Here is a 54442-nt window from a genome sequence, read left to right as displayed (position 1 = left end):
AAGGACTACGACCTCGCCGGCTTTGCGGTGGGCGCGGCCGAACGCGGGCAACTGCTGCCCACCGACGACATCGTCGAAGGCGATGTACTGCTGGGCCTCGCCTCCTCCGGCCTGCATTCGAACGGATTTTCGCTGGTGCGCCGCATCGTCGCCACCAGCGGGCTGGCATGGAGCGATCCGGCGCCGTTCAACGACGAGGCCACTCTGGCCGAGGCGCTGCTCGAGCCGACCCGCATCTACGTCAAGTCGATCCTCAAGGCCATACGCGGCACGCACGGCATCAAGGCGCTCGCCCACATCACCGGCGGCGGCTTCCCGGAAAACATTCCGCGCGTGCTGCCCAAGGACTTTTCGGCCGAACTCGATCTCGAGGCGATCGACGTCCCGGCGGTGTTCTCGTGGCTGGCCAAGACCGGCGGCGTTGCGCCGGAGGAGATGATGCGCACCTTCAATTGCGGCATCGGCATGATCTTGGCGGTCGCTTCAGGCCAGGCGGCGCAGGTTGCCGCCGTGCTGCAGGAAGCCGGCGAGACGGTGACGCCGATCGGCCGCATCGTGCCGCGCCGCGATGCCGGCGTCATCTATCGGGGCTCGATCGGCCTATGAGCGCGCAGAGGAAACGCACCGTTGTCCTGATTTCTGGGCGCGGCTCCAACATGACAGCGCTGATCGCGGCGGCCAGCGACCCCGCCTTCCCGGCCGAAATCGTCGGCGTCATTTCCGACAAGGCTGACGCCGCCGGCCTCGGCATCGCCAAGGCGCGCGGCATCGCCACACAGGTCATCTCCCGCGCCGACCATGGCAGCAAGCAGGCGCATGACGCGGCGATCGACGCCGCGCTTGCGGTACTCAATGCCGAGATCGTGGCGCTGGCCGGCTATATGCGCATCCTCACCCCAGGCTTCGTCCAGAAATGGCAAGGCCGCATGATCAACATCCACCCTGCCCTGCTACCGGCGTTCAAGGGGCTCGACACGCATGCGCGCGCGCTGGCGGCTGGCATGCGCATACATGGCTGCACGGTGCATTTCGTCACCTCCGAGATGGATGATGGCCCGATCATCGCGCAGGCGGCCGTGCCGGTGATGGTGGGCGACAATGCAGATGCACTGGCTGCCCGTGTGCTGAAGGCCGAGCACCGGCTCTATCCGCTGGCGCTGGGACTGGTCGCCGAAGGCAAGGCGCGCATGGAGGCCGGACGCACCGTGCTTGCCCACTTCGCCGACGATGCAGACAACGGAACCTCGGTGGTGATGGCGCCCGACCCGCTGCGCGAGGAAGCCGATCTCGAGCAGTTGGCGCGCATAACCCCCTGAGCCAAGACATATGGCGATGAAACAGCTTCTCCTGCTTCGCCACGCAAAATCGAGCTGGGACGACCCTGACCTCGGTGATTTCGACCGGCCGCTCGCCCAGCGCGGATTGAAGGCGGCACGATTGATGGCGCGCGAGCTTGTGGCACGCGACTGGCTGCCGGACCTGGCGCTGGTATCGGCGGCGCTGCGAACCCGCGATACGTGGCGGCTGGTGGCGGCGGACTTGCCCGCTCACCCCCGGGTCGCGTTCGCCGATGCGCTCTATGATGCTTCAGCGGCCGATATTCTGAGCCAGATACGTCAGGCCGACGCTTCGAGCGGCAGCTTGCTTGTGGTCGGCCACAATCCGGGCCTGGAGGATTTGGCCAAGCAGCTTGCCGGGCCGGGATCGGAGGCCAAGGCGCGCAAGCGGCTCGAGGAAAAATTCCCGACTGCAGCCCTTGCGCGCTTCATCTTCGAAGGAGATTGGTCTGGCCTGTCCTCCGCCCGCCTGACACATTGTCTGCGGCCGAAAGATCTGGGCTAGGGTGCGAAGACAGATGTGACGGCGGCCTGCCGCGTACCTGCTCGAGACATCAATTGCCCCAGATACCCTGACCCGGTTCGGGCCAACTGGTTGTGGTCTTCTTCTTGGCGTCCGCAGCCTTGAGCTCAGCCATATGCATGGTCTTGACTGAGCCGGTGACGGCACGATCGACGCTGGCAACCGGTGCAACCGGCTGATTGGCCTTGTCTGAGCCATAGTGATCGCTGCCGGCAAAAGCGCTGCCCGTGGCAACGAGGATGATGGTGGCGGCAAGAGCAATCCTGTTCATTTTCAAGTCTCCTTGTTCTTTCCGTTAGGCGGTGTCTTGGGAGGACGGTTCCGCTAAGGACAAGACTTCAGGCAGTCCGGTTTTATTCCTGGACGCTGAACTTTTTTGCCGACTGCGAAGATGGCAGGCCCGGCCCACGCCGCAGTTGGCGTCGATCCTGTTGCGCAAAAACAAGAGCGGCGGGCCAAGCCCACCGCTCTTTGTTGTCGTCCAGGATTGAACGAATTAGCGGCCCCAGATGCCACGGCCAGACGGAGCCGGCACGTTGGCATTGGCGTCAGCCTGCGCCTTTTCGGACTTCAGGATTGAGCCGGTGTGCGTGGTGTCGATGTTGGAAACCGACTGGCTGGCAACCGGCTGGTTGACATCGTTGGAGCCATAGTGGTCGCTGCCGGCAAAAGCGGTGCCCGTGGCGACGAGAATGGCGGCGGCGGTAAGAGCGATCTTGGTCATTTCAAATACTCCTGACTGACGATTGATGGTTCTGGTTTGGGACGGTCGGACAGACGCCGGCTTACCGACCCCAGATGCCCTGGCCGGATTCCGGCTGGTCCGAATTGGGCGTCAGCTTGAAGCCGTGGTACTCGACCGGCTTGCGGATCGAAGCCGTGAAGCTGTGGTCGATTTTACCAGCGGGCACGGCTACGGCCGGCTGGTTGACATTGTCGGAACCATAGTGGTCGCTGCCGGCAAAAGCGGTGCCCGTGGCAACGAGGATGGCGGCGGCGGTAAGAGCGATCTTGGTCATTATCTTAACTTCCAGTAGTTTCTCAGTTCAGTCCGTCTAGTGGCGTGCCCTTGGGAGGAATTTCGCGTCGCTCGGACCACACCGAAATGGGTTTCCTTTGGCCGACTTCCAATCACGAAGATGTTCCTCTGCGCTCCGAATCCAGACCTTCAAACGGGGCCGGGAGTTGAAGTGGTCAAAATTTTCTTTATAAATATCAGATAGTTATAAGATGCGCTCGGCAAGCTGTACGGCCGTTCGCTGAGCCGGCGTTCACCATCTCATCACGGTGCGTCAACATAAATTGAACCGACTGGTTCGATTGTCTGTATCTGCAGGGTCCGGAGTTTCGGTGTGCCAGTTCGAATTGGTGTGAGCCTACGTCCGCCGGAATGACAGCCCGGCACTGCTTTCGGGATTCCAAGCTGTCGCAGGTGGAGGCGGCGGTTGACGGTGTCCGTCAGTCCGCGCATTTGCCTTGCCGATCGATCGATATTATCGCTTGTGCACGATCATCAAACGGACGCGACCTCGCCGTGCTGGTCGAAGGACAGACGGAATTCGGGTGACCTGCTTCCCAGGACAGCGATAGAAATGCGGCTGCTGCTCGTCGAAGACAATCGCGAACTTGCCGACTGGCTGGGCAAGACCTTGCGGCAGGCGAACTATGTCGTCGATATCGTCCATGACGGCGAGGATGTCGAGCACGCGCTGGCCGCCGGCGGCCACGCGCTTGTCATCCTTGACCTGGCATTGCCGCGCATGGGCGGCCTGGAAGTGCTGCGCATGCTGAGGGCGCGCGGCAACTCGGTGCCGGTGATCGTGCTGACCGCCAATGCCAGCCTCGACGGCCGGGTCAAAGGCCTGAACGAAGGCGCCGACGACTATCTGGCGAAACCGTTCCAGATCGAGGAACTGGAGGCGCGCATCCGCGTGCAGCTGCGCCGCGCCAACGACCGCACCGCGCCAGTCGTTGCTTGCGGCGATCTCGTCTTCGACACCAACACAAGGCTGTTTTCACTTGCCGGCGAAACGCTGGCGCTGACCCCGCGCGAGCATGCGGTGCTTGAACAATTGATGGTCAAGGCCGGGCGCACGGTGAGCAAGGCGGCTCTGTCGGCGGCGATATATGATTTCGAGACCGATGCCGACCCCAGCGCCATCGAGATCTATGTGCACCGTGTGCGCAAGAAGCTCGAAGGGTCGCGCGTCCAGATCGCCACCTTGCGTGGCCTCGGCTATCTCTTGCGCCATGAGGAGTAGCAGCCTCCGTTTGCAGCTGTTGGCCTGGGTGGTGTTGCCGCTCGCCGGGCTCGCCACGATCAACCTGTGGACCAGCCACCGCAGCGCGCTGGCGACCGCCGATCTGGTCACCGACCGGATGCTGTTGGGTTCGGCACGCGCGATTGCCGAACAAGTCGCCATAGTGGACGGCGTGCTCGATGCCACGGTGCCGCCGGCGGCGATCGAGATGTTCGATACCGGCGACCGCGACAGCGTCTACTATCGTGTCGAGACGGCCGGCGGGCGGCTGCTGACCGGCTATCCCGACCTGCCCGAGGATCCGAAGCACCCCAGCATGGAAGCGACCTATCGCGACCACGTGCTGCGGCTGCTGACATTCAGTCATGCGGTGGTCGGCGCAGGAGCTGACTCGCCAATATCCGTCACCGTGGGCGTTACGCTGGCCGGACACGATGCGATGGTCAAACAGCTGTGGTTCAGCGCCTTTGCCCAGCAACTGGCGCTGGTGGCGATCGCCGGCATCTTCGTGCTGCTCGGCCTGCGTCGCGGCCTGGCACCGCTGATCCGGCTGCGCGACGCGGTGCAGTCGCCAAGCCGCAGCGACCTCGACCCCGTCGAAGTGCCAGGTGCGCAAACCGAAATCCGGCCGCTGATCGATGCGCTGAACGTCTATATGGAGCGGGTGCGGGCGCAGATGGCGGCGCAGCGCCGCTTCATCGCCAATGCGGCGCACCAGTTGCGCACGCCATTGGCATTGCTGTCGACACAGGCGAGCTATGCACTGCGCGAAAGTGCCGCCGAGGCGCGCCAGGAAGCCCTGGTGGCGCTGCAGGCAAGCTCCGGCAAGCTGGCGCGGCTGGCCGAACAGCTCCTGACCCTGTCGCGCGCCGAGCCGGGCAGCCGGCGGCCGCGCGCCGACCGCGTCGACCTGACCGAAGCCGCTCGGCACGTGTTGGAAACGCATGCGCCGACAGCAATCGATCGCAACATCGATCTCGGCCTCGAGGAGGCCGGACCTGTGCCGGTCATCGGCGACGGCACCATGCTACGCGAGATGATCGTCAACCTTGTCGACAACGCGCTGCGCTACTCCCAGGCCGGCGGCAGCGTCACGCTGAAGCTGGCGGCCGTCGACGGCCAGGCCGTGTTGACGGTCACCGATGACGGGCCCGGCATCCCAGTGGACGAGCGAGACCACGTGTTCGAGCGCTTCTACCGCATTGCCGGCTCCACCGAGGAAGGCAGCGGGCTTGGCCTCGCCATCGTGCGCGAGGTCGTCGAAAATGCCGGCGGCCGCGTCACCCTCGGGGATGGCGCGGCCGGCGGTCTGGTGGTTGAGGTAAGGCTGCCTTTGGCCTGATCGCAGCGGGTCAGACGCGGATCATGTCCCCTGCTCGCTGAACGGCGCCGGCCGCCATTTGACGACGTAGTTCTCGAAGCGAGTGATGATGAACTCCACCACCAGCGCCATCACCGCCAGGATGATCATGGCGGCAAAGACGCCATTGGCGTTGAAAGCACCCTGCGCGGTCGAGATCAGCAGGCCCATGCCTTGCTTGGCGCCGAGGAATTCGCCAACCACCGCGCCGACCAGGGCAAAGCCGAAACTGACATGCAGGCTGGCCAGGATCCAGCTCATCGCCGAGGGAATGATGACGGTGCGGGTGATCTGGAACGGCGAGGCACCAAGGATCTGGGCGTTGGCGATCATTGCCCTGTCGGCCTCGCGAACGCCTTGGAAGGCGTTGGCGAAGACGACGAAGAACACCATCACCACGGCCAGCGCCACCTTGGAGGCCATGCCGAGGCCGAGCGCGATGATGAACACCGAGCCGAGCACGACACGCGGCACCGAATTGGCGATCTTGATGTAGATCGAAAAGACATCGGCGAGCAGCCGGTTGCGGCCAAGGATGATGCCGGCGGCGATACCGCCAACGGCGCCGATGACGAAGCCGAGAAAGGTTTCCTCCAGCGTGACGTAGATCTGTACCCAGAGCGGGCCTTGCGACGTGCCTTCGGTGATCCACACCCAGATCTGCTGCCAGATGCCGGACGGGCTGGCGAAGAAGAACGGGTCGATGATGTTGTAGTCGGCGCCGAGTTCCCACAGGCCGAGGAAGGCGACCAGGATAGCCAAGCGCAACCCGATGACCAACGCATGGCGGCGGTGCAGCCGTGCCCTGGCCCGGCCTTCGGCAACGGCGATGGAGGCATCGCGCACGGCGGCCTGAGAGGTGGTGGCAGAGATGGCGGTCATGGCGGCGTCTCCTCTCAATGGCCGGTCTGCAAGGTGCGGCTCTGGCCGAGCTGCACTTCCTCGCGCAGATCGTTCCAGATCACCTTGGCGATCTCGACGAATTTGGGGTCGTAGCGGATGTCGGCCATGACGCGCGGGCGCGGCAGGTCGATGCGATAGACGCTCTTGACCGTTCCTGGTCCCGCCGTCAGCACATAGACCTTGTCGGCCAGCGCCACCGCCTCCTCGAGGTCATGGGTGACGAAGACGACGGAGGATTTCTGCTCCGACCACAGACCCAGCAGTTCGTCCTGCATGGCGGTGCGCGTCTGCATATCGAGCGCGCTGAACGGCTCGTCCATCAGCAGGATCTTGGGCTGGTTGATGAAGGTCTGGGCGAGCGCGACGCGCTTGCGCATGCCGCCCGAAAGCTGGTGCGGATAGTGCTTTTCGAAGCGGCCGAGGCCGACACGGGCGATCCAGTCGCGCGCCCGCTCATAGGCCTGCGCCTTGGGCGTACCGCGATAGAGCGGGCCGGCAGCGACATTGTCGATGACGCTGCGCCACGGAAACAGCGCGTCAGCCTGGAAGACAAAACCGATGTCGCGGCTGATGTCGATGACCGGGTTGCCCATGACACGGACATTGCCGGTCGTCGGCCGCAGCAGGCCGGTGACGAGATTGAGCGTCGTCGACTTGCCGCAGCCGGTCGGCCCGACCACGCAGGCGAATTCGCCGCGCGCCACCGTCATGGTGAAGTCGCGGATCGCCGTCATCATGTGGCCGTCCGGCGTGACGAAGCGCAGCGTCACGTCGTCGATGGCGATTGCCGCATCGGCTGGCAGCGCGGCCTGAGACAGCTTCTCGGCCGCCATGGGTTGCAGTTGCATGGCATACTCCTGTCGCTATGGGGCAAGGGGCCCGCGACACTGCCGCGGGTCTCTCAAGTGTTTTGGGAACGGCCGCGCTGCTGCCGATGTGAATCAAGCGAACAGCGCAAGCCCTTGTTCTCTGGCGGGCGGCCTGTGGCCCTTCAGCGTGCTGCTATTTGGCGGCGTCGACGAATTCCGTCGTGTAGGTCTTCGACAGGTCGATCTGCTTGCCCTGCAGGCTCTTCGAAAATGTCGAGAGAACCTTGAGCACGGTCGGCGGGCCATCGGCCGGCATGCGGCCGTCGGGCGTGAACATCGCCTTGCCACCGGCCAGGCCCTGCACATAGAGATCCCTGTTGCCGGCATAGTAGTCCTTCGGCATCTTGTCGGCGATCTCCTCGGCCGAATGGCTGGCGATGAACTTCATCGTCATGACGAAGGCATTGGCAAGTTTCTGCGCCTCGTCCTTGTGGCTTTCGAGCCATGCGGACTGGACATAGAAGGAGGCCGCCGGATAGGGCCCGCCCAGCGCTTCCTTGGTCTTTTCAGGGGTACGCATGTCGACCAGGACGCTGGCCTCGCCGGTCTTCAGCAACTGCGCAATGGTCGGCTCGGTGGTCATGCCGGCCTGGATCTGGTCCTGCTTGATGGCGGCGATGAAGGTGTTGCCGGCGCCGACCGGCAGCAGTGTGTAGTCGCCGGGTTTCAAGCCGTTGCGCACGGCAAGGTACTGGGTCAGGAAATCGGTCGAGGAGCCGAGTCCGGTGACGCCTAGCGTGGCGCCCTTGAAGTCGGCTGGCGACTTGATCTCGGGGTGCTTGGCGGAGACAAGCTCGACCTCGCCCGGTGCCTGGCTGAACTGGACGATCGACTGGATGTACTTGCCCTTCGATTGCAGGTCGACGGTATGGTCGTAGAAGCCGACGACGCCCTGCACGGCGCCGGCCAGCAGTTCATTTTCGGCCTCGACGCCGGCGCGCGAATTGACCAGTTCGACATCGAGCCCCTGGTCCTTGAAGTAGCCGAGCTGCTGGGTGAGCATGGCCGGCAGGTAGATCTGCTTTTCCATGCCGCCGACGATGATGGTGATCTTGTCGGCCGCCGATGCCGCCGTGGCGCCCGTGGCGACGATGGCCAGGGTTAGCGCGCGCAAGGCGCACTTCGAGATGAAACCGGTCACGAAACTTCCTCCACTTGGGCGACGCGCCGTGAAGCTGCGCCGCATTCTCCTCCTCGCCGGCCGCTCAAGAACCGGTCATGCGGTGACACCGCGACCCTGTCATGGCACGCCCAAGCTTTCAGCTGGCTTTCAGCCGGCTGACGAAAAGGATCAGCCGGAATGCCGTACCGGGGCGCTCAGTCCCAGCACGTCGCGCATGTCATATTCACCGGGCGGCCGCGCCACCACCCAGAGGGCGGCGGCGATGGCGCCACGGGCGAACATGATGCGGTCGCCGGCCGAATGCGACAGGGTCACGGTCTCGCCCTCGGCGCAAAAGCTGACGCTGTGCTCGCCAACGATGCTGCCAGCACGCATCACCGCAAAGCCGATCTCGCCTATCGGCCGTGCGCCGGTGACGCCATCGCGGACGCGCCTTGCGACCGTCTCCAGTTCGATGCCGCGTCCGCCGGCTGCGGCCTGTCCCAGCATCAGTGCCGTCCCGGACGGCGCATCGATCTTGTGGCGATGGTGCGCCTCGACGATCTCGATATCCCAGTCGTCGGAATCGAGCGCTCGCGCCGCCTGCTCGACCAATCCGATGAGCATGTTGAGCCCGAGTGAAAAGCTGCCGGAGCGGACGATGGCAATGCTTTTCGCGGCATTGGCGATGGTCGCCAACTCAGCGGCATCGAAGCCTGTCGATCCGATGACCAGGGCTGGGCCGCCACGGTCAGCGCAAGATCTTGCCAGATCGGCCGAGGCAACCGGCGTGGTGAAATCGATGACCACGTCGGCCATGGCAAGTGCCTCGTCACGGCTCACCAGCCCGTCGCCGACGATGCCCGGCCGGTGGAAACGGGCGGCGAGCGCCAGCCGGGCATCGGACTGCACGGCGGCCGCCATCTGGCGGCCCATGCGGCCCTGTGCACCCGCGATGGCAATCCTGATCGGCGGTTGGGACATGCGCTATCCCCGCGGCTATTTCCACATGCCGCGCATGTGCGCGCCGATGTCGACGCGCACCTCCGGCCGGGGTGCCCTGCCCTGTGCCGCCTGCGCGGTCGGCCACGAAACCTGCTGGAAGGCAGCGAGGATCGAGGCCGGAATGAAGCGGGTGCGAGAGGCATAGAGGTGGCGGTCGCCGCGCGCCGCCTGGCCATGCGGAAAGAACCGCTGCGGCATGATCACATTGAGATTGTCCTTGGCCCGTGTCATCGCCACGTAGAGCAGCCGGCGCTCTTCCTCGATGTCCTCCTTGGTGCCGACGCCGAGATCGGCCGGGATGCAGCCGTCGACAGTGTTGAGCACGAACACATTCTTCCACTCCTGGCCCTTGGCCGAGTGGATGGTCGACAGGATCAGATAGTCCTCGTCGCGATGCGGCGGTCCGGCCTGGTCGCTGGTGGCGTCCGGCGGATCGAGCGTCAACTCGGTGAGGAAGCGTTCGCGCGAGGCATAGCCCGAGCCGATCTGTTCAAGCTGCAACAGGTCGGCCCGGCGCGTGAGCGCATCCTCGTGGATGCGCTCCAGATGCGGCTCGTACCAGAGCCTGACCTGTTCGAGGTCGGCAGGCCATTTGGCACCGGCCCGCAGGCCGGAATAGAGCGCGACGAAGCCCGGCCAGTCATCCGCCGCGCGTTGCGGCGGGCGCCAGCCGGCCAAGCCCATCGCCTCATCCAGCGCCGTCGACATCGTCTCGACGATCTGAGCGGCGGCCGAAGGCCCGATGCCGGGCATCAGCTGCAGTACGCGGAAGCCGGCGACACGGTCGCGCGGGTTCTCGGCAAAGCGCAGCACCGCCAGCACATCCTTGACGTGGGCGGCATCGAGGAATTTAAGCCCGCCGAACTTGACGAAGGGAATGTTGCGCCGCGTCAGCTCGATCTCCAGCGGACCGCTGTGGTGCGAGGCGCGAAACAGCACCGCCTGCGATTTCAGCGCCGTGCCAGCTTCTCGTTCGGCCAAAATGGTGTCGCAGACGAAATTGGCCTGCTCGACCTCGTCGCGCACGCTCACCAGCCTTGGCTTGTCGGTTGATTTGCGCTCTGACCACAGGTTTTTGGTGAAGCGCTCCGAGGCCTCGCCGATCACCGCATTGGCTGCCGCCAGAATGGTCTCCGTCGAACGATAGTTGCGCTCCAGCATCACCACATCGGCGGCCTGCGCGAACTGCCGGGGAAAATCGAGGATGTTGCGAACTTCGGCGGCGCGAAACGAATAGATCGACTGCGCATCGTCACCGACCACCGTCAGCCCGGCACCGTCGGGTTTGAGCGCCATCAGGATCGAGGCCTGCAGGCGATTGGTGTCCTGGTATTCATCGACCAGCACATGGTCGAAACGTCCACCCAGATGCGCCGCTATTTCAGGTTCGGCCGCCATCTGCGCCCAGTACAGCAACAGGTCGTCGTAATCGAGCACGTTCTGCGCCTGCTTGGCCTCGACATAACCAGCGAACAACTGCTTCAGCTGCTCGGCCCAGCCGGCGCACCAGGGGAAGGCGGACCCCAGCACTTCGCCCAGCGGCGCCTGCGCGTTGACGGCACGCGAGTAAATGGCAAGGCAGGTGCCTTTGGTCGGAAAACGCGCTTCCGTTTTCGAGAAGCCGAGCTCATGCCGGACCAGATTCATCAGGTCGGCGGAATCCTCGCGGTCGTGGATGGTGAAGGCCGGGTCGAGGCCGATCTCCAGCGCATAGTCGCGCAGCAGCCGGGCACCGATGCCGTGAAAGGTGCCGGCCCAGGTCAGCGCATCGGTGATCACCGCCGCGTCGCGGCCCAGCACCTCGCCGGCGATGCGTTCGACGCGCCTGGCCATTTCTGACGCGGCGCGGCGCGAAAAGGTCATCAGCAGGATGCGGCGCGGGTCGGCCCCCTTGACGATCAGATGGGCGACGCGGTGCGCCAGCGTGTTGGTCTTGCCGGAGCCGGCGCCAGCGATGACCAGCAGTGGCCCGGCGACCTGTCCGTCGCCATGCTCGACGGCCTGACGCTGGGCGTCGTTCAGCCGGGCGAGATAGGCAGGCTGGAGGGTCGGTTCCCGGAAGGTCGAATCAGGGGTGGCGAGGTTCATCGCCCATCAAGCATCGTTTCTGCTTTGTTCGCAATGTCGATGCGACGATGTATTGACGCATGTGGAGGATCACCTAACGCTGCGGATCGATCCCCATCGCCACTGACTGCCGGCGCAAGGTCTCACGATCATATTGCGACGGCGGCACCAGCAGCGGGTCGATTGTATCGGGCACGTCCTCGACCATCTTCCTGGTGATGCGATAAGTGACATAGGCCAAAGCGCCGGCCAAAAGCAGACGGATCATAGTTGCAATCCTCCATTGGAACAGGACCAACCGAGGAGACGGCATTTGGTTCCTCCCGCCGACCGTCTTGACTGGGCGTCAAAAGATCGAGGGCGGCGATAGATCCGCTAACGCACACATTTCTCCGGTATTTCGGTGATGCATTCCTCGAGACGCTGGAGGCGGAACTTCGCATTGCGAAGTTCGTGCCCTGCCTCGTGCCGCTTGTGGCGCCCCTGGGCTGACGTCGCCATCAGATCGCGCTCCAGTTCGGCGATGCGCGCACGCAGCTGCCGAGCCTCGTCCTGACGCAACGCCTTGATCCATCCACGCCCGCGCATCGATCTTCCTGCCAGCCACCCCAAAGGCATGCCAAATTTATGACCGAAAGACGCTAATTTCCGGCAAGCCCAAAGGCTCCAAATTTAACTTTCGCTAATTTAGCATCAGCAAAGAGAGGGCTAGGGAAGAAGGCCGGCGCCGCTTGGGAGGAGGATGAAGCGCCGGCCAAGCGGATAATAGGTCCGCCGCAGAGCAGAGGCTAGCTGAGTCTTTCCCTGGCGTCATCGGGTGATTGTCTTCGTTAAAAGCGTACCGATTGACGCCAGTTGCGGGTCGCGGGCCCGTTACACGCGCGTCTTGACCATCATTCCGGCAATTTCCTTGAGGAGTTTTGCCGCCACGATGGCGGTCAGGTTGGCGATGTCGCGAGGCGGGTTTAATTCAACGATATCAGCCGCCACAATCGGCTGGTTGACCGATTGAATCAGGTTGATGACCTGACGCGAGGTCAAACCTCCGGGTTCGCGGTGCGAGACACCTGGCGCAAAAGCCGGGTCGAGCCCATCGAGGTCCATCGAGATATAGACCGGCGTCTTGAGATCGAGTTGCAGATTGTCGCTGAACCGCGCCGCCTCGATCACCTCGACACCGAACCGCTTGAACTGGTCGCGATGATGGTCGTTGACGGTCCGCAACCCGACCTGGATGAGGCGGTCGGCAAGCCGCTCTTCCATGATGCGGGCGAAGGGCGAGGTGTGGGAGCGCGGATTGCCTTGATAGGCATCATACATGTCGGGGTGCGCGTCGATGTGCAGAATGGTCAGGCTGGGATGTCGCCGGCGCACCGCGCGCAGTATCGGCCAGGAGATGGCGTGGTCGCCGCCGAGGCAGATCAACGGATCGCCCGGCTCCAAGGCTCGTCCAACCTCGCTTTCGATCAGGTCCCATGGATCGGTGGCGGCGTCGAAGCGGACGTCGCCATGATCGACAAGCCTGTCGGTCAGATCGAAACCAGTTTCGCTCCACATGCTGTAGGCATCGGAGAACAATTCAGGACGGACATGGGCGGGCGCTTGCGCCGGGCTTTTAAGGAAGGACGAGTTGTCGTCGTGGGGAATTCCCAGAAGTGAAACCCTGGTCATCAGCGTCCGATCTCCGGCAGTGAGTCCAACAAGAATTGGGGGAGTTCAACAAAGGACTGGGAGAGATCAATAATCTCGGGAGTTGGCTGTCGATAGCGATGGTGTTTGGGCCAGCGGCGAGCGCAGCCTGGCAATCAAGCCGCGATCATCTTTCCGCGTCGCCGCTCAGTCGTTGCCTGACCAGGGCGACTTGAAAATTCGTGCCGAACAGCAGCCCGTCATCGTTGAAGTCGTAGCTGGAATTGTGCAGCGGCGCCGACGTCTCGCCATTGCCGAGGAAGACGAAACAGCCCGGCACATGATCGAGGAAGCGGGCGAAATCCTCCGAGGCGGTCATCGGCTCGCGGGCGACGGCGATGTTGGCGGGCTCGAAAACGCTTCCGGCGGCGGCAAACGCCGCATCGACCAGTTCGGCATCATTGCGCAGCGGCACGAACTCGCGGCTGTAATTGACCTCGGCGCTGACATTGTAGGCAGCTGCGGTGCCTTCGGCGATGATGCGCATCTGCCGCTCGATCTCGGCGCTGACCTCGGGGCGGAAGCTGCGCGCATCGCCGAGGATGCGGGCAAGACCGGGCAGTGCGTTGCGAGTGCCGTCAGTGATCAGCTCGGTCACCGAAACCACCGAGATGTCGGCCGGGCTCAACCGGCGCGAGACGATGGTTTGCAGATTGGTGACCAGCGCGCAGGCGGCGACCAGCGTTTCATTACCTGAATGCGGGCGCGCGGCATGGCCGCCGAGCCCTTTCAGCACGATCTCGAAATTGTCCTCGGCCGACATGATCGGACCAGCGCGTGTCTCGAAATGCCCGATGGGCAGGCCGGGCATGTTGTGCAGGCCAAAGATCTCGTCAAAGGGGAAGCGCTGCATCAAACCATCGTCGAGCATGGAGAGTGCGCCCTTGCCCCATTCCTCGGCTGGCTGGAAGATGAAGCGCACGATGCCGTCGAAACCGCCCTCACCGGCCAGCAGTTTTGCCGCGCCGAGCAGCATCGTGGTGTGGCCGTCATGGCCGCAGGCATGCATGATGCCGGGATTGCCGGAACGGTAGGGCGCGGCTGACTGCTCGGTGATGCGCAGCGCATCCATGTCGGCCCTCAGCGCAATCGCCCGGTTGCCGCTGCCGCGCTTCAGCGTGCCGACGACGCCGGTGCCGCCGACGCCTTCGGCGACATCGTCCAACCCGAATTCGCGCAGCTTGGCGGCGACAAAGGCCGCGGTGCGCTTTTCCTCGAAGCCGAACTCCGGATGCGCGTGTAAATCGCGCCGCCAGAAAATCATCTCCTGCTTCAGCGCGTCACGATCGAGTTCGGACATTTCTTCTGCCCCTCCTCACCTACTTTGCAAGCTCTATGACCACATCAAGCAGGATGTTGGCGCCGGCAACAAGCTCGGCATCTTCGGTGTGCTCGCGCGGATTGTGGCTGATGCCGCCGGCACTCGGCACGAAGATCATCGCTGCCGGCGCAATGCGCGCGATCATCTGTGCATCGTGGCCGGCGCCGGACGTCATGCGTCTAACGCCAAGGCCGCGGTTTTTCGCGGCGGCCTCGATCAGTTCGACGATGTGGATGTCGAACATCACCGGCTCGAAGCGGGCCAGCCGCTCGACCGAGATCGTCACGCCTTCGGCGGCCGCAAGCTGCTCGAGATAGGCAGCAAGTGCGGCTTCCTCCGCCCGCAGGCGCTGCTCGTCGGGATCGCGCAGATCGACGGTGAAGATGGCTCGGGAGGGAATGACGTTGATGGCATTCGGCTCGAAGCGCATCGTACCGACGGTGGCGACCGTCGGCATGTTCGAGCCCTTGGCCCTATCGTGCAGGAAGGTGATGACCCTGGCGGCAGCGTGGCCGGCATCGCTGCGCATCGACATCGGCGTGGTGCCGGCATGGTTGGCGACACCGTCGATGGTGATGCGTTGCCAGGAGATGCCTAGCAGATTTTCGACCGCGCCGATCGGCACGTCTTCACGCTCCAGCACCGGCCCTTGCTCGATATGCAGTTCCAGATAGGCGTGCGGCTTAAGGAAGCCGGGCTCCTGGTCGCCGGCATAGCCGATGCGGGCAAGCTCCTGTCCAAGCACACTGCCATCGGTGCCGACCGCGGCCAGCACCGTATCAGCATCGATGCCGCCGGCATGGACCAGTGACCCCATCATGTCGGGGGTATAGCGCACGCCTTCCTCGTTGGTGAAGGCGGCGACCGCGACCGGGCGCGATGGCGAAAAGCCTGATGCCTTGAGCGTCTCGATCACCTCCAGCCCGGCAAGCACGCCGTAGCAGCCATCATAGATGCCGGCATCGATGACGGTGTCGATGTGCGAACCGATGAGTAGCGGCGCCTGCCCTGCATTGTCCGCGCTTTGCCAGATGCCGAAAATATTGCCGACCCGGTCGACGGCGATATCGAGCCCAGCCTGCCTGAGCCAGCCGACCAACAGGTCGCGGCCGAGCCGGTCGGCATCGGAGGCGGCAAGGCGCACCAGCTTGCCCTCGCCGTCGCGACCAACGGCGCCCAGTTCGCGGATGCGGCCAAGCAGGCGCAGCGCGTCGACCCCGATCACAACGCTGCTCCTGCAAGCATCTTGCCGGCCAGCACATCGGCCGCGCTCATACCAACCAGTTCGGCGTAACGATGCGGGTCGGTGGCGCCTTCGGTGTTGATCACCAGCACTCGCGATTGGCGGTCGAGTCCGAGACTGGCCTGGTTGTCGGCCACTGCCCGGATCAGCCCGGCCAGGCCGACGCCGCCGCTTTCGCCGGCGACGATCACCGGATCGCCTGCGCTTGGCCGCGCCAGCCGGCGCATCACCGCGATGGCCTCGTCCTCATCCAGCGTCATGAAGGCATCGGCGGCGCGCGCCAGCACGCGCCAGGCGATCGGAGAGGCTTCGTAGCATTCGAGCATGGCCATCAAGGTCGGCTGGTCATGCGCGACCTTGACCGGGCGCCCGGCCTGGGCGGCTGCAAAAACACAAGCGGCACGCGCCGGCTCGACCACGATAAACGCCGGTCTGGCGTCACCGAGCACGATGGCCAGATGGCCTGCCACCGCGGCGGCAATGCCGCCGACACCGGCCTGCACGAAGACATGGGTCGGTGGCTCGCGGAGCTGGCGCAGCGCTTCGCGCACGATCGCCGTATAGCCCTGCATGACGAGGCCGGGGATGCGCTCATAGCCCGGCCACGAGGTGTCGGAGACCACGGTCCAGCCGTTCTCATCCGAAACCCGAGCGGCTTGCCTGACCGAGTCGTCATAAGTGCCGTCGACACGGATCATCTCGGCGCCATAGCGGGCGATCGCCGCGATACGCTCCTCGCTGACGCCGGCATGGACGAAGATCGCCGCACGCGCACCGACCAGTTGCGCACCTTGCGCGACCGAGCGGCCGTGATTGCCGTCGGTCGCACAGGCAACCGTCATTGTCGCGGCGACCGCCCGCACATCCGGCTGATCGAGATCGGCCACGTCGACGGGCCGGCCAAGCGACCGGCTGGCCTCTTCCAGCATCAGGCGGAAGACAGCATAGGCGCCACCCAGTGCCTTGAAGCTGCCAAGGCCGAGGCGAAACCCCTCATCCTTGACATGCAACGCACCGAGGCCGAGTTCGGCAGCGAGCGCCGGCAGCGCATGCAATGGCGTTTCCCTGTGATTGTCGCGACGGGCAAGGAAGCGCTCGACCGTGTCGGCCCCGGCAACCCCCAGGGTTTCGGCATCGGCATGGTCGAGCGGCCGGCGGTGCAAGGCATTGTGATTGAGCAGGAACACTGGCGGCCCTCCTTGGCGTCCAGCGAGAACATATTGCATGACCGATGCAAAGGGCGCTGTAATATAGCCCTTGAATTGCAAGTTTGTTTCGTCAGGGACGTGTCTATTGCCTGAATCGCCGCCTCCACTCGACAGTTTCGATCTCGCCATCCTTGCCATCCTGCAGCGGGACAACACCACGCCGCAGCGGCTGATCGGCGAAGCGGTGAACCTGTCGGCGCCGGCAGTGCAGCGCCGCATCAAGCGCATGGAACAGAGCGGCGTCATTGCCGGCAATGTCGCCGTCCTCGAGCCGGCGGCGGTCGGCCAACCCATCACCCTCTTCGTCGAGGTGGAGCTCGAGAGCGAACGCGCCGAGCTCATCGACGCGGCCAAGCGGCAATTCTCGGCCGCGCCGGAAGTGCAGCAATGCTACTACGTCACCGGCGAGGCCGACTTCATCCTCGTCATCACCGTGGCCGACATGGGCGCCTATGAGGCGCTGACGCGAAAACTGTTCTTCGACAGCAACAATGTGCGGAAGTTCCGCACCTTCGTTGCGATGGACCGCGTCAAGGTCGGGCTGACGGTGCCCTTGCCCGGATGAGAATTGCTGGCCCTCGCCTGCCCGCCATGTTTCTGACATTCTCGGCGTCACGAATTCGGCGGCGGAGGCGCGGTTGGACGACATCACTTCAGTTGCAATCATCGGTGCCGGGCCGGCAGGCCTGGCCATTGCTGCATGCCTGCGACAGACGGGGGTCGACTTCGTCGTCCTCGAAAAAGAGGAGCAGACCGCACCCGCCTGGCGACGCCACTATGAGCGCGTCCACCTGCACACGACCAAACGCTATTCCTCGCTGCCCTTCGTGCCCTTTCCCAAGAATTATCCGCGCTACGTGCCGCGCGATCTCTTCGCTGACTATCTCGATGCCTACGCGCAACGCTTCGATCTGCGGCCCCGATTTGGAGAGACGGTGCGGGCGGTTACCCGGCAAGGTAGAAGCTGGCATGTCGAAGCGACATCCGGCATCGTGCATGCCTCCCACGTGGTGATCGCATCGGGTAACAACGCCGAGCCACTGATGCCCGGATTTGCCGGCGCCGATGCCTTCAGGGGTAAGAGGCTGCATAGCGCCGACTATCTCAACGCCACGCCTTTTGCCGGCCAATCGGTGCTGATCATCGGCATGGGCAACACCGGCGCTGAGATTGCGCTCGATCTGGTGGAAGGCGGCGCGCGACCAACGATTTCGGTGCGCGGCGGCGTTCATATCGTGCCGCGCGAGCTGCTTGGCGTGCCCATCCAGATGATCGGCATGGCGGCGCGCCTGATGCCGCAACGCATCAATGATGCGCTATTCCCTATCATTCTCGATCTGGCGCTCGGCCGGCTGGAGAAATTTGGGCTCAAGCGGCCGAGCCAAGGAATGTTGCAGCAGATCGCCGTGGCGTCGCGCATCCCGGTGATCGATGTCGGCACGGTCCGCAAGATCCGCGAAGGCGCGATCAAGGTCGCACCCGACATTGCCGAGATCACCGAACAGGGCGCCCGTTTTGCCGATGGCAAGCAGAGCGAGTTCGATGCGATCATCTTCGCCACGGGCTTCCGGCCGGGCTTTGCCAGATTGCTGGCCCCCGACGTCCAGCCGGGCCGCAGCGGCGTCAACGCGCGGGCTTCAGAGCTCGGCCTTTATCTCATCGGCTTTCACAATCCAGTCACTGGATTGCTGCGCGAAATCTCGATCGAGGCAGAGCAGATCGCTGACGACATCCGCCTGCGACGAGACCGAAAAAAGGCGGCCGAAATCCTGCCGGTATAATTTGGCGCGAACGAGCGGAGTTCTCTTCAGCCTCGGCTTGCCGCGCGCAGCCAGACCTTGTTGTCGTGGAATGCTGCACCGCCATAGGGTGCTGGCGCATCGGCGCCGGTCAGCACATTGATGCCCTCACCGCGTTCATGCGCGCTGTTTGGCCAGATGCCCTCAGCGATGACGACGCCGCGCTTGATGCCGTTGAACAGTTTTGCGTGCAGCACCACTTCACCGCGCTGGTTGCCGACCTCGACGCGGTCGCCGTCGGCAAGCCCATGGGCCGCCGCATCGTCGGGATGCAAAAGCAGTTCCGGCCGCACTTCCCTGGCCTTCGACACCGGTGTTTCCGAGAAGGTCGAATTGAGGAAGTTGCGCGCCGGCGATGTCGTCAGCCGGAACGGGTGTGCTGCGTCGGCGACCTCGATCAGGTCGACATGGTCGGGGAATTCCGGCAACCGCTCCACCGGCCCGAACAGACCCATGCTCTTCGGCGGCCGGTTGGGGGCCGCCTGCCCGGTCCAGTCGGCGCGGAAGCGGAATTTTCCGTCCGCATGGCCAAATCCCTTGATGAAATGCGCGGTGTCGAAATCCGGCTGCAGGTCGACCCACTTGTCTTCCTTCAAGCTGTCGAAGCTGCCCAGCCCGCGCTTGCCAAGGATGATGTCGATATGCTGCTGCTCGGTCAGGCCGAAGCCTGGACGGTCGGCGACGCCGAGGCGCTGCGCCAGTTCCTCGATGACGAAATGGTTGGTGCGTGGCCCTTCCGGCGGGTCGATCAACTTGGGGCCGAGCGTGATGTGCTGGTTGCCGCCGCCCTTGTAGATGTCGTCGTGTTCGAGGAACATCGTCGCCGGCAGCACGACATCGGCAAGTTTGGCGGTGTCGGTCATGAACTGCTCGTGGACGCAGGTGAACAGGTCGTCGCGCAGAAACCCCTGCTTCACCAGCCGCTGTTCGGGCGCGACATTGGCCGGGTTGGTGTTCTGGATCAGCATCGCCGTCACCGGCGGGCCGCCATAGAGCGCATCGCTGGCCCCGGTCAGCACCGGGCCGATGCGCGAATGGTCGAGATAGCGAATATTGGGATCGCGCATCTTCGTGCCTTCCAGCACATCCTGGTTGAGCTTGAAGATGCCGGAATTGGAATGGAAGGCGCCGCCGCCCTCATATTGCCAGCAGCCGGTGACCGCGGCGATAGAGGCGGCCGCGTGCATGTTGACCGAGCCGTTGCGCTGGCGCGCAAAGCCATAGCCGAGACGGAAATAGGTCTTCTTGGTCGTGCCGACGAGGCGGACGAAAGCCTCGATCTCGGCGACCGTCAGGCCGGTAATGCCAGCGGCCCATTCCGGCGTGCGCGTCCGTAGATGCTCTTCCAGTCCCTTGGGGTCGTCGGTGTATTTTTCGAGATAGGCGCGGTCGGCCATGTCTTCCTTGAACAGGATATGCATGACCGCGCAGGCCAGCGCGCCATCGGTGCCGGGGTTCAGCACCAGGCCGAGATCGGCCTGCTTCATCGTCGCGTTCTCATAGACGTCGATGACGACGATCCTGGCCCCGCGCTCCTTGCGCGCCTTGATGGCGTGGGTCATGACGTTGACCTGGGTGACCACCGCATTGGTGCCCCAGATCACCACGCAGTCGGACTTCGCCATCTCGCGCGGATCGGGCCCGCGCAGGGCGCCGGCTCCCATCATCCAGCCGGTCCAGGCCAGATTGGTGCAGATCGAACCGAAAAAGCCGGAGTACTTCTTGGCGTGACGCAGCCGGTCGATGCCGTCGCGCTGCACCAGCCCCATCGTGCCGGCGTAGTAATAGGGCCAGACCGCCTCCGAGCCGTATTTGGCTTCGGCCGCGTTAAACTTTTCGGCGACAAGATCGAGTGCTGCTTCCCAGCTCGCCTCCATCCAGAGGCCGTCACCCTTGGCACCGGCCCGGACAAGCGGCTTCAGCAAACGATCGGGATGATGGACGCGGTCGGCATAGCGGGCGACCTTGGCGCAGATGACGCCTGCCGTATAGCTGTTGGCCTTGGCCCCATGGACGCGGCCGATGCGGTTGCCATCAAGCAACTCGACCTCGAGCGCGCAGGTCGACGGGCAATCATGCGGACAGGCCGAATGGCCGATTCTGAGCTTCGTGTGCTGGTTCATGGCACTTGTCTAACGGCTTTCAGGCGCGGCGTGTAGGGCCAGCTACACCCCGTCAGCTCGCTTCAAGAGCGCATTGTAGGCGCCGCATTTGGGGCAATGCAAATGGCGCTCGACATGCGCGGCCCCTGCCCCGGCGTCGACGACAACCAGATTGCCTTCTCCGCATTCGGGGCATTTTACGATGGCCCCTGGATTGATCGCCAAAACCTTCGCAGCCCCAATCCAAGATTCCTTCGACATACCTACTCCGCCGTGCCTTCCTCGTATTCGGCCGACATGGTCAGCCATTTTTCCTCGTGGCCGGCCAGCGTCTGGGCGAGTTGCGAGCGCTCCTTGGCCAGCCGGGTCGCCGTCGAGGGATCCTTCTCGTAGACGGCCGGATTGGACAGCTCGTCCTCGATGCCGTCGATGCGCTTGCGGATGCGGTCCATCAGCGCTTCGGTGGCGCGGATTTCCTTGGCCAGCGGCTCGAAGGCGGCGCGGCGCGCAGCCGCATCGCGGCGGCGGTCGGCCTTTGATGCCTTGTCCGCCTCGCGCTTGCCACGGCGGTCGCCCGACACACCGGTGACCAGCGTCTTGTAGTCTTCGAGGTCGCCGTCATACGGATTGACCGCGCCGTCCTTGACCAGCCACAGCCGGTCGGCGGTCGCCTCCAGCAGATGGCGATCATGCGAGATCAGGATCACCGCGCCGGGAAATTCGTTCAGCGCATGGATCAGCGATTCACGGCTGTCGATGTCGAGATGGTTGGTCGGCTCGTCGAGGATGAACAGGTTCGGGCCCTCGAAAGCCGACAGACCCATCAACAGCCGCGCCTTCTCGCCGCCCGACAGATCCTTGGCGGCGGTGTTCATCTTCTCGGTGGTGAGGCCGAACTGGGCGACGCGGCCGCGCACCTTCGATTCCGGCGCCTCCGGCATCAGCCGGCGGACATGCTCGTAGGCGTTTTCGCCGGGCCGGAGATCGTCGAGCTGATGCTGGGCGAAGATCGCCACCTTCAGCCCGGGCGCCACCGTCATCGTGCCGGTCTCCTGCTTGAGCCGGCCGGACAGCAATTTGGCGAAGGTCGACTTGCCGTTGCCGTTGGCGCCAAGCAGCGCGATGCGGTCGTCGGCGTCGATGCGCAGCGTCATCTTCTTCAGGATCGGCTGCCCCTCGGTGTAGCCGACATTGACGTTGTTCAGCGCCACGATCGGCGAGGCCACCGTCTTGACCGGTTCCGGGAAGGAGAATGGCCGCACCGTATCGTTCACGATTGCGGCGATCGGCTTCATCCTTTCCAGCGCCTTGATGCGCGACTGCGCCTGTCTCGCCTTGGAGGCCTTGGCGCGGAAGCGCTCGACGAAGGATTCCATATGCTTGCGGGCGGCTTCCTGCTTGACCCGGCCCTTCTCCTGCAACTCCTTCTGCTCGGTATACTGGCGCTCGAACTGGTCGTAGCCGCCACGCCAGAAGGTCAGCTTCTTCTGGTCGAGATGAACGATCGAGTTGACGGCGCGGTTGAGCAAATCGCGGTCGTGCGAGATCAGAAGCACGGTGTGCGGATATTTCGACACGTAGTTTTCCAGCCACAGCGTGCCTTCGAGGTCGAGATAGTTGGTCGGCTCGTCGAGCAGCAGAAGGTCGGGCTCGGCAAACAGCACGGCCGCAAGCGCCACGCGCATGCGCCAGCCGCCGGAGAAGGACGAGGCCGGACGGCGCTGCGCCGCATCGTCGAAGCCGAGACCGGCGAGGATGGTGGCCGCGCGAGACTCAGCAGAATGGGCGTCAATGTCAGCCAGCCGCATGTGGATGTCGGCGATGCGGTGCGGGTCCGTTGCGGTCTTTTCCTCTTCGAGGAGTGCCGTCCGCTCGAGATCGGCTTTGAGCACGATCTCGATCAGCGGGTCCTCGGTGCCTGGCGCTTCCTGCGCCACCTGGCCGATGCGCGTGTTCTTGGGCAGGCTGATCGAGCCGGTCTCGGAGGCAAGGTCACCGGTGATGGCCTTGAACAGCGTCGTCTTGCCGGTGCCGTTGCGACCGACAAGGCCGGCCTTCGTGCCGGCCGGCAAGGTCAGCGACGCATGGTCGAGAAGCAGGCGTCCGGCCATGCGGAGCGAAAGGTCATTTATGATCAGCATGGCCGCGCTTTTGCACCGGACATCAACGCTTCGCAAGACCTTGCGGGCCAGTTGGCCGCACAAGGCCTGAAAACGACGCCCGCGAGGGCGCCGTCAAAGCAGCCGATCAGCGGCTTGCCTACCCGGCCAGGCAGCTTTCAGGTAGCGGCCTTGCGCTTCGTCGCCTTGGCCACGGCGGCAGGCGCTGCTGCCGGTTTGCGGCCAAGTCCTGTCGACTTCGCCAGCGCCGACCGCGTCGCCGAATAGTTTGGCGCAACCATCGGATAGTCCGGCGGCAGACCCCATTTGGCCCGGTAGTCGTCCGGGCTCAGGCCGTAATCCGTCCTGAGGTGTCGCTTGAGCGACTTGAACTTCTTTCCGTCCTCAAGGCAGATGATGTAGTCGGGAAACACCGACTTCTTCGGGTTCACAGCCGGAACCAGGGTCGGGCTTTCCACGACAGGCGCACCAGCCAGCTTGCGAACCGAAGCGCTGACGCTGGCAATCAACTCAGGCAAGCCGGAAGCCGGAAGCGGATTGTTGCCGATATAGGCCGAGACAATATCGGCCGTCAGTTCGATAACGGTCTTATCATCGATATTTGACAATTCTTTCACCCTATTTGCGACAAAGTCATCCACCCCAGCGAAGACTTATGTCGATGTATCTCTTTAAGGCGCCCCCCAACGGACTACGAAATCTCAAAAAGGAATTAAGACTCGCAACAAGTATTTTTCATGGGAAATCGACGTCGCGCAAATTAGAAAATCTAATACTTGGAACTAGCAGACTTCGCAGCATGGCCGTCGGCCAATATCTCTAGAATGCGCTTCCAACGGGCGCAACGCCCGAAATCCTTCTGTTCTATCGCCTTTTCGGCCTTCATCGCGGCGTAAAGCGGCGCCTCGGCGCCGAATTCCTTGATCAGCCAATACGCTTCCTGCCTGGCGAGACGTTCATTTTCGTCAAACATGGTTTTCCGCCTCCGAACGCTCCAAGCCGACCGCAATACAACTGCCGATGACGAGGACAGCTCCGACAATGGCCGTCAACGTCAGCGTTTCGCCGGACAAGGTCAGCAGCAGCGTCGAAGCGATCGGCGTGAGATAGGCGACGACCGCGACCTTGCCGCTGCCTTCCAGCTTCAAGGCGCGCGACCAGAAGTAGTAGCCCAACCCCATCGGACCAGCGCCGAGATAGAGGCCGAGAACCAGGTCCGTGCCGACGGGCCAGGCGAAACCGTCGCGAGCGCACCACAAAAACGTCAAGGCGACACCGATCAGCGACGATGGCAGCAACAGACGATCCGGCGAGGTGGCAACCCGTCCCACCATGACCGAATAGAAGGCCATGCACAGTGCGGACCCGAATGCGGCGAGATAACCGACGAGATCGCCCTGGAGCCAGGATTGGTTACGCCCTCCCGAAATGACGAGTGCAACGCCGATGAAGCCCACGACCGCAGCGCCGCCCAGCAATGCCGGACGCCGCGGGCTCTCTAAAGCGATGACCGCCGCCGCGACCATCAACGGCCAGGTGTAGGCCACCAGATTGGCCTCGATCACCGGCATCGAGGCGAAGGCGATGTATTGCAGCACCATGGTGCCGACCAGACCGATGAAGCCTACCGCGAGAGGCACGAGCGCCGCCCTCGCCGCGACTGGCGCGGCACTTTCCCTGCTCATCAACCGGATGGCTGCGAAGACGAGTGCTGCTCCTGTGAATTGCAGGAACTGCACCTGCGACACCGGATGACTGGCCAGCAGGGATTTGCCGACCAGCGCATTGGTCGACCACAACGCCACCGCGCCGGCAGCGAAGACCAGCGCGGATATCGAGCCTGATCCATTCCGAAAGAAACCGTATGGGGCTCTATCTCTGTCTTCGACCATGATCCTGTCCGAAAACCGGTTCCCACTTTTCGGGATCATGGTTCACTACCATGATTCCCTGGCTCCGCCCGGAACCACTGCTTCAGGCGACACCGGAACGGGACGCTCTTCCTCGAACCGGCGATAGGCCGGCAACTGGTTGGTCCAGACGTCTTCGGCCAACTCGTTGACCCATTCGCGGTCATGGTCGTTGTCGGCAGCGAGATAGAACATGCGGTTGTCGTCGACATAGGGCTTGGCCACCGAGCGCTGGTTGAGCACCAGCGTGACGCGCTCGCCGAATCGGATCGGCGCGGTGCGGTGCAGGACGCCGAGAAACTGCCCAAGCGTCGCGTAGTTCATCTTGTGATCGATGCGCATGACACGGTTGCGTGGGATCTCGCGGCCGGATTCGAGGATGGCGCGGCCGGTTTCCGAGTCGTCGCAATAGATTTCGAGGTGGCCGCCGACCAGCGGATTGCTGATCGACAGCGGTATGAGCTCGGTGACCGGAACGCCATCGCAATGCCATTCCACGGCGCCGTCCTTGGGATTCATGAAGGTCACTGTCGAGCCAACGATCGATAGCGGATAGGGCTCCAGCTTGGTGCCCATCATGTCGGACAGCCGCTCCAGCCGCAGCTTGTCATGCAGCAACTCCTTGATCTCGGGGATGAAACGGTCGGCGCCGGTGATGAAGGTCAAGTCGAGGTGCTTGTGCACGGCATGGCTGGCCTTGAGCTTCAGTGCAGCCTCCTCGATTGCGGCAAGCAGTGCCGGGTCATAGCCGTGCAGATATTGCGCGACGCCGAAAGTCGACACTTTCCAGGCGGTTTCGTGGCCGATGATGGCTTCGCGGCTCATCGCATAACGCAGTTCGGGAATGGTATGGGCGTTCATTGTACTTCTCCAGGATGGGGGCAACACTTGATAAACAGTCGATTAATTCACCCACCCCTGTAAAATTAGGAATGCTAGTGCTAGCGTAAGCCCAGCTTAAGGTCGAAACCGTGCGTCTGCTCAGTCAGGTCAACCTCAACTCGCTAAAAATCGTGGAGAGTGCTGCGAGGCATAGGAATTTCACGCGCGCCGGTGAAGAACAGTTCATCACCGCTTCCGCGGTCAGCCAGCGCGTCAAAAGCCTGGAGGACCAGCTTCGCTTCAAGATCTTCCTGCGTGGCGGCAATGCGGTCTCGCTGACGCCGGAAGGCGAGACCTATGTCTCGCGGGTTCGCGAGGCGCTGGAGCGGATCGTTGCCGCCAGCATGGAAGCGACCGGGCAATCGCAGGAGCATGTGTTGAAGATTTCAGTGTTGCCGACCTTTGCCGCGCGCTGGCTGTTTCCGCGCCTGCCGCTGTTCCAAAGGCAATACCCGGACATCGAGATGCGCGTCTCGACCTCCTACGCAACGCATGAATTCTCGACATCGGACTTCGATGTCGAGATCCGCTACGGCGACGGCCGCTTCCCCGAACTCAGCGCTGACCTTCTTTTCAAGGAGGACCTGACGCCGGTGTGCAGCAGGAAACTCTTCCATGAAATACTTGGCAACAAGCCGCTGTCGAAGGTGAAGCCCGAAGATCTGCGCCACTTCACGCTGCTGCATTCCGACACCTGCACCCAGAACTGGCAATCTTGGCTCGACTTCGCCGGCGCCGGCTCCGTGCTCCACGAGACCAAGAGCATCTATTTCGATTCTTGCATGATGTCCTACGAGGCGGCCGCTGCCGGATTGGGATTTGCCGTGGCCAATCGTGCCTATATGGCCAGCGATATCCGTGCAGAAAGGCTGGTGGCTCCATTCGCGGTGCACCACCCGAACACGGCGGGGTGGTATTTCGTCTGTCCCGACAAGACGCTGCCCGCGCGCAAGGTGTCCCTGTTCAAGCAGTGGATCGCGGCGGAAGCCGCCTTGACGCAGAGCCAGTTGGACGCCGAGATCGGCGGCTGATTTTCCGCCTGCGATATCCTTGGATCAGGCGAAAGCCCTGCCCTCCTCGGTGCGCTGGAAGAGCATCAGGTCCAACCCCAGGCTTGGCCGTCCCAGGATGGTCAGAATCGTATGCGCCTGGCCGCGGTGATGGGTCTGGTGGTTGAAGACATGATCCAGCGCCGGCGCCAGCCTTTGCGACACCGTGCGCATGTCCGAGACAGTCATGTAGGTGAAGCGGCCCGTCAACGCCTTGTCGCCGAGGCCGCCGACCCAATCGATGATCCTCCTGTCCTCGGCTTCACGCGCCATCCGCAGGCCGGGCAAGGCCCGGTGCAGGATGGCGTCCAGCGTCGTCGGCGCATCGCCCTCGCCGGTGAAGCGCTTCATCCAGATGCGGTCGGCTGTCAGCAGGTGGTTGAGCGTGCCCATCATCGAGCCGAAAAAAGCCCCGACGTCGCGGTTCACTTCCTCTTCGTCGAGCTCTGCGGCGGCATCATAGATGCGGTTGTTGGCCCATTGATTGTAGGCCGCAAACATCATGAAATGCTGTCTCATGGTTTCCCCTCGGCTCGCGTCGACACGGAGGCCTACCTACCCCGCAGGAACGCCGACGCCAATGACCATTCTGCTCTACGACCTCGTAGGACGCGACACCACACGTCCGTTCAGCCCGCATTGCTGGAAGGTGGCGATGGCGCTTGCGCACAAAGGGCTCGCCATCTCAACCGCGCCGACGCGTTTTCTGGAGGTGCCCGAAGTCGAGGGCGGCGCTTCGAAGACCGTTCCGGTGATCCGCGATGGCGAGACAGTCGTCACGGATTCCTTCGCCATCGCGCTGTATCTCGACGAAGCCTATCCGGATCGGCCGACGCTGTTTGGCGGTGAAGGCGGCAAGGCGATGGCACGCTTCATCGAACGCTGGTCGCAACTGACCATTCATCCCTATGTCACCACCGCCGCGATCATCGACCTCCATGCCATGCAGGACGAAGAGAATGCCGCTTATTTCCGCCGGAGCCGCGAGCAGCGACTCGGCAAGAAGCTGGAGGATGTCGTCACCGCGCGCGACGCCGGGCTGGCGACATTCCGCGCCGCACTCGAGCCGCTGCGTTCAATGCTCGGCTACCAGCCCTACATCGGCGGCGCATCGCCACTGTTTGCCGATTATATCGTCTTCGGTGCGCTGCAGTGGGCGCGCATAGCCACGCCCTACCAGTTGCTCGACGACAGCGACGTGGTGGCGCAATGGTTCGCCCGCTGCCTCGACCTGCATGGCGGGCTGGGGCGGAAGGCTGCTGCAGCGGCGTGACGGTGTAACGCCTGCCCTGCCGCCTGGCAGCACGAGCGCCGTCAATTCCTTGCGAGCAAGGTCAGCAGTGAGATAGCCAGGCCTTACTTGGCCGCAGCCTTTTTGGGCTTGCTGGTCTTTGGGGCAGCCTTCGCCTCCTTGGGGGCGGCTTTTGGCTTGGCGGCGCCGGCTGCCTTCTTGACGGGCTTTTTGGCTGCCGGCTTCCCCGCGGCGTCCTCCTGGTCGACGTCGGCTGCCGCCTGGTGCCAATGGCGATCATGCTGGCCAGCCGGTTGTCCCTCTTGCAGCCAGATCTGATGCGCGCGGTTGCGAATGCGTTCCTGACGATCGTCTGCCATGGTCATATTGTCTCCATTCGGGCCGACTTCAGCGCGGCGCCGACACGCGACTATAGCAAGCAAAGCATCGCATTACAGCCATCCGATCTCGCCTGCTGGTCTGCCCATCGGCGCCGGCCCGACGCAGAAACGCGCAGCGTTCCAGCCCTCTGCTCCCGCTCCGGGCGTTCGTCACTCGGAAAGCCAAGCAATTGGCTTTCCGTCCGCTTGGCGGACCGTTCCTCACCCCTTGGCAATGAGCCGGGCGGCTTGTATAGAGCCCGCCACTCTCAATTCCATTCTCATCAAAAGGACGACCCATGGCGCTCGAACGCACCTTTTCCATGATCAAGCCGGACGCGACCCGGCGCAACCTCACCGGCGCCATCACCAGAATGCTGGAAGAGGCCGGCCTGCGCGTGATCGCTTCGCGCCGGGTCTGGATGAGCCGCCGTGAGGCGGAAGGCTTTTATGCCGTCCATAAGGACCGTCCGTTCTTCGGCGAACTGGTCGAGTTCATGTCGTCGGCACCGACCGTCGTGCAGGTGCTGGAAGGCGAGAACGCCATTGCCAGGAACCGCGAAGTGATGGGCGCCACCAACCCGGCCAACGCCGCCGAAGGCACCATTCGCAAGGTGCATGCGCTGTCGATCGGCGAAAACTCGGTGCACGGCTCCGATGCGCCGGAGACCGCCGCGGAAGAGATCAAGTACTGGTTCTCGGACACCGAAATCGTCGGCTGACAATCCAGAGCTTGGATCACGTAAGAAAGGCCGGCATCTTGCCGGCCTTTTTCGTTGGCGCAACGATCAGGTCTCGCGCACGAACTGCAGCGTGTCGGCATGCTGCCGGTCCATGACGCCGAACCGGGAAATCAGCTTGCGGCGCTCAAGCGCAGGATCTCGCGGCCATCCTTGTCTGATATGACGAGCTTGCCGGCGTCGACACTGTATGACGCCGCCTTGGCCAGCGCATCGAACAGCGCCTTTTCCTCCGCCATCACTTCCGGCGCGCAGGCCTTGTAGGTCGAGCCGATGTCGCTGATGGCGATCGTCTGGCCATCGACCTTGGCGGTGGCGAAATAGGTGTTGCAGGGGCCGCTGCCGCCTGCCTTGCCGGCCTCGCTGACCCTGAACGTCGCTTGCGGCGCGGTGATGGCGCCAACGCCGTCGACATAGTCAACCAGCCAAACCTGACCAAAGACAGCATCCGCCGACTCGGCGTTCGGTGCGACCATCTTCAGCACAACGGTCTGCGGCACGTCGGTCAGCGGATCGATCTGATGGCGCATATCGGAGATGAACAGGAGCTTGTCGTCGACAGTGATCCGGGCCTGCAACGCATAGGTCATCTGAGGCCGGATAACGGAAGGGTCGAATTTGATCTCGAAGCTGATCGGCACCTGACCGGTCGGCTTCACGATCTGCTTACCGATGATCGTGGCGGGCGCGTCAGCCAGCGACACGTCGGCAAGCTGGACGGAGAGCACTGCACTGGGCGGCAAGGCGATGCGCTCGCGATAGATCACCTCGCCGCGCACGAAATTGTCGGCAGCGAAAGACAATTCCGGCACGGCCAATATGCCGACGACCAGAGGCACGAAACCGAAGACGAAAAATTCGGCGATCCTGTCCAGCATGACCATCTCCCTTGCCCAGGCTGACCAACCGCGGTCAATTGGCCAAAGGATTGCGGTCAATGCATGGCTGCTGCAGGATTTATTCGGGCGGTTTCCAGCGTTGTGCGGCCCTGGCGTCGGCTTCCTTGGCCTCGACCCAGCCGCCCTCGGAGCCGTCGGTGCGATGCTCCTTCTTCCAGAACGGCGCGCGCGATTTCAGGTAGTCCATGAGAAAGTCCGCCGCCTCGAACGCCGCCTGGCGATGCGCCGAGGCGGCCACCACCAGAACGATGTTCTCGCCAGGCGCAATCTTGCCATGGCGGTGAATGGCGGTGAGGCCTTGCAGCGGCCAACGCTGAACCGCTTCGGTGGCGATGCGGCTGATCTCGGCTTCCGCCATGCCGGGATAATGCTCGAGTTCGAGTGCCGAGAGCGCACCCTGCTCGTCGCGGCAAAGGCCCGAGAACGACACCACGGCGCCGATGTCGGTGCGGCCCTGCGTCAGTCTGGCGATCTCGGCGGCGACGTCGAAATCCTGTGTCTGGATGCGCACCGTCGGCACCACGGCGGCCGGCATGGGTCAGCCTCCGGTCATCGGCGGGAACAGCGCAATCTCGCGCGCACCGGCGATCTTTTCGCGATGCTCGACATGTTCCTGGTTGATGGCGACGCGGATTACGTCTGGATATTGCAGCGCGTGCTCGTAGCCCTCGCCACGCGATTTCAGCCAGCGCAGGAGGTCGGCGACCGTCTCGATGCCGGCAGGCAAGTCGACGTCCTCCTCAGGCAGGCCGATCCGCTCGCGCACCCAGGCAAAATAGATGAGCCGGGTCGTCATCTCACTCGTCCATAATGTGCTTGAGGCCGGCGCGGAAATAATCGTAGCCGGTGTAGAGCGTGACCAGCGCCGCGATCCACAGCAGCACCAGCCCGGTTTGGGTGGTCAGCGGGAAGATCTTGTCGCCGGCCGGCCCAGCCAGCAGGAAGGCGATGGCGACCATCTGGATCGCGGTCTTCCATTTTGCCAACTGCGTCACCGGCACCGAGACCTTGAGCGCCGCCAGATACTCACGCAGGCCCGAGACGAGGATTTCGCGGCACAGGATGATGATCGCCGCCCACAGCGACCAGCCGGCGATGCCGGCGTGGCGATCGGTGTCTGCCGCCAGCAGCAGCAGGCACGTGGCGACCAGCAATTTGTCGGCGATCGGATCGAGCATCTTGCCGATGTTGGAGGTCTGTTGCCAGGCGCGCGCCAGGTAGCCGTCCAGATAATCAGTGATCGAGGCGAGCAGGAAGATGATCAGCGCCGACCAGCGGGCGAAATCGCTCGACTTCAGATGTCCTTCGAGAAAAAAGCACAGCACCACCAGCGGCACCGCGACGATGCGGGCGTAGGTGAGCATGTTGGGCAGGTTGAACGCGCGCTTGGCCATGTCTGGGGGAACTCTTTCTGCCTGCCTACTCAAATCAGAAGCGAATGTAGGGGGTCAACAGGCCAAAATCGATTGGCCAGCCGAAAACGACCGAATCTGCCTTAAAGTGCCGCTGCGCACTTTTGGGCGATATGCACTCTTGCGTTTGATGCATGCCGCTGCCCCAAAACCGCTGCGCACTTTTGGGCGACATGCATCAGCTCTCGTGAAAATGATTGTAGACTAGTTTCGCCACCTGTTCGGATATGCCGTCGACCTTCCTCAGATCCTCGATGGCGGCACGGCTGACCGCCTTGGCGGTGCCGAAATGCATCAGCAGCGCCCGCTTGCGGCCGGGACCGATGCCACTGATCTCGTCGAGCGGGCTCTTGACCATCTCCTTCTTGCGGCGCGCACGATGCGAGCCGATGGCGAAACGGTGGACCTCGTCGCGCAGCCGCTGAACAAAGTAGAGGACGGGATCGCGAACCGGCAGCGAAAACGAATCACTGCCCCTGACGAAGAAGCGCTCGCGGCCGGCGTCGCGGTCCTGGCCCTTGGCGATGCCGATGGCCACCACGCGGTCCTCGATGCCGAGATCAGAGAGGATCTTGCGCACCGCCGTCATCTGGCCCTGACCGCCGTCGATCAGGATGACGTCGGGCCAGGCCGGGAAGCTGCCGGAGATGTCGTCTTCGATATCATCGCCCGCCTCGCCTGCTGCCGCGTCGGCCACGACGACATCGCCATGCTCCTTGAGCAACCGCGAAAAACGCCGTTCCATCACCTCGCGCATCATGCCGAAATCGTCGCCCGGCGTGATCTCGGTCGAGCGGATGTTGAACTTGCGATACTGGTTCTTGACGAAGCCTTCCGGCCCGGCGACGACCATGGCGCCGACGGCATTGGTGCCCATGATGTGCGAGTTGTCGTAGACTTCGATGCGCACCGGAGGCTTGGCGAGACCAAACGTCTCGGCGAAACCGGCAAGCAGCCGGCCTTGCGTCGAGGTTTCAGCCAGCCGGCGGCCGAGCGCCTCACGGGCGTTCTGCAGGGCGTTGTCGGTCAGGTCCTTCTTCTCGCCGCGCTGCGGCACCGAGATCGAGACCTTGCGGCCAGCGCGGGTCGACAGTGCCTCGGCCAGCAGTTCCTGGTCCTCGACGGTTTGCGACAGAAGCATCGTGCGCGGCGTCGGCTTGTCGTCATAGAACTGCGCTAGGAACGAGCCCAGCACTTCCGATCCCTCCAGCGCCGGGTCGGCCTTGGGGAAATAGGCGCGATTGCCCCAGTTCTGGCCGGTGCGGAAGAAGAACACCTGGATGCAGACTTGGCCCCCTTCCTGATGGATGGCGAAGACATCAGCCTCATCGACGGTCGCCGGATTGATGCCCTGATGGCTCTGTACATGCGACAGGGCCGCCAGCCGGTCGCGATAGATCGCGGCGCGCTCGAAATCGAGGTCTTCCGAGGCTTGCTGCATGGCAGCCGAGATTTCGGTCTTCACCTTCTGGCTGCGGCCCGACAAGAAGTCCTTCGCCTCGCCGACAAGCTCGGCGTAGTCCTCGTGCGAAACCTCTCCGGTGCAGGGTCCGGCGCAGCGCTTGATCTGGTAGAGCAGGCAGGGCCGCGTGCGGTTCTCGTAGAAGGAGTTGGTGCAGCTGCGCAGCAGGAAGGCGCGCTGCAGCGAATTGATGGTGCGACCGACGGCGCCAGCCGAAGCGAAGGGCCCGTAATAATCGCCTTTGCGGGAGCGGGCGCCGCGATGCTTGTAGATGCCGGGCGAAACATGGTCACCAGTCAGAAGTATATAGGGAAACGACTTGTCGTCGCGCATCAGCACATTGAATCGCGGCCGCAAGCGCTTGATGAGATTGGCTTCGAGCAGCAGCGCTTCGATCTCGGTGCGGGTGACGACGAACTCCATCGTCGACGTTTCGCGCACCATGCGGCCAATGCGGTTGGTGTGGAACCGGCCTTGCGCATAGTTTGTGACGCGCTTCTTGAGGCTGCGCGCCTTGCCGACATAGAGTACGTCGCCGGCGGCGTTCATCATGCGGTAGACGCCGGGCGCGTTGGGCAGCCGCTTGACCAGTGTCTGGATCACTTCGGCGCCGACCATGCCTTCGGCGTCGCCGGCATGCGGCGTCCAGTCGATGGCGGTGAAGGCTATGTCGGGCCCGGCGGGTTCGACGATCTCCTCCACGGCCTCGTCCTCGAGGTCGAGTTCGACTTCGGGAGGCATGTCGTCGCCGCCACTACGTGGCTTGCTTTTCTGATCTACAGGACTCATTCCGCCATGCCTGTCACATCGGGTGTCTGCCACGCAAGATGCTGGCCGCCATCGAGCGCGACCATCTGGCCGGTGACAGAGCGCGCTTCCCAGAGATAGCGGATGGTGGCCCCGAATTCCGGCAATTCCGGGCCGCGCTTGAGGATCAAGCCATCCACCTGCGCGGCGAAATCGCTGTCATCCTGGCGAGCATTCTTCAGGGTCGGCCCCGGGCCAATGGCATTGACGCGGATACGGGGACCCAGCGCTTGCGCCATCATCTGCGTGGCCGTCCACAGCGTCGACTTGGACAGCGCATAGGAGAAATAGCGCGGCGTCGGCCGCCAGACGCGCTGATCGATGATGTTGACGATCAGCCCCTCCTGCCCTTGCGGCAACGCCAGGGCGAAGTTCTGCGCCAGCAATGCGGGCGCCTTCACATGCACGGCAAAGTGCCGATCCCAGGCCCGCCAGTCGAAGTCCAGAACCGAATCGTCCTCGAACAGCGACGCATTGTTGACCAGCAGCGAGAGCGGTCCGAGCGCGGCTTCCGCCTGGCCGAGGAGGTCGCCGACGGCGTCCATATCGGTGAGGTCGGCGGCGACCACGGCGGCGCGGCCGCCGGTCCGGTTGATCAGGCCGGCCAATGCATCCGCCTCATCGCGCGAACGGTTGCAGTGGATGGCGACGGCAAAACCGTGGGCGGCGAGATCCTCGACGATCGCCCTGCCGATCCGTTTCGCCCCGCCCGTCACCAGCGCCGTGGCAGTGGCTTTGCTCATCTGGTGTCAATCCTCAATTTCGGGCCGAAAACACAATGCCGGCGAAATGTGTCCCGGCAGGCGTTAAATGGCGTTCGCACCTTGGGCAGCATTGTGGCGAAACGACCAATTCGCATTCCGACTCGTCCTGAACTCGGAGCCGCCCGATCGCAATATAGGACGCTGGACTCGTTGCACCAAGCGGTGTGCAGTGCAGCATGAAGCGGCTCCTGCCATTTCGCTGTTGCGAAGATGCAACGTCAAGGTTCCGCCTCAATCGCGCCGGGGAATGACCCAAGTTCAGGTTCGCTTCAGCCGCATTTTGACACGACATTTGGAACCGACGAACGCCAGATCCGTTTCACCCCCCGGACGGGTCGATGGCGATCGTGAGAAACAAGCCTGTGTCCTGTGGCTTAAGGAGTAAAGAACAATGCAAGCCAATCTCAAATTCGCACGGCCGCTGGCCGTGGCGCTCGGGCTCTTCGCCCTCAGCGGAACTGCCTATGCCGCGGACGTCGTCCAGGAAGAGCCGCCGGCACCCGCGCCGGTTGCCGAACTTCCGGTCGCTTCGTGGGCCGGGCCCTATGCCGGTCTCAACGTTGGCTATGGCTTCAGCGGCCGTACCAAGGAGAGAGATTTCGGCGTTGAAACCGATACCAAGGGTTTCGTCGGCAGTGCCTTCGGCGGCTACCAGTGGCAGCAGGAGAACTTCGTCTACGGTGCTGAAGCCGAACTCGGCTACAACGGCATCAAGGGTGACGACAACGGCATCAATTCCAAGGGCGGCTTCGAAGGCTCGCTGCGTGCCCGTCTTGGCTACGCCGTGACCCCGGAAATTCTGCTCTATGGCACCGGCGGTCTCGCCGGCAGAAGCCTTAAGGTGGAAGACACTGTCCTTGGCAGCAGCGATAGCGCCACCATGCTCGGCTGGACCGCCGGTCTCGGCACCGACATCAAGCTGACCGACAACGTGTTCGGCCGCGTCGAGTACCGCTACACCGATTTCGGCAGCAAGGATTTCGGTGGTGGCATCGGCAACGTCAAGGCAACCGACAACCGCGTCACCTTCGGCGTCGGTATGAAGTTCTAAGTCGTTCAAGCCACGACACGAAAAGCCGGGCCTCGCGCCCGGCTTTTTTTGTGTTTGACGGCTTCGGTCTCCTGCCTGCCGCATTGCACGGCCTGCATAAATATCCCCCCTCTGTATGCGTCTCAAATTTGCCGTTGCACGGCATCAAGGCTTGTGCCTATAGTTAGTACGTGGCTCGCACGAACAAACAGAACCACCTGTGATGACCCCTGCAGACAGCGCCCCAGGATATGTGGCCGACGCACGGTCAGGATGCGAGCCGGGAACACTCCGTCAAAAGGGGATATGCACAGTGAACCGCTTTCAAAAACTCTCGACCGCGGCGCTCGTCGCGGTATCCTTCGCGCCGGCAGCACTTGCCGCCGATGACAAGCTGACGATCGGCATCATCACGTTCTCGACTTCCGACGTCGACACCAACCAGATGGTCGACACCATGACCAAGGAAGCCCAATCCAAGGGCTGGGCGGTGGAAACGCTCAATGCCAACGGTGATCCGTCGCAGGCGATCACCTCGATGAAGCAGTTGGCGACCAAGAAGGTGAGCGCCATCATCGTCACGGTGTTCGACTCGACCGGGCTGGCGGCCGGGCTGCAGGCGGCGGCGGATGCAAACATCCCGGGCCTTTCGGCCGGCGGCGGCATGGCCGACGGCATCGCGCTTTCGGCCAGCACCGGAGCCGCACCGCCGCTGATCGACCTGATGCTGAAGGATATCGGCAACGCCGGCACCGTGCTCGACCTCACCTATCATCCCGGTATTCCGTGCCGGGAGCGGGCCGACGCCTTCGATGCGGCGGTGAAGGCCAATCCAGGACTCAAGGCGACGTCGCACGAGATCAGCATTCCTGGTGCCGCCGAATCCTCGCAGGCCGCGACCAGCGCCTGGCTCGCCGCCAATGCCAACGCCAAAGGACCATTCGCGATCTTCAACTGCTATGACGACAATGCCATGGGAGCGATCGCGGCGCTGAAGCAGAACAGCCGCAACGACGTGAAGGTCTATTCCTTCAACGCCACGGCACCTGCTGTCCAGGCGGTCAAGGACGGAACCATGACCGCCACGCTCGGCGTCGACCTGACGTCAGCCGGCAAGATGCTGGTCGACCAGATCCCCGACATCCTGTCGGCCGGCGACCAATGGAAGCCGAAATCCTTCGTGCCGGGCTATACGCTGGTCACCAAAGGGAATGTCGACCAGTTCATGAAGGATAATCCGCAGTAAGTTTCTGCCGATCGAGGGTGCAGCCGGGCTTGCCCGGCCGCGCCGGTTACCCTTCATGAGAGCCGCAATGCCCGCAGACCATTTTCTGTCCGAAACCTCCGCTCCGGCAGAGGCACCCAGCACTTCGCCGTCAACGCTGGCCAGATATCCATCGGCCAGTGCGCGCGACCGGCGCGCGCTGCTGATGCGCCTGCTCGGCACTTACGGCACCATCATCGTGCTGGCGTCGATGCTCGTGATCTTCTCGGCGCTGCAGCCGGGAACCTTCGCGACAGTCGGCAATTTTCGCAACATCATCAATGACATGGCGATCGGCACCATCGTCGCTGCCGGTCTCACCGTACCGCTTGTCGCCGGCGATTTCGACCTCAGCATTGGCTATGTCGCGAGTTTCTGCGGCCTGCTCGTGGTCGGGCTGCTGAGCAGCAGCGGGCTGTCGATCCCGCTCGCCATTATCCTCGTCATCTGCCTTGGCACCATCATCGGCGTCGTCAACGGCATCGTCGTTTCCAAGATCGGCGTGAATGCCTTCATCGCCACGCTCGGCACCGGCACCATCGTCGTCGGGCTGAACTACGCCTATTCGGGCGGCATTCCGCTGCAGCTCACCCAGTCGCGCCAATTCACCAACATCGCCATCGGCCGGATTGCAGGCGTGCCACACCTCGTTATCGTCATGGCCGTGGTGCTGGCGCTGTTGTGGGTGATCCTCAATCGCACGGTGCAGGGTCAGCACATCAAGGCCATCGGCGTCAGCCCGGAATCGGCGCGCCGCGCCGGTGTCGCCGTCGACAGCAGCCGCATCGTCGCCTTTGCCATCGGCAGCACGTGTGCCGCAATCGGCGGCGTGCTGATGGCCTCGAACCTCGGATCCGGCCAGGTAACGGCGGGGGACAGCTTCATGCTGACCTCGTTCTCCGCGGCCTTCCTCGGCTCGGCAGCCCTGAGAGAAGGCCAGTTCCATATCCTCGGCACCCTGATCGGCGTGCTGACGGTCGCCGTCGGCAACAACGGCCTGGCCATGATCGGCGCACCGATCTTCACCCAATTCCTGTTCACCGGCTGCCTGCTCGTCGTCGCCGTGGCGCTCGGCGGCATCGGTCGCCGCTACGGGAGGGGATAGGCCATGGCCCAGGCAACGCTGCTCAGCCTGCGCGATATCTGCCGAAGCTTCGGCGGCATCCAGGCGCTCGACAATGTTTCGCTTGAAATCGCCAAAGGCGACATCATCGGACTGGTCGGTGACAACGGCGCCGGCAAGTCGACGCTGATCAAGATCCTCGCCGGCGCGCATGATCCGACCTCAGGCGATGTCATCCTCGAAGGGCGGTCGCAAAAACTGTCGCCGCCGGCCGAGGCGCAACGCCTCGGCATCGAGACGGTCTATCAGGATTTGTCGCTGATCGGCACTTTCACCGCGGCCGAGAACTTCTTCCTTGGCCGCGAACTCGCTCTTGGCCGCGGCCCCGCGCTGCTGCGCTGGATCCGCCGCAAATCGATGGGCGACACCGCGGTCAAAGGCCTCGATGAATTGCATATCGATATCCCCGGCGTGCGCTCAAAGACGGTCGAGCGCATGTCCGGCGGCCAGCGCCAGCTGGTGGCGATCGCGCGCGGCGCCTTCTGGGGCCATAAGCTGTTGCTGCTCGACGAACCGACAGCAGCGCTCGGCGTGCGCGAATCCCGCGAGGTGCTCGAGCTGATCAAACGACTGACCGCAAAAGGGCTGACCATCGTCATGGTCACCCACAATCTCGATCACCTCTGGCAGGTCTGCAATCGCGTGGTGGTGATGCGTCGGGGCCGCAAGGCCGCCGACCTCCTGAGTTCCGGCACCAGTATGGAAGAGGTCGTCGCCTACATCACCGGCGCCAAGGCGCCGCAGACCCGCTCCCCCAACGGCGAGGCAAGCGCATGAGCGCGACCGACGCGATGACGCTAGGCCGGCTTCTGGCTGAGGCGCCCAATCGCTGGGGCCATTGGGGCGCCGATGACGAGATCGGCGCGCTCAACTACCTGACCGCCGAAGAGGTCAAGCGCGGCCTCGCCACGGTGCGCGATGGCCGCACCTTCACGCTCGGCGTGCCGATCGCAACCCATGAGGGCGACCCCGTGTTCCCTGGCCGCTGGCCGGCGAAGCATTTCATGGTCGCCGACAAGGCCGGGTTCGAGAATGGCCACTGGCACCCTCTTCCCGGCGGCCTCGAATTCGCCGACGACTATGTCACCGGCTTCGCCCAGGCCGGTACGCATTGCGACGCGCTCGGCCACATGTGGTTCGACGACATGCTATGGAACGGTTTTGCGGCATCCAGCACCAATGGCGGCATGACCAAGGCCGGCATCATGCCTATCGCCGAGCGCGGCATCGTCGGCCGCGGCGTCCTGCTCGACATCGCCCGCTTCCGCGGCAAGCCGGTGCTCGACCGCGCCGAGACCTTCACCCATCACGACTTGATGGGGTGCGCGCGGGCACAAGGTGTCGAGATCTTGCCGCGCAGCATCCTTCTCATCCGCACCGGCTGGGTCGGTGCGCTGGCAGCGGGACGCAAGAGCATCGGCGAAAATTATTGGGAGCCCGGACTGACCTTCAGCCTCGATCTCGTGCGCTGGTTCGACGAGATGCAGATCCCGAGCCTGGTCACCGACACGCTGGCCAACGAAACCACCTACGAGCCAGGGAGCGGGCTGATGCTGGTGCTGCACGCGGCGCTGATGCGCAATCTCGGCGTCGTCTTCACCGAAATGGCCTCGCTCGACGCCCTGGCCGCCGATTGCGCAGCGGATCGTCGCTACGAGGGTTTCTACTGTGCCAGCCCGGCCAAGGTGAGCAAGGGCACCGGCGGCTCGGCAAATCCAGTATTCATCAAATAGACGGAATGGCTTCATGACTTCTGCAGACGACGCGACGCAGCTCTGTTTCCTGCCGGCCACGGAACTGGCCCAGCGCATCCGGCGCCGCGACCTGTCACCGGTCGAGGTGACCGAGGCGTATCTGCGCCGCATCGAGGCACGCAATCCGGTCATCAACGCCTATACGCTGGTTCTGGGCGACGAAGCGATGGACGCCGCGCGCGTCGCCGAAAAGGAGGTGATGGCCGGCGTGCCGCTTGGGCCGCTGCATGGTGTGCCGGTCGGCATCAAGGATCTCGACGATGTCGCGGGCGTGCCGACATCGATGGCGTCGCGGGCGGTCAAGAACCGGGTGCCGGAAACCAGCGCGGTGGCGGTCGAACGCCTGTTGGATGCCGGCGCCATCGTGCTTGGCAAGACCAACACGCCGGAGTTCGGCCACAAGGGCATCACCGACAATCTGCGCTTCGGGCCGACCAGCACGCCTTTCGCAATCGGCTACAATTCGGGTGGCTCGTCGGGCGGCAGCGCGGCGGCGATTGCCGACGGCATGGCGGCGCTGGCGCAAGGCACCGACGGCGGCGGCTCGGTGCGCATCCCTGCTTCGTTCAGCGGCACTGTCGGCTTCAAGCCCTCCTTCGGCCGTATCCCTTCAGTGACGCGCCCCGACGGGTTCCTGTGGGGACATCCGCTGGTCCATATCGGGCCGCTGGCCCGCACCGTTGCCGATGCAGCGCTGATGACCAGCATCATGGCTGGCCCGCACAGCCGAGACCCGCTTAGCCTGCCGGACGATGGTGTCGACTATGTCGCCGCCGCCGGCGGGCAGACACGTCCGCTGCGTGTCGCCTACAGCCCGCGCCTCGGTAATTTCCCCGTCGACCCGCAGGTCGCGAGCGTGATTGCGGCCGCGGTTGAAACCATGCGGGACAATGGCATTGCGGTCGATGAGGTCGAGCTCGATTTCAAGGCCGATCACAAGGAGCTGGCGGCGTTGTGGGTGCGCACGATCTCGATCCACTATGCGGCGATCGCCGTGTATTGGAAACAGGAAGGCATCGACCTGATGGGCGAACACGCCGCGGTGCTCACCCCGCAATTCCTGGCCATGCTGGAGGGCGCCTACAAGGTGACCGCCGTCGAGCACGCCCTCGACGGTCTGTTGCGCACCGGCGTCCATGATGGGCTCGAAAATGTGTTCGAGACCCATGACCTGATCGTCTCGCCGACGCTGGCCATTCCGCCGGTCAAGAATGCCACCGACTGCAACACGATCGGGCCGACCTCGATCAATGGCGAGGCGGTCGATCCGCTGATCGGCTGGTGCATGACCTACCCGATAAACTACACCGGCCACCCGGCGATCTCGGTCCCGGCCGGGCTCACCCCGCTCGGCCTGCCGGTCGGGATGCAGATCATCGGCAAGCGGCATGCCGATGCAAGCGTGCTCGCCATGGCCGCGCGCTTCGAGCGCATGCAGCCCTGGTTCAAGAGCTATCCGGGGCTGAAGGGGTAGGCGGAGCGCTGACGCTGCCGATCTCCCCCCTTGCGGGGAGATTGGCTCTCACCTTGGCTCTCACCTTGGCTTTCGCCAGTCGCCTAAATCGGCAGCTGCAGCAATTCCGAGATCACCAGCCCCGCAGCACCCAGCAGGGCCGCGCCGTCACCCGCGTCGCCGGCAATGAACTCCATCGTGCTGCCCGGCCGCGCCGGCACCATGGCGCGGACGTGGGCGGCGATGGCGTCGAGCAGACGATCGCCGCCGAGCACCACATCGCCGTGCAGGATGAAGACGTTGGGCGCCACCGTCTGCTGCAGATTGGCGATGCCGACGGCGACGTTGCGGGCGTAGCGGTCAAGCAATTCGGCCGCGCCCGGCAACCGCCGCACAGCCATGTCGACAAGGCGGGCCGAATCGATCAGATCGGCTTCGGGCAAAGCCGCACGCGTGGCCTCGCGTCGCAACCAGCTCAGCGTGGCGAGGGTGTCCCAGCAGCCGCGCCTGCCACAACGGCAGAGCTCGCCGTCGAGCTGCACGAAGGTGTGGCCGAGTTCGCCGCCGGCGCCAGCCGTGCCACGATAAAGATGGCCATCGAAGTAGAGTGCGCCGCCCAGCACTTCGCCGGTGTAGACGACAGCGAACTGCCTGACGCCGCGTCCGGCGCCGAACCAGCGGTCGCCGACCAGCAAGGCGCGCGGATGGTGGTCGAGCTTGACGGGCAGACCGAAACGCCTGCCGAGATCGTCGGCAAGCGGGTAGCGGTCGAGTGAGGGCGCGAGGTTGACGGTAACGATCGAGCCGCGATCGGTATCGACCATGCCCCCGACACCGACGCCAATACCGAAGGGCGTGCGCCGCGCCTTGGCCAGCGTATCGCCGACGCATTGCGCGATCGTTTCGATGATTGGCTGAACCGGCCCCCTGCCGTCGGGCAGCGCCATCTTGCGCTCCGACTCGATCTTGCCGTCAAGCGTCGCAACGCAGGCATGGACAGCGTCCGGCATCAGCAGGACGCCGCAGATCGGACGGGCATGGGGCGAAAACCACAGCGGCCGCGCCGGCTTGCCGCCGCCGGGATTGGCGGGGATGGGATCGCTTTCGACCAGCACCTGATCGTCGATCAGCGGCTGGACGATGCCGGAAATGGTGGTGCGGTTGACGCCGGCAAGGCGCGCCAGCTCGGCGCGGCTGGTCGGCCCGAGATCGAACAGGGCCTGCAATACACGCCCGCGATTGGTGGAGCCGACCATCGAGGAGGACAGCAGTGCCTTGCGCCCACGCCCCGCCCTTTCCGTGCCGGCACCATCGCCGGGCGGCGTGAACGCTGCGTTGCGTGCGCCGTTCGGGCTGTCGTCGTCGGTAATGTTCATCGCTGGGTTTTCACAGAGACATTCTCAAAAACCTTTCTAGCCCAGGAGCTTGCCGGTTTCGAGAACTTTGTGCGAGACGGCAACAAACTCGCCGAAAACTGTATGCCGGCCCTGCCCGCGCCAGCTTCGCTGCCGCCTCAGCGCCTCACCCGGGGACCTTAAAGTGTCTCGGCAGGTGGGTGGACCGACGGCTTTTGCTGGAAACCGTCATGGGTCGGAATCGACGGCAGCCGGTCGAGCCATTTCGCCCGCGAGCGCATGACGACCTGCGCATCCGGCCGATAGTCGTCCGGATCGGTCATCGTGGCGGCGTGAACATGAATCTCGGTGGGCCATTTGTCGGAGCGGGAATATAGCCTTGAGCCGCAGGACGGGTAAAAACCGCGAAATGTGGTGGGCTGCTCTCGTAATGCACGATGTCGCCGGTCCAGGTCAGATGCTCCGGTCTCATCCCCAGGACGGCCGTGAACGGGGCGGACGTGGCGCGCTGGCAATCGGCGGTGTGACAGCGTCGCTTTGCGACCTTGTTGGGTCTCAAGTTGTAGGAGCTGCCGATCTCCCCCTTGCGGGAGAGATGGCCGGCAGGCCAGAGGGAGGTGCGAAGGAACTCGGCCTCCGTCCCCAGCACTCTCGTCTTGAGCTATGCTCGGAGATGCTGCCAACGGACAGGTTGGCAGGACAGCACCCATCTGCCCTGCCGGCATCTCCCCCGCAAGGGGAGAGATTGGACGTCACGCCGGCTTTCGCCAATCTCCAACCTCGTCGCTCACCCCGGCACCGCCGGCTTCAGCTCCGGGAACTTCTCGTCGAAGCGCGCTGCCCAGCGCGTCAGCCGGGCGCGGCCCTTTTCCCATTTTCCGGCAAAGCGCAGTGCGAGATAGCCAAGGCAGGCGCGCAGCGCCATGTGGCCGGCGGTGATTTTCTTCGGCAGCTTTGGCGGGTTGGCGTTGAGCAGATCGAGCGCTGCCGTGATCTTCGCCCACTGCCTGTCGAGCCATGGCTCATAGACCATCTCTTCAGGCCGGGTGCGCCGCTCATAGACCATCGACAGCGCGCAATCGCAAATGCCGTCCGCCAACGCCTCCAACACCTCCGCATCGAGGCGCTTGTCGGGATTGCGCGGAAACAGCGCGCTCTTCGAAACACGGTTGAGGTGCTGGGTAATAGCGCGGCTGTCATGGATCGAGCGGCCATCGTCGAGCACAAGCACCGGGATCTTGCCCAGTGGATTGGCGCCGATCAGTTCGCCCGGTTTGTCCTCGGTCTTGATCGGCACGAGATCGATGGCGATGCCGGCATAGGCTGCTGCCATGCGAACCTTGGAGCTGTAGGGAGACGAGGAAGCATAGAGCAGTCTGGACATGATCGGGTTCCTGTTTTGCCGGCCGGCACTTTTGCCCGGGAGTGGCTGCCCGGCAATGGCCAGGCGACAAAAAACCAGCTGCCAGAAAACCGGTGATGGTTTCCTGACCATGACCATTGCGACATGGCCACAGTGACATGGCTACAGACGGATCCGCGATCAAACGAGCAAGAAGATCTCAGCAGAGCGGAAGCATCCGATCTGCTTTTCAATCCTCCGCAACCCCGGCTTCGCGGCGGGGCATTCGTTTCATGACCAGGCACGAAAGAAAGCCAAACCGCGCGAGCAAGCGAGGCAGCCTGTCCGGCGCCTCGCTTTGCTGCCCTGGCCCCCTCCGACGATCATGCGCATGGCCCGAAAACCAGATTCGGTTTCCGGAATGATCATGCGCCGATCGCAAGTGTCAAAGCGTTCTCCGTGCATCCAGCAGGACACACGGTGCTCCAACAAGACCCAGTCTACTTCTTGGCCGGCGCCTTCGCCTTTGCCGGCGCTGCCTTGGCCTTGGGGGCCGCGGCTTTCTTCACGGCAGGCTTCGTTGCCGCCGCTGCCGCTTTCTTGGCCGGGGCTGCCTTTGCGGCGGGCTTGGCCGCGGCCTTCGCGGGCGCTGCTTTCTTGGCTGCGGGTTTCGCCGCCGCCTTGGCTGCAGGCTTCTTGGCCGGTGCCGCCTTGGCGGCTGGCTTTGCCGCTGCCTTCGCCGGCGCTGCCTTCTTCACTGCCGGTTTTGCCACGGCCTTGGCCGCTGCCGGCTTCTTGGCCGGTGCTGCTTTTGCCTTTGCCGGTGCTGCCTTCGGCTTGGCCGCGGGTGCTGCCTTCTTCACTGCTGCCGCGACCTTCGCCGTTGCTGCTTTCACAGGTGCTTTCTTTGCCGGTGTCTTGGATGCCGGCGCCTTAGACGACTGCTTCGCCATATCATGCCCCTTGCGTTACGCCGACGGCCGTGAATGACCTCGACGGGGAATGCATATCTGACTCGCGGCTCTCTAGCCAGCGAAGCATAAGACTGATTTTCGCAGCTTAAATTTTGGTTACTGATGGCACACGATCATGCTGATCATCGCAAAAATCCTTCCCTGATCTTTGACCATTGCCGGAAGTTCGCCGCCGACATTCTCCGCGCCCTGCGAGACCGGCCTCGCCGTCAAGCTCCGAAGGTCAGCGAGCATGATCTGCGGCATGATCGGTGCGAACATCTGGTGCAAGCGGACGATCTACACGGATCACATGAGCAATGCGCTCACCGATCGCTGCATCACCTTGTCAAGGGCGATCCCATCACCGCTTGTCGCGAATTGACAGATAGCTCTATTTCACAGAGTATTCTGCATGATACGAAGGAGTGCCTCGATGTCGATCGCACACGAGCAAGCGGCGCTGTTGCTGTCCCGGATCTCCGAGATATCGCCCCATGGAAGCCGCCTCGTCGGTGATGGTCTCCGGCTTCGCCGCGCCGGAGCCAATCGATGAGCGCCGACGAAATCATCCACCAGAGCACGCGGCTCAGGATCATGGTCGCCCTGAACATGCTGGAAAGGCGCGAGGTGCTGGAATTCACCCGGCTGAAGGCCATCGTGGACGTCACCGACGGCAATCTCGGCGCGCATCTCGATACGCTGGTCAGGGCCGGCTATGTCGAGATCGAAAAGCTGTTCGTCGGACGCCGGCCGCAGACGCGGGTCAGAGCAACGACGAGCGGACGGCGCGCGTTCCGCAGTCACGCCGCTTTTCTGCGCAAAATTCTTGATCAGGCCGGAGTGCCGCAGCGCAGAAAATAGCGCGCGATTCTCTATCGCATGTTTTCTCATGTTTTGACACAAGTCCCTAAGGGAAAGCGCTATGCGCTTTTCCCGGGAACACCGTTTCGCACTTTCCTGGAACTGCTTTAACGCGTGGCGACCACGGCGACGCCGGCGCCGATCATCACTCCGCCAGCCGCACGGTTGACGCGGCGCACGACCCTCGGGGTGCGCAACAGGGTGCGGGCGCGGCCGGCGAGAAGGACGTGGCCGCCGATCACCACGAATTCGACAGCCAGGATCACCATCGTCAGCACACCGAGATGACCAACGTCGAGTGACGCGCCGACCACGTTCGGCAGCAGCGCCACGTAGAACAGCGGCATTTTCGGATTGCCGAGATTGAGCGCGATACCCGTGGCGAAGATCGTCAGCAGCCCGCGCCGTCCGGAGATGGGTTGCAGTTCCGGCACCAAGGGCACGGCAGTCCACAACCTGATGCCCATCCAGATCAGATAGGCCGCACCGCCATAGCGAAGCACCGTCATGACGATCGCCGTCTTGGCGGCGAACACGAAGAAGGCAGCCGCGAAGGCAAGGATGGTGGCAAGGTCCATGAAGACTCCCGAAAGTGATCTGTCGCTCTCGGGCGTTCAGACTAGCCGGTTTGCCTGTCGGCGACATCAGGAAATGTCGGGCTCGGCGCGACGCACATTGTCGTCACGGCTGATAGCCGAGGCAGATGGCGCCCAGCGCGACAATGGCGCAGGCTCCGACCCGCCGCGGTGTCAGCATCTCGCCGAGAAACAGGCGCCCGATGAAAGCGGCGAAGACGACGCTGGTTTCACGGATCGCGGTGATGGGACCGGCCGGCCCGAGCGCGAAGGCGGCGACCACGACGCCATAGGCCAAAAGCGCGAACAGGCCGCCGCCCAGCGCCTTCCAGGTTTCCGGCGCCCGCAGGTCGACGATGAGTCGGCCCCGGCAGGCAACGAAGGTCGCCGGCAGCAACGCGCCGTAGATCACGAGAACCCAGGCGGTGTAGGCGCCGGCATTTTCCGCCGCGCGAACGCCGATCGCATCGACCGTCGCATAGGCGGCGATGATCGCTCCCGTTGCCAGTGCATAGAGTATCGATGTCGTGACGGCCCTGCCCCTTCCGAACGACAGGCCCATGATGCCGCCGGCGACCAGCGCGACGCCGACGGTCTGCGGCAGGGTGAGCTGCTGGTTGGCGAGGAAAAACCCGCCAAGGGAGACAAGCAGCGGCACGCTGCCACGAACGATCGGATAGACCTGTCCCAGTTCGCCATATCTGTAGGCGGCGACCAGAAAGACGCTGTAGCCGACCTGAAGGCAAGCCGAGAGCACGACATAGGGCCAGGCAGGCGCGGCTGGAAGGGCGTGAAAGATGGCGAAGGGAATGGCGAGCGCCGTACTGGAAAAGCTCATGACGGTGACGGTCCACAACCTGTCGGCCCCCGTTCGCAAGAAGGCGTTCCAGGTTGCGTGCAAGATCGCAGCAAACAACGCGAGCCCGATGACCAACGGGCTCATTGCGGCCGGCGCGAAGCGGCGATGATGCTCAAGGCCGCCTTGCGGGCGTCGCGTATGGCGGTGTCCGCCTGCCCCATCTGCGCCAGCAGGGTCGCACCTTCGATCAGCATCAACAGCGCCGCGGCCACGCTCCCGGCGCGGCCGCGTGGCATCGCTTCTTCGAGGATTGACTGCAAGCGCCGCTTGAGGCCGTTCTTCTGCCTGGCGACGGCCTTGAACACCGGATGCTCGGGATCGCCGAACTCGGCCAGCGCGTGCGCAAACAGGCAGCCATGGAAATCCGGGCTGCGAAACCAGCGCTCGTGCCAGTCGAAAATCTTTTCAATCTTCTGCTCGGGCGCGGCCACCTCTCCGGCGAGGCGGTCCAACTGACGGTCAAAACGCCTGGCGCGATAGTCGAGCACCTCGACGATCAGCTCGTCCTTGCTGGGAAAGTGACGATACATCGTCATCTTGGCCACATCGGCCTCGGCGATGATCCGGTCGATGCCCGTGGCATGGAAACCGGCGCGCTTGAACAGCGCGTAGGCCGTTTCGACGACGTGCTGGCGTTTGTCGGAAACAGGCGACGAGGTCATGGCGCTTACCAGTGATGAGACAGGTCTGTCTCATAGTTATGCGAGAGTTCGTATCTTCTGTCAACACAGCACGGAAAAGCGCCCGCAGCTGATCAAGCCGCAGGCGCCAAACGAAATTGGGAAACTGGAAAGCCGCGTTCAGCGCAGGATGCGGCAGCGGCCGTTGTAGACCATCCAGCGGTCGAAGCCCGAGACGCAAAATTCGACATTGTCGCCTATCGAGGCGAAGCCCTGGCCTTCTTCGATCAGGTACCAGATGGTGCGATCACGGCCGTCCGACAGGCTGACGGTGGCGCCGCAGTAGCGGCGGCCGATCGGCCAGGTTTCGTTGGCCGCCAGATAACGATGCTGGTGGATACGTCGGAAATCGGTGATCTGCACGTTCGGCAGATGCGGCACGTGATGCACCTGGTAGGAGAAGCGGCTGGTGATCTTGTTCAGCACCCATGGCTGGCCGCAGACGCCGCCATCATCGTCGGAATAGACGCCAAGGTCGGCCGCCTGCACGGCCTGGGTGACGCCGAGAGGCGCCGCGAGCGGAGTGCAGAGCGAAATCAGGGCAGCAAGTGCGGATTTGGCAAAGCGAGTCATGACAGCCTCTCAAGGTCGATTGCGCGCACTCTGCGGATTCGCTTGGCGGCGGTCAAGCGGTTGTGGAAACAATGGTTTCCCAGTTCGGAACGACCTTGGCCAAAGCCGGACTTGCAAGGAACCGGAATGGCTGCGGGGATCGCTCCCAAGAGCTGCGCGTCGGCTTGTCCGGCAAGTCAGCCGACTTGAGAAAGCCCCCGACTGATTGCCGATTCTTGCCAGCGCGAGCGACGCGTGTCGACGAGCCCTTGCAGATAAGGGCCCCTCCGAAAACCTTCCGTCAAGCCTGCTCGCCGGCCAGCCATTCCATTGACCAGTGCGCCGGCTTTCCCACGGCGAGCAATCTGTGCAGAGCCGGCAGCAGCGCCCGCAGTTCGCCCTCCAGCGTGAAAGGCGGGTTGACGACCAGCAGGCCGCTGCCGTCGAGGCTGGGTTCCGAAGAAGCGGGCCTGATCTCGAATTCTATGTCGAGCAGCTTAGGAATGCCGGATTGCCTCAGCGCCTTCCTGAAAGCGATGACCGCCTTGCGGTCCTTGATCGGATACCACAGCGCATAGATGCCGCCCGGCCAGCGCTTGTGCGCCCTTGTGAGCCCATCGACGAGGCGGTCGAACTCGCCCGCTTCCTCGAACGGCGGATCGATGAGCACCAGGCCGCGCTTTTCCTTCGGTGGCAGATGCGCGCCGAGCGCCAGCCAGCCATCGAGCTCGATGATGCGGGCCTGGAAATCACCGGCAAAGAGTGTCCTCAGCTTGCCTGCATCCTTGGGGTGCAGTTCGATCGCCGACAGCCGATCCTGCTTGCGCATGAGATGACGAGCGATCAGCGGCGAGCCCGGATATTTCTGGATGCCGGCCTCGGGATTGAGCGCACGCACAGCGTCGAGATAGGGTGCCAGAAGTGCCGCCACCGGCGCGGCGAACGGGGCATCGATCAACCGGCCGATACCGCCTTGCCACTCGCCGGTCTTCTGCGCCTCGACCGAGGACAGATCGTAGCGGCCTATGCCGGCATGGGTGTCGATGACGCGAAACGCCTTGTCCTTCTGCTTGAGATATTCCAGCAGTCGCGTCAGCACGACGTGCTTGACAACATCGGCAAAGTTTCCGGCGTGATAGGCGTGGCGATAATTCACTTGGAACCCCTGCCCCAGCGCGGCGGTGGCGGCTGCGAATTCGGATTTTCCGGCCTGCCGCCACTGGTGCGCAAGGTCAGCAAAAACCCGATCAAGCCGATCGCCATGAGCGAGTAGCCGAGCGGCCGAGCGCGGCCGTCGATCTCGCCGACACCAGAGCGCAGGATGAGGTCGACCGCCCGCATCGGGATATCCTCCGCGTCGCCTGGGCCGACGGTGAAGAGGTAGGCGCCGGGCCTGACGGTCGCGATGMGGCCGGCCTCATCGCGAAAGATCTTGTCGGGTAGTTGCGGGCTGGCCTGGCGCGGGTTGTCGGAATGGTTGAACTGCAGCGTCGAGGCGAGCACCGTGCGGCCATTGGTGGCGGCAGTCAGCGTCAGCACCGTGCGCTGCTGCGAGACGATGCGTTCGGCCCTTGCAGTCAGGTCGACAATCACCCGCACCGGCGCGTCGCGGCTGCCGAGCGGCACCTTCAGCGGCTTGAACCGGCCTTGCTCATAAACGCGCCAGGTGCCGATCTCATGGCCCGAGAAATTGCTCATCGCCCAGGGATAGATGACACCGATGCCGCTGCCGGCGAGCAGGATCAGAACAAACAGAAAGCGCATGCGAATAATGCCCCCTTGATGCGACTATCCTGCATTGGCACTGTCGCGGATACGCTCCATCTCGTCCAGTAGCATATCGAGGGAAAGTCCCCTCGCCAGTTGCTCGTCACCGACCGTGGTCACCGCCGAAGGGCCTTTTGCTCACCCATAAGGTAATAGCTCGCGGCGCGGAACAGCCGTGCACTCAGCTCTGGACCGAAGCCGCCTGCTTCGAGCAGGGCGAACCGGACCAATCTGGGATAGCGCGGTTGCCTTGTTTCGTCGCTGACCCCTGACGGTGATGGCCCGCTGACACAGGCCATCGTATCTATTCTGCTCATATCCTTGTCGGGCAACAATACGCACGCAACTCTACCTATGCGCGTTGAATTGCGGCACCGGGCTCTCCTCACTGTCGAGCTTTGATTCTGCCCCGAAACAGCTTGCCGCATTCGACTGGATATTTTTCCGTGACCTAGGCAATACGCTGATTCACAACGAGGATCCGCCCTGTACACCCAACGTCCGGCCGCGAAGCCGACGCAGCGTCATGATTAACCATTCGCAAACAGCGATGGTTAAGGTTTCGCTAATTTAGTTGACTAGGATTTCCACAGGTATATTTTCAATGCGTTGGGATGTGCAATTTGGGCGAGTAAATCGACGATGATGGCACCAGGCGTGTGATCGCGATTTTTGGGGCGCAGAAAAGAATGCTGAACGGCAGCAAACAGGTCGTGTAGCACCCGCTCCGCGAACCCAAAACAATTAACGCACATCAATGAATGGCGATTCCGCAGACGCGGAGGATTGTCACGTTCTCAAGGACGTGGCCGGGCAACGCTTTGTCACGGCCCGGCGGTAGCGTGTGCAGTGCGTGAGAGGAAAGCATGGGTAAGCTTACCAAGATTCTGAAACTGGAATCCGGGCACAGTCAAAGGGGCGCCAACCAGAACCGGAGCCGCGCCCTGGTCGCCGGAGGTGCGGGATTTTTGGGATCGCATCTGTGTGAACGTCTTTTGCGGGACGGATATGACGTTGTCGCGCTGGACAACTTCCACACCGGCAAGAGATACAATCTCAATGCCCTCCTGCGTAATCCGAGATTCTCGTGCATCGAGCACGACATCGTCAATGCACTGCCTTTGGGTCTTCAGTTCGATGAAATCTACAATCTCGCCTGCCCAGCCTCTCCGCCGCACTACCAGGAAGACCCGATCCATACCTTCAAGACAAGCGTGCTTGGTTCGCTGAACCTTCTGGAACTGGCGCGACAGAACAACGCCAAGATATTCCAGGCCTCGACGTCCGAAGTCTATGGCGATCCCTTCGTGCACCCACAGCCCGAGAGCTACTTCGGCAACGTCAATACGCACGGACCGCGGTCCTGCTACGATGAGGGCAAGCGATCGGCCGAGACCCTGTTCTTCGACTATTCGAGAACATACGGCCTCGATATCCGCGTCGCCCGCATTTTCAACACCTACGGCCGCCGCATGCAGCCCGATGATGGGCGCGTGGTTTCGAACTTCATCGTCCAGGCGCTGCGCGGCCAAGACCTGACCGTCTATGGCAGCGGCCTGCAGACGCGTTCCTTCTGCTATGCCGACGACCTGATCGAGGGCTTTGTGCGGCTGATGAATGCGCCTGATGCGCCCGCGCATCCGGTCAACCTCGGCAACCCGGGCGAATTCACGATCATGGAACTGGCGACATTGGTCGTCAATTACACCAACTCCCGATCCAAGATCGTGCATCGGCCGCTGCCCGTCGACGATCCCAGACAGCGCAAGCCGGACATTTCCTTTGCCAGGAACAATCTCGGTTGGGAGCCGAAAATCAGCCTAAGCCAGGGGCTCGCGCATACCGTCGACTATTTTGACACCCTGCTCTACGGAAGCAAACTGGTCAAAGGAGCCGCGGCGTCATGACTCGCCGGGCAATCCTGGTGACGGGTGGGGCCGGCTTCATCGGCAGCCACACCTGCAAGCAGTTGGCCGCCGCCGGCTATCTGCCGGTGGTTTTCGACAATCTGAGCCGCGGTAACGAGAAATCTGTCGCCTGGGGTCCACTTGTCGTCGGCGACATCCGGAACCAGGATGCGCTGCAGGGGGCGATGAAGACGTACCGGCCGGCGTCGGTTATCCACTTTGCGGCGCTGGCCTATGTCGGCGAGTCCGTTTGCGAGCCGGCTGAATATTATTCGACCAATGTGACGGGCACCATCGCGGTGCTCGATGCGGCGCGCGCGAACTCCATCGAGAACATCATCTTCTCCAGCAGCTGCGCAACCTACGGCGTGCCGGAAGCATTGCCCGTTCGCGAGACGTCCTCGCAAAATCCGATCAGCCCTTACGGGCGCACCAAGCTGATGGGCGAACAGATCATCGGCGACTATGCGTCCGCATACGGAATGAAGTTTGCGATCCTGCGCTATTTCAACGCTTGCGGCGCCGATCCCGAAGGCGAGCTTGGAGAGTGGCATTCGCCGGAAACGCACCTGATTCCCAGGGTGCTCATGGCCGCATCAGGCATCATCGACGAGATCGAGGTTTTCGGCACGGACTACGACACGTCGGACGGTACGTGCGTGCGGGACTATATCCACGTCAGCGATCTGGCCCGCGCCCATCTGAAAGCTCTCATGCATCTCGAGGGCGGCGGACAAAACCTGGCGGTCAACCTCGGCACAGGGCGGGGCGTGTCCATCAAGGAGATTGTCGAGGCGGTCAGCCGAATGACGTCAAGACCGGTTCCGGCCGTCTTCAGGACCCGGCGCCCGGGAGACCCGGCTGAGCTCTATGCCGATCCGGGAAGCGCCCGCGAACATCTTGGCTTTGTGCCGGAGCTTTCCGACATCGACACGATCGTCAGGACGGCGGCCCCATTTTTTGGGCTGGAGACGAAACCGATGAAACGGCCGCCAACCAGGACGGCAGCGCCTGTCGCCGCTCGATGGCTCAGGAATAGCGGGGGCGGCAGCTCGCGCGTTGGCCAAATCCGCTAGGGGTGCAGATGTAAGGCGAATTCCCCAGGAACGTGCCGCCATTGCCCGGATTGTAAGAGGCTTTCACCGGCGCCGGCGTGCGGACCGTGATCCGCCTTGGCGATGCAAAAGCGTAAGCTCTTTCAGTCGTCCGCACTGCGCTCGTCATCCGGATCAGAGGTTCGCTTCTGAGCGAATGAGCCATGGACCAGGCGCGGACCGGCTGGACCGCGGATTTGCTGCGAAGCGAGTAGGCCACAGGCTTGGCGAGGACCGAATTGGTTTTGGTTGCATCCACACTCTGGCAACCTGAAACCGTCGCGATCACCAGCGCAGCCACAATAACAAACGCGCTATTTTTGCCCGAGCGAAACGCGCCCATTGCGGAATTTTTCATCTTGTGTCCCCTGCCAAAGGCGAGTTGCGACATACTTTGCTTTCGTCGCTTTCACGCCGCATGAGCAACCGCTCGCTACCACATCACGCAGGCACATTAGACATCACTTATTAATATTCTTGAAAACCGTATGGTGAGCTTACCGTCTGGTCGTTCTGTCAGATATTATTAAGATGCGATCGATCAGCGGCTGGCGATCCGACCGCGCTCGCCGGACCGCTTCAAGCATCACGATAAGCGATTCGCCAATGTCTTGACAGGCGCCCGGCAAGAGCAGCCTGCTCAAACAGAGACGGATCCGGCTTGTCTGCTCAACCTGTCAGGATAGGGTCCGGCGCGGGGTTGCGAAAATGACCGGTGCGTCACGGCTCATGCCAGACGGAAGTTCCGCTCAACCTCCGCTTTTGACTGGTGCTGGCTGCCCGCCAGGGCTGATCATCTGACGCATCTTATCGAAGGTCGCAGCGGTCGTATCGCCGGATTTGAACTTGTCGTACTCCTGCCCGGGCTGCGCCGGCGAAGCCTGGAAGACATACCAGGAACCGCCGGGATCCTTCATCTGGTATATCGTGCCGCCCAATCGGTGATGGCTGAAACAGGCTCGCCCCTGCGTGCTGCCGGCAAGCGTCTTCCACGTTGCATCCATGCATAATTTGCCATCCTTGGTGACCAACCACCTGCCCTGGCCGATCGACGCATTCGCCCCGCCGGTCCAGGCTCGAAATTGGCGCCCATCCCTGGCAAAATAGGCAGCGCCATTTTCCCAGACCCAGGTGCGGCCGGCATAGAGGTGAAACAGGTCCGCCGGGGTGAGCGGCGCGGCCGCGGCGACCGCCGACATGTCGACCTCCTCCGCCGTCGCGGCGTTAGGGCCGCTGACCAACAGCGACTGCGCAACAATCATCGCCAACAGAAAGCAGCGGATCGACAGGATACCAACCACAGAAGTGATCCTCCAAATGACAACCGGCTGAGGGTGAGACAGGGCTGGCCAGCGTACCATCCCTCTCTTCTGTTTGTCACCGACTCTCGTACCAGCCAGGATCGAAGTAGAATTTGCGGTCGCC

The 54442-nt window shown here is 63.2% G+C and carries 62 protein-coding genes (2 of these 62 running past the window's edge); 20 read left to right on the top strand and 42 right to left on the bottom strand.

Translation table 11 applies throughout. From position 1 onward, the window contains the following. The 3 genes in view from purM to AC1D10_RS24440 are tightly spaced (at most 16 nt apart) and all read left to right on the top strand, a layout consistent with a single transcriptional unit that may run on beyond the window. Positions 1 to 606: the 3' portion of a phosphoribosylformylglycinamidine cyclo-ligase gene (gene purM / locus AC1D10_RS24450; RefSeq protein ID WP_477276386.1), read on the top strand. 459 nt of this gene lie to the left of the window's left edge; only the last 606 of its 1065 coding nucleotides appear in the window; the start codon falls outside the window, past its left edge; its stop codon occupies positions 604 to 606. After that, entirely contained in the window at positions 603 to 1316 is a 714-nt protein-coding gene (gene purN, locus AC1D10_RS24445; RefSeq protein WP_477276384.1) for a phosphoribosylglycinamide formyltransferase, read from the top strand. The genes purM and purN overlap by 4 nt, the downstream gene beginning before the upstream one ends. Positions 1317 to 1332: 16 nt before the next feature. Next, positions 1333 to 1842, top strand: a complete 510-nt coding sequence (locus tag AC1D10_RS24440) for a SixA phosphatase family protein (RefSeq protein WP_477276382.1) — start codon at positions 1333 to 1335, stop codon at positions 1840 to 1842. Positions 1843 to 1891: 49 nt separating this feature from the next. Here the strand turns inward: AC1D10_RS24440 and AC1D10_RS24435 are convergent, their stop codons facing one another. From AC1D10_RS24435 to AC1D10_RS24425, 3 genes are all read right to left on the bottom strand, one after another. Beyond that, positions 1892 to 2131: a DUF680 domain-containing protein gene (locus AC1D10_RS24435; protein ID WP_477276380.1), complete on the bottom strand. Its 240-nt coding sequence runs from the start codon at positions 2129 to 2131 to the stop codon at positions 1892 to 1894. Between the two features lie 225 nt (positions 2132 to 2356). Next, positions 2357 to 2584, bottom strand: a complete 228-nt coding sequence (locus AC1D10_RS24430) for a DUF680 domain-containing protein (protein WP_379106408.1) — start codon at positions 2582 to 2584, stop codon at positions 2357 to 2359. 61 nt (positions 2585 to 2645) lie between these two features. Further along, positions 2646 to 2879, bottom strand: coding sequence for a DUF680 domain-containing protein (locus tag AC1D10_RS24425; RefSeq protein WP_477276378.1), 234 nt, complete (start codon positions 2877 to 2879; stop codon positions 2646 to 2648). 573 nt (positions 2880 to 3452) lie between these two features. Here AC1D10_RS24425 and AC1D10_RS24420 point away from each other — a divergent pair. Both AC1D10_RS24420 and AC1D10_RS24415 read left to right on the top strand, forming a co-directional pair. Continuing rightward, positions 3453 to 4121 carry a response regulator gene (locus tag AC1D10_RS24420; RefSeq protein ID WP_477276376.1) on the top strand — a complete coding sequence of 223 codons (669 nt, stop codon included), beginning with the start codon at positions 3453 to 3455 and terminating at the stop codon, positions 4119 to 4121. Then, the gene (locus tag AC1D10_RS24415; RefSeq protein WP_477276374.1) at positions 4111 to 5463 is read left to right on the top strand and encodes a sensor histidine kinase; all 1353 of its coding nucleotides are present in this window, start codon (positions 4111 to 4113) and stop codon (positions 5461 to 5463) included. Before AC1D10_RS24420 ends, AC1D10_RS24415 begins: the two co-directional genes overlap by 11 nt. A gap of 21 nt (positions 5464 to 5484) precedes the next feature. Here AC1D10_RS24415 and AC1D10_RS24410 read toward each other — a convergent pair whose 3' ends face one another. The 11 genes from AC1D10_RS24410 to AC1D10_RS24360 all read right to left on the bottom strand — a co-directional run bounded on the left by AC1D10_RS24410 (position 5485) and on the right by AC1D10_RS24360 (position 16867). After that, the gene (locus AC1D10_RS24410) at positions 5485 to 6363 is read right to left on the bottom strand and encodes an ABC transporter permease (RefSeq protein WP_477276372.1); all 879 of its coding nucleotides are present in this window, start codon (positions 6361 to 6363) and stop codon (positions 5485 to 5487) included. Positions 6364 to 6377: 14 nt separating this feature from the next. Beyond that, positions 6378 to 7232 (bottom strand): ABC transporter ATP-binding protein, encoded by an 855-nt coding sequence (locus AC1D10_RS24405; protein ID WP_477276370.1) that lies wholly within the window; start codon positions 7230 to 7232, stop codon positions 6378 to 6380. Positions 7233 to 7386: 154 nt separating this feature from the next. Further along, positions 7387 to 8394, bottom strand: a complete 1008-nt coding sequence (locus AC1D10_RS24400; RefSeq protein WP_477276368.1) for an ABC transporter substrate-binding protein — start codon at positions 8392 to 8394, stop codon at positions 7387 to 7389. A 150-nt stretch (positions 8395 to 8544) separates the two neighbouring features. Then, positions 8545 to 9339 carry a 4-hydroxy-tetrahydrodipicolinate reductase gene (gene dapB / locus AC1D10_RS24395; RefSeq protein WP_477276366.1) on the bottom strand — a complete coding sequence of 265 codons (795 nt, stop codon included), beginning with the start codon at positions 9337 to 9339 and terminating at the stop codon, positions 8545 to 8547. Between the two features lie 15 nt (positions 9340 to 9354). Beyond that, the gene (locus tag AC1D10_RS24390) at positions 9355 to 11448 is read right to left on the bottom strand and encodes an ATP-dependent helicase (protein ID WP_477276364.1); all 2094 of its coding nucleotides are present in this window, start codon (positions 11446 to 11448) and stop codon (positions 9355 to 9357) included. Between the two features lie 73 nt (positions 11449 to 11521). Next, positions 11522 to 11695 carry a hypothetical protein gene (locus tag AC1D10_RS24385; protein WP_477276362.1) on the bottom strand — a complete coding sequence of 58 codons (174 nt, stop codon included), beginning with the start codon at positions 11693 to 11695 and terminating at the stop codon, positions 11522 to 11524. Between the two features lie 107 nt (positions 11696 to 11802). Continuing rightward, the gene (locus AC1D10_RS24380) at positions 11803 to 12015 is read right to left on the bottom strand and encodes a hypothetical protein (protein ID WP_477276360.1); all 213 of its coding nucleotides are present in this window, start codon (positions 12013 to 12015) and stop codon (positions 11803 to 11805) included. A gap of 285 nt (positions 12016 to 12300) precedes the next feature. Continuing rightward, the gene (locus AC1D10_RS24375) at positions 12301 to 13098 is read right to left on the bottom strand and encodes an agmatinase family protein (protein WP_477276358.1); all 798 of its coding nucleotides are present in this window, start codon (positions 13096 to 13098) and stop codon (positions 12301 to 12303) included. Positions 13099 to 13243: 145 nt separating this feature from the next. After that, positions 13244 to 14416: a M20 aminoacylase family protein gene (locus AC1D10_RS24370; RefSeq protein ID WP_477276356.1), complete on the bottom strand. Its 1173-nt coding sequence runs from the start codon at positions 14414 to 14416 to the stop codon at positions 13244 to 13246. A 19-nt stretch (positions 14417 to 14435) separates the two neighbouring features. Continuing rightward, positions 14436 to 15662 (bottom strand): allantoate amidohydrolase, encoded by a 1227-nt coding sequence (locus tag AC1D10_RS24365; protein ID WP_477276354.1) that lies wholly within the window; start codon positions 15660 to 15662, stop codon positions 14436 to 14438. Then, positions 15659 to 16867 (bottom strand): diaminopropionate ammonia-lyase, encoded by a 1209-nt coding sequence (locus AC1D10_RS24360; protein WP_477276352.1) that lies wholly within the window; start codon positions 16865 to 16867, stop codon positions 15659 to 15661. The genes AC1D10_RS24365 and AC1D10_RS24360 overlap by 4 nt, the downstream gene beginning before the upstream one ends. Positions 16868 to 16973: 106 nt before the next feature. Here AC1D10_RS24360 and AC1D10_RS24355 point away from each other — a divergent pair, with 106 nt between their 5' ends. Next, a complete protein-coding gene (locus AC1D10_RS24355) occupies positions 16974 to 17453 on the top strand; it encodes an Lrp/AsnC family transcriptional regulator (protein ID WP_477276349.1) in 480 nt (159 codons plus the stop codon). Positions 17454 to 17526: 73 nt separating this feature from the next. After that, positions 17527 to 18669 (top strand): flavin-containing monooxygenase, encoded by a 1143-nt coding sequence (locus AC1D10_RS24350; RefSeq protein WP_477276347.1) that lies wholly within the window; start codon positions 17527 to 17529, stop codon positions 18667 to 18669. Positions 18670 to 18695: 26 nt separating this feature from the next. Here AC1D10_RS24350 and AC1D10_RS24345 read toward each other — a convergent pair whose 3' ends face one another. The 6 genes from AC1D10_RS24345 to AC1D10_RS24320 all read right to left on the bottom strand — a co-directional run bounded on the left by AC1D10_RS24345 (position 18696) and on the right by AC1D10_RS24320 (position 25680). Next, positions 18696 to 20810, bottom strand: a complete 2115-nt coding sequence (locus AC1D10_RS24345; protein ID WP_477276345.1) for a molybdopterin-containing oxidoreductase family protein — start codon at positions 20808 to 20810, stop codon at positions 18696 to 18698. Positions 20811 to 21052: 242 nt separating this feature from the next. Next, positions 21053 to 22930, bottom strand: coding sequence for an ABC-F family ATP-binding cassette domain-containing protein (locus AC1D10_RS24340; RefSeq protein ID WP_477276344.1), 1878 nt, complete (start codon positions 22928 to 22930; stop codon positions 21053 to 21055). A gap of 137 nt (positions 22931 to 23067) precedes the next feature. Continuing rightward, positions 23068 to 23517, bottom strand: coding sequence for a Ros/MucR family transcriptional regulator (locus AC1D10_RS24335; protein WP_379106365.1), 450 nt, complete (start codon positions 23515 to 23517; stop codon positions 23068 to 23070). A gap of 161 nt (positions 23518 to 23678) precedes the next feature. Beyond that, positions 23679 to 23882 carry a hypothetical protein gene (locus AC1D10_RS24330; protein ID WP_379106363.1) on the bottom strand — a complete coding sequence of 68 codons (204 nt, stop codon included), beginning with the start codon at positions 23880 to 23882 and terminating at the stop codon, positions 23679 to 23681. Then, positions 23875 to 24801 carry a DMT family transporter gene (locus AC1D10_RS24325; RefSeq protein ID WP_477276341.1) on the bottom strand — a complete coding sequence of 309 codons (927 nt, stop codon included), beginning with the start codon at positions 24799 to 24801 and terminating at the stop codon, positions 23875 to 23877. Before AC1D10_RS24325 ends, AC1D10_RS24330 begins: the two co-directional genes overlap by 8 nt. A gap of 45 nt (positions 24802 to 24846) precedes the next feature. Next, positions 24847 to 25680, bottom strand: coding sequence for a hypothetical protein (locus AC1D10_RS24320; protein WP_477276339.1), 834 nt, complete (start codon positions 25678 to 25680; stop codon positions 24847 to 24849). Between the two features lie 110 nt (positions 25681 to 25790). Here AC1D10_RS24320 and gcvA point away from each other — a divergent pair, with 110 nt between their 5' ends. Beyond that, positions 25791 to 26732 (top strand): transcriptional regulator GcvA, encoded by a 942-nt coding sequence (gcvA, locus tag AC1D10_RS24315; protein WP_477276337.1) that lies wholly within the window; start codon positions 25791 to 25793, stop codon positions 26730 to 26732. 24 nt (positions 26733 to 26756) lie between these two features. Here the strand turns inward: gcvA and AC1D10_RS24310 are convergent, their stop codons facing one another. Beyond that, positions 26757 to 27269, bottom strand: coding sequence for a DinB family protein (locus AC1D10_RS24310; protein ID WP_477276335.1), 513 nt, complete (start codon positions 27267 to 27269; stop codon positions 26757 to 26759). Between the two features lie 61 nt (positions 27270 to 27330). On the opposite strand from AC1D10_RS24310, the gene AC1D10_RS24305 reads away from it, so the two are divergent. Next, positions 27331 to 28023 carry a glutathione S-transferase family protein gene (locus AC1D10_RS24305; protein WP_477276333.1) on the top strand — a complete coding sequence of 231 codons (693 nt, stop codon included), beginning with the start codon at positions 27331 to 27333 and terminating at the stop codon, positions 28021 to 28023. An 83-nt stretch (positions 28024 to 28106) separates the two neighbouring features. Here AC1D10_RS24305 and AC1D10_RS24300 read toward each other — a convergent pair whose 3' ends face one another. Next, entirely contained in the window at positions 28107 to 28367 is a 261-nt protein-coding gene (locus tag AC1D10_RS24300; protein WP_477276331.1) for a DUF2934 domain-containing protein, read from the bottom strand. Positions 28368 to 28660: 293 nt separating this feature from the next. On the opposite strand from AC1D10_RS24300, the gene ndk reads away from it, so the two are divergent. After that, the gene (ndk, locus tag AC1D10_RS24295; protein ID WP_013532476.1) at positions 28661 to 29083 is read left to right on the top strand and encodes a nucleoside-diphosphate kinase; all 423 of its coding nucleotides are present in this window, start codon (positions 28661 to 28663) and stop codon (positions 29081 to 29083) included. A 131-nt stretch (positions 29084 to 29214) separates the two neighbouring features. On the opposite strand, the gene AC1D10_RS24290 is transcribed toward ndk, so the two are convergent. From AC1D10_RS24290 to AC1D10_RS24265, 6 genes are all read right to left on the bottom strand, one after another. Further along, positions 29215 to 29979 carry a YbaY family lipoprotein gene (locus AC1D10_RS24290; protein ID WP_477276328.1) on the bottom strand — a complete coding sequence of 255 codons (765 nt, stop codon included), beginning with the start codon at positions 29977 to 29979 and terminating at the stop codon, positions 29215 to 29217. 79 nt (positions 29980 to 30058) lie between these two features. After that, on the bottom strand, positions 30059 to 30535 hold the full coding sequence (locus tag AC1D10_RS24285) for a molybdenum cofactor biosynthesis protein MoaE (protein WP_477276326.1): 477 nt from the start codon (positions 30533 to 30535) through the stop codon (positions 30059 to 30061). A gap of 3 nt (positions 30536 to 30538) precedes the next feature. Continuing rightward, complete coding sequence (gene moaD, locus AC1D10_RS24280; RefSeq protein WP_111549274.1) at positions 30539 to 30796, bottom strand: molybdopterin converting factor subunit 1; 258 nt, start codon at positions 30794 to 30796, stop codon at positions 30539 to 30541. A 1-nt stretch (position 30797) separates the two neighbouring features. Beyond that, a complete protein-coding gene (gene pgsA / locus AC1D10_RS24275; RefSeq protein ID WP_023673449.1) occupies positions 30798 to 31394 on the bottom strand; it encodes a CDP-diacylglycerol--glycerol-3-phosphate 3-phosphatidyltransferase in 597 nt (198 codons plus the stop codon). Between the two features lie 196 nt (positions 31395 to 31590). Next, entirely contained in the window at positions 31591 to 33663 is a 2073-nt protein-coding gene (gene uvrC, locus AC1D10_RS24270; protein ID WP_477276324.1) for an excinuclease ABC subunit UvrC, read from the bottom strand. Continuing rightward, a complete protein-coding gene (locus AC1D10_RS24265; protein ID WP_477276322.1) occupies positions 33660 to 34424 on the bottom strand; it encodes an SDR family oxidoreductase in 765 nt (254 codons plus the stop codon). Before AC1D10_RS24265 ends, uvrC begins: the two co-directional genes overlap by 4 nt. 412 nt (positions 34425 to 34836) lie before the next feature. Here AC1D10_RS24265 and AC1D10_RS24260 point away from each other — a divergent pair, with 412 nt between their 5' ends. From AC1D10_RS24260 to AC1D10_RS24235, 6 genes are all read left to right on the top strand, one after another. Further along, positions 34837 to 35496, top strand: a complete 660-nt coding sequence (locus AC1D10_RS24260) for an outer membrane protein (RefSeq protein WP_477276320.1) — start codon at positions 34837 to 34839, stop codon at positions 35494 to 35496. A 292-nt stretch (positions 35497 to 35788) separates the two neighbouring features. Continuing rightward, positions 35789 to 36721, top strand: coding sequence for a sugar ABC transporter substrate-binding protein (locus AC1D10_RS24255; protein WP_477276318.1), 933 nt, complete (start codon positions 35789 to 35791; stop codon positions 36719 to 36721). Positions 36722 to 36788: 67 nt separating this feature from the next. Beyond that, a complete protein-coding gene (locus tag AC1D10_RS24250; protein ID WP_477276316.1) occupies positions 36789 to 37844 on the top strand; it encodes an ABC transporter permease in 1056 nt (351 codons plus the stop codon). 3 nt (positions 37845 to 37847) lie between these two features. After that, positions 37848 to 38639 (top strand): ATP-binding cassette domain-containing protein, encoded by a 792-nt coding sequence (locus AC1D10_RS24245; protein ID WP_477276314.1) that lies wholly within the window; start codon positions 37848 to 37850, stop codon positions 38637 to 38639. Further along, positions 38636 to 39595 (top strand): cyclase family protein, encoded by a 960-nt coding sequence (locus tag AC1D10_RS24240; RefSeq protein ID WP_477276313.1) that lies wholly within the window; start codon positions 38636 to 38638, stop codon positions 39593 to 39595. The genes AC1D10_RS24245 and AC1D10_RS24240 overlap by 4 nt, the downstream gene beginning before the upstream one ends. 13 nt (positions 39596 to 39608) lie before the next feature. Then, on the top strand, positions 39609 to 41090 hold the full coding sequence (locus tag AC1D10_RS24235) for an amidase (protein ID WP_477276311.1): 1482 nt from the start codon (positions 39609 to 39611) through the stop codon (positions 41088 to 41090). An 83-nt stretch (positions 41091 to 41173) separates the two neighbouring features. Here AC1D10_RS24235 and AC1D10_RS24230 read toward each other — a convergent pair whose 3' ends face one another. The 5 genes from AC1D10_RS24230 to AC1D10_RS24210 form a co-directional block, all read right to left on the bottom strand. Beyond that, complete coding sequence (locus AC1D10_RS24230; RefSeq protein ID WP_477276309.1) at positions 41174 to 42445, bottom strand: ROK family protein; 1272 nt, start codon at positions 42443 to 42445, stop codon at positions 41174 to 41176. Positions 42446 to 42603: 158 nt separating this feature from the next. Continuing rightward, the gene (locus tag AC1D10_RS24225) at positions 42604 to 42747 is read right to left on the bottom strand and encodes a hypothetical protein (RefSeq protein ID WP_477276307.1); all 144 of its coding nucleotides are present in this window, start codon (positions 42745 to 42747) and stop codon (positions 42604 to 42606) included. 464 nt (positions 42748 to 43211) lie between these two features. Continuing rightward, positions 43212 to 43808 carry a glutathione S-transferase family protein gene (locus AC1D10_RS24220; protein ID WP_477276305.1) on the bottom strand — a complete coding sequence of 199 codons (597 nt, stop codon included), beginning with the start codon at positions 43806 to 43808 and terminating at the stop codon, positions 43212 to 43214. A gap of 458 nt (positions 43809 to 44266) precedes the next feature. Beyond that, complete coding sequence (locus AC1D10_RS24215; protein ID WP_379106335.1) at positions 44267 to 44662, bottom strand: hypothetical protein; 396 nt, start codon at positions 44660 to 44662, stop codon at positions 44267 to 44269. Positions 44663 to 44836: 174 nt separating this feature from the next. Next, positions 44837 to 45010, bottom strand: a complete 174-nt coding sequence (locus AC1D10_RS24210; protein WP_477276303.1) for a hypothetical protein — start codon at positions 45008 to 45010, stop codon at positions 44837 to 44839. Positions 45011 to 45271: 261 nt separating this feature from the next. Here AC1D10_RS24210 and AC1D10_RS24205 point away from each other — a divergent pair, with 261 nt between their 5' ends. Beyond that, positions 45272 to 45583: a transcriptional regulator gene (locus AC1D10_RS24205; protein WP_477276301.1), complete on the top strand. Its 312-nt coding sequence runs from the start codon at positions 45272 to 45274 to the stop codon at positions 45581 to 45583. 107 nt (positions 45584 to 45690) lie between these two features. On the opposite strand, the gene AC1D10_RS24200 is transcribed toward AC1D10_RS24205, so the two are convergent. Continuing rightward, the gene (locus tag AC1D10_RS24200; RefSeq protein WP_477276299.1) at positions 45691 to 46161 is read right to left on the bottom strand and encodes a LysE family translocator; all 471 of its coding nucleotides are present in this window, start codon (positions 46159 to 46161) and stop codon (positions 45691 to 45693) included. Between the two features lie 103 nt (positions 46162 to 46264). Further along, on the bottom strand, positions 46265 to 47035 hold the full coding sequence (locus AC1D10_RS24195) for an EamA family transporter (protein WP_477276297.1): 771 nt from the start codon (positions 47033 to 47035) through the stop codon (positions 46265 to 46267). On the opposite strand from AC1D10_RS24195, the gene AC1D10_RS24190 reads away from it, so the two are divergent. Next, positions 46995 to 47126, top strand: coding sequence for a hypothetical protein (locus tag AC1D10_RS24190; RefSeq protein ID WP_477276642.1), 132 nt, complete (start codon positions 46995 to 46997; stop codon positions 47124 to 47126). The two genes, AC1D10_RS24195 and AC1D10_RS24190, sit on opposite strands and share 41 nt — an antisense overlap. Here the strand turns inward: AC1D10_RS24190 and AC1D10_RS24185 are convergent. From AC1D10_RS24185 to AC1D10_RS24170, 4 genes are all read right to left on the bottom strand, one after another. Next, the gene (locus AC1D10_RS24185) at positions 47098 to 47679 is read right to left on the bottom strand and encodes a TetR/AcrR family transcriptional regulator (protein WP_477276295.1); all 582 of its coding nucleotides are present in this window, start codon (positions 47677 to 47679) and stop codon (positions 47098 to 47100) included. The genes AC1D10_RS24190 and AC1D10_RS24185 overlap by 29 nt on opposite strands. A gap of 138 nt (positions 47680 to 47817) precedes the next feature. Beyond that, positions 47818 to 48270 carry a hypothetical protein gene (locus tag AC1D10_RS24180; protein ID WP_477276293.1) on the bottom strand — a complete coding sequence of 151 codons (453 nt, stop codon included), beginning with the start codon at positions 48268 to 48270 and terminating at the stop codon, positions 47818 to 47820. A 280-nt stretch (positions 48271 to 48550) separates the two neighbouring features. Continuing rightward, positions 48551 to 49405, bottom strand: a complete 855-nt coding sequence (locus tag AC1D10_RS24175; protein WP_477276291.1) for a 23S rRNA (adenine(2030)-N(6))-methyltransferase RlmJ — start codon at positions 49403 to 49405, stop codon at positions 48551 to 48553. Next, entirely contained in the window at positions 49402 to 50013 is a 612-nt protein-coding gene (locus tag AC1D10_RS24170) for a hypothetical protein (RefSeq protein ID WP_477276289.1), read from the bottom strand. Before AC1D10_RS24170 ends, AC1D10_RS24175 begins: the two co-directional genes overlap by 4 nt. An 869-nt stretch (positions 50014 to 50882) precedes the next feature. Here AC1D10_RS24170 and AC1D10_RS24165 point away from each other — a divergent pair. Together AC1D10_RS24165 and galE are read left to right on the top strand one after the other, a co-directional pair. Next, positions 50883 to 51923 (top strand): UDP-glucuronic acid decarboxylase family protein, encoded by a 1041-nt coding sequence (locus tag AC1D10_RS24165; protein WP_477276287.1) that lies wholly within the window; start codon positions 50883 to 50885, stop codon positions 51921 to 51923. Then, positions 51920 to 52999 (top strand): UDP-glucose 4-epimerase GalE, encoded by a 1080-nt coding sequence (galE, locus tag AC1D10_RS24160; protein WP_477276285.1) that lies wholly within the window; start codon positions 51920 to 51922, stop codon positions 52997 to 52999. The genes AC1D10_RS24165 and galE overlap by 4 nt, the downstream gene beginning before the upstream one ends. Here the strand turns inward: galE and AC1D10_RS24155 are convergent. From AC1D10_RS24155 to AC1D10_RS24145, 3 genes are all read right to left on the bottom strand, one after another. Continuing rightward, positions 52953 to 53375, bottom strand: a complete 423-nt coding sequence (locus AC1D10_RS24155; protein WP_477276283.1) for a hypothetical protein — start codon at positions 53373 to 53375, stop codon at positions 52953 to 52955. The two genes, galE and AC1D10_RS24155, sit on opposite strands and share 47 nt — an antisense overlap. A 391-nt stretch (positions 53376 to 53766) precedes the next feature. After that, positions 53767 to 54318, bottom strand: a complete 552-nt coding sequence (locus tag AC1D10_RS24150) for a DUF995 domain-containing protein (protein WP_477276281.1) — start codon at positions 54316 to 54318, stop codon at positions 53767 to 53769. A 76-nt stretch (positions 54319 to 54394) separates the two neighbouring features. Beyond that, positions 54395 to 54442: the 3' end of a glycosyltransferase family 2 protein gene (locus AC1D10_RS24145; protein WP_477276279.1), read on the bottom strand. 1833 nt of this gene lie beyond the right edge of the window; the window shows 48 of its 1881 coding nt (coding positions 1834-1881); its start codon lies beyond the right edge, outside the window; it ends in the stop codon at positions 54395 to 54397.

The sequence above is a fragment of the Mesorhizobium sp. P2_A8 genome, from assembly GCF_056404935.1.
The sequence above is the reverse complement of the archived record's forward strand: the minus strand, read 5'-3'. Positions and strand labels throughout refer to the sequence as shown.

What these genes read in the sequence shown, in the direction of transcription:
- purN (WP_477276384.1), top strand. Translation starts at nt 603, where the DNA reads ATGAGCGCGCAGAGGAAACGCACCGTTGTCCTGATTTCTGGGCGCGGC.
- AC1D10_RS24440 (WP_477276382.1), top strand. Translation starts at nt 1,333, where the DNA reads ATGAAACAGCTTCTCCTGCTTCGCCACGCAAAATCGAGCTGGGACGAC.
- AC1D10_RS24435 (WP_477276380.1), bottom strand. Translation starts at nt 2,131, where the DNA reads ATGAACAGGATTGCTCTTGCCGCCACCATCATCCTCGTTGCCACGGGC.
- AC1D10_RS24430 (WP_379106408.1), bottom strand. Translation starts at nt 2,584, where the DNA reads ATGACCAAGATCGCTCTTACCGCCGCCGCCATTCTCGTCGCCACGGGC.
- AC1D10_RS24425 (WP_477276378.1), bottom strand. Translation starts at nt 2,879, where the DNA reads ATGACCAAGATCGCTCTTACCGCCGCCGCCATCCTCGTTGCCACGGGC.
- AC1D10_RS24420 (WP_477276376.1), top strand. Translation starts at nt 3,453, where the DNA reads ATGCGGCTGCTGCTCGTCGAAGACAATCGCGAACTTGCCGACTGGCTG.
- AC1D10_RS24415 (WP_477276374.1), top strand. Translation starts at nt 4,111, where the DNA reads ATGAGGAGTAGCAGCCTCCGTTTGCAGCTGTTGGCCTGGGTGGTGTTG.
- AC1D10_RS24410 (WP_477276372.1), bottom strand. Translation starts at nt 6,363, where the DNA reads ATGACCGCCATCTCTGCCACCACCTCTCAGGCCGCCGTGCGCGATGCC.
- AC1D10_RS24405 (WP_477276370.1), bottom strand. Translation starts at nt 7,232, where the DNA reads ATGCAACTGCAACCCATGGCGGCCGAGAAGCTGTCTCAGGCCGCGCTG.
- dapB (WP_477276366.1), bottom strand. Translation starts at nt 9,339, where the DNA reads ATGTCCCAACCGCCGATCAGGATTGCCATCGCGGGTGCACAGGGCCGC.
- AC1D10_RS24390 (WP_477276364.1), bottom strand. Translation starts at nt 11,448, where the DNA reads ATGAACCTCGCCACCCCTGATTCGACCTTCCGGGAACCGACCCTCCAG.
- AC1D10_RS24385 (WP_477276362.1), bottom strand. Translation starts at nt 11,695, where the DNA reads ATGATCCGTCTGCTTTTGGCCGGCGCTTTGGCCTATGTCACTTATCGC.
- AC1D10_RS24380 (WP_477276360.1), bottom strand. Translation starts at nt 12,015, where the DNA reads ATGCGCGGGCGTGGATGGATCAAGGCGTTGCGTCAGGACGAGGCTCGG.
- AC1D10_RS24375 (WP_477276358.1), bottom strand. Translation starts at nt 13,098, where the DNA reads ATGACCAGGGTTTCACTTCTGGGAATTCCCCACGACGACAACTCGTCC.
- AC1D10_RS24370 (WP_477276356.1), bottom strand. Translation starts at nt 14,416, where the DNA reads ATGTCCGAACTCGATCGTGACGCGCTGAAGCAGGAGATGATTTTCTGG.
- AC1D10_RS24345 (WP_477276345.1), bottom strand. Translation starts at nt 20,810, where the DNA reads ATGAACCAGCACACGAAGCTCAGAATCGGCCATTCGGCCTGTCCGCAT.
- AC1D10_RS24340 (WP_477276344.1), bottom strand. Translation starts at nt 22,930, where the DNA reads ATGCTGATCATAAATGACCTTTCGCTCCGCATGGCCGGACGCCTGCTT.
- AC1D10_RS24330 (WP_379106363.1), bottom strand. Translation starts at nt 23,882, where the DNA reads ATGTTTGACGAAAATGAACGTCTCGCCAGGCAGGAAGCGTATTGGCTG.
- AC1D10_RS24325 (WP_477276341.1), bottom strand. Translation starts at nt 24,801, where the DNA reads ATGGTCGAAGACAGAGATAGAGCCCCATACGGTTTCTTTCGGAATGGA.
- AC1D10_RS24320 (WP_477276339.1), bottom strand. Translation starts at nt 25,680, where the DNA reads ATGAACGCCCATACCATTCCCGAACTGCGTTATGCGATGAGCCGCGAA.
- AC1D10_RS24310 (WP_477276335.1), bottom strand. Translation starts at nt 27,269, where the DNA reads ATGAGACAGCATTTCATGATGTTTGCGGCCTACAATCAATGGGCCAAC.
- AC1D10_RS24305 (WP_477276333.1), top strand. Translation starts at nt 27,331, where the DNA reads ATGACCATTCTGCTCTACGACCTCGTAGGACGCGACACCACACGTCCG.
- AC1D10_RS24300 (WP_477276331.1), bottom strand. Translation starts at nt 28,367, where the DNA reads ATGACCATGGCAGACGATCGTCAGGAACGCATTCGCAACCGCGCGCAT.
- ndk (WP_013532476.1), top strand. Translation starts at nt 28,661, where the DNA reads ATGGCGCTCGAACGCACCTTTTCCATGATCAAGCCGGACGCGACCCGG.
- AC1D10_RS24290 (WP_477276328.1), bottom strand. Translation starts at nt 29,979, where the DNA reads ATGCTGGACAGGATCGCCGAATTTTTCGTCTTCGGTTTCGTGCCTCTG.
- AC1D10_RS24285 (WP_477276326.1), bottom strand. Translation starts at nt 30,535, where the DNA reads ATGCCGGCCGCCGTGGTGCCGACGGTGCGCATCCAGACACAGGATTTC.
- moaD (WP_111549274.1), bottom strand. Translation starts at nt 30,796, where the DNA reads ATGACGACCCGGCTCATCTATTTTGCCTGGGTGCGCGAGCGGATCGGC.
- pgsA (WP_023673449.1), bottom strand. Translation starts at nt 31,394, where the DNA reads ATGGCCAAGCGCGCGTTCAACCTGCCCAACATGCTCACCTACGCCCGC.
- uvrC (WP_477276324.1), bottom strand. Translation starts at nt 33,663, where the DNA reads ATGAGTCCTGTAGATCAGAAAAGCAAGCCACGTAGTGGCGGCGACGAC.
- AC1D10_RS24265 (WP_477276322.1), bottom strand. Translation starts at nt 34,424, where the DNA reads ATGAGCAAAGCCACTGCCACGGCGCTGGTGACGGGCGGGGCGAAACGG.
- AC1D10_RS24260 (WP_477276320.1), top strand. Translation starts at nt 34,837, where the DNA reads ATGCAAGCCAATCTCAAATTCGCACGGCCGCTGGCCGTGGCGCTCGGG.
- AC1D10_RS24250 (WP_477276316.1), top strand. Translation starts at nt 36,789, where the DNA reads ATGCCCGCAGACCATTTTCTGTCCGAAACCTCCGCTCCGGCAGAGGCA.
- AC1D10_RS24245 (WP_477276314.1), top strand. Translation starts at nt 37,848, where the DNA reads ATGGCCCAGGCAACGCTGCTCAGCCTGCGCGATATCTGCCGAAGCTTC.
- AC1D10_RS24240 (WP_477276313.1), top strand. Translation starts at nt 38,636, where the DNA reads ATGAGCGCGACCGACGCGATGACGCTAGGCCGGCTTCTGGCTGAGGCG.
- AC1D10_RS24235 (WP_477276311.1), top strand. Translation starts at nt 39,609, where the DNA reads ATGACTTCTGCAGACGACGCGACGCAGCTCTGTTTCCTGCCGGCCACG.
- AC1D10_RS24230 (WP_477276309.1), bottom strand. Translation starts at nt 42,445, where the DNA reads ATGAACATTACCGACGACGACAGCCCGAACGGCGCACGCAACGCAGCG.
- AC1D10_RS24225 (WP_477276307.1), bottom strand. Translation starts at nt 42,747, where the DNA reads ATGACCGATCCGGACGACTATCGGCCGGATGCGCAGGTCGTCATGCGC.
- AC1D10_RS24220 (WP_477276305.1), bottom strand. Translation starts at nt 43,808, where the DNA reads ATGTCCAGACTGCTCTATGCTTCCTCGTCTCCCTACAGCTCCAAGGTT.
- AC1D10_RS24205 (WP_477276301.1), top strand. Translation starts at nt 45,272, where the DNA reads ATGAGCGCCGACGAAATCATCCACCAGAGCACGCGGCTCAGGATCATG.
- AC1D10_RS24200 (WP_477276299.1), bottom strand. Translation starts at nt 46,161, where the DNA reads ATGGACCTTGCCACCATCCTTGCCTTCGCGGCTGCCTTCTTCGTGTTC.
- AC1D10_RS24190 (WP_477276642.1), top strand. Translation starts at nt 46,995, where the DNA reads ATGACGGTGACGGTCCACAACCTGTCGGCCCCCGTTCGCAAGAAGGCG.
- AC1D10_RS24185 (WP_477276295.1), bottom strand. Translation starts at nt 47,679, where the DNA reads ATGACCTCGTCGCCTGTTTCCGACAAACGCCAGCACGTCGTCGAAACG.
- AC1D10_RS24180 (WP_477276293.1), bottom strand. Translation starts at nt 48,270, where the DNA reads ATGACTCGCTTTGCCAAATCCGCACTTGCTGCCCTGATTTCGCTCTGC.
- AC1D10_RS24165 (WP_477276287.1), top strand. Translation starts at nt 50,883, where the DNA reads ATGGGTAAGCTTACCAAGATTCTGAAACTGGAATCCGGGCACAGTCAA.
- galE (WP_477276285.1), top strand. Translation starts at nt 51,920, where the DNA reads ATGACTCGCCGGGCAATCCTGGTGACGGGTGGGGCCGGCTTCATCGGC.
- AC1D10_RS24155 (WP_477276283.1), bottom strand. Translation starts at nt 53,375, where the DNA reads ATGAAAAATTCCGCAATGGGCGCGTTTCGCTCGGGCAAAAATAGCGCG.